41 protein-coding genes and 3 pseudogenes are annotated in these 45959 nt (G+C 68.4%); 18 read left to right on the forward strand and 26 right to left on the reverse strand.

Translation table 11 applies throughout. From position 1 onward, the window contains the following. Positions 1–558, forward strand: a 558-nt coding sequence (locus AB0M54_RS44985; RefSeq protein WP_364478961.1) for an integrase core domain-containing protein, incomplete at its 5' end; no start/stop codon positions are given. 1011 nt (positions 559–1569) lie between these two features. Here AB0M54_RS44985 and AB0M54_RS44990 read toward each other — a convergent pair. The 4 genes from AB0M54_RS44990 to AB0M54_RS45005 are packed head-to-tail and all read right to left on the reverse strand — an operon-like array spanning position 1570 to position 5332. Continuing rightward, entirely contained in the window at positions 1570–2559 is a 990-nt protein-coding gene (locus AB0M54_RS44990; protein ID WP_364334594.1) for a nucleoside hydrolase, read from the reverse strand. After that, positions 2556–3218: a cyclase family protein gene (locus tag AB0M54_RS44995; protein WP_364334597.1), complete on the reverse strand. Its 663-nt coding sequence runs from the start codon at positions 3216–3218 to the stop codon at positions 2556–2558. The genes AB0M54_RS44990 and AB0M54_RS44995 overlap by 4 nt, the downstream gene beginning before the upstream one ends. Further along, positions 3215–3979, reverse strand: a complete 765-nt coding sequence (locus tag AB0M54_RS45000) for an SDR family oxidoreductase (protein WP_364334600.1) — start codon at positions 3977–3979, stop codon at positions 3215–3217. Before AB0M54_RS45000 ends, AB0M54_RS44995 begins: the two co-directional genes overlap by 4 nt. A 3-nt stretch (positions 3980–3982) precedes the next feature. Beyond that, positions 3983–5332, reverse strand: coding sequence for an aminotransferase class III-fold pyridoxal phosphate-dependent enzyme (locus AB0M54_RS45005; protein WP_364478964.1), 1350 nt, complete (start codon positions 5330–5332; stop codon positions 3983–3985). 227 nt (positions 5333–5559) lie between these two features. On the opposite strand from AB0M54_RS45005, the gene AB0M54_RS45010 reads away from it, so the two are divergent. The 9 genes from AB0M54_RS45010 to AB0M54_RS45050 all read left to right on the forward strand — a co-directional run bounded on the left by AB0M54_RS45010 (position 5560) and on the right by AB0M54_RS45050 (position 15269). After that, the gene (locus AB0M54_RS45010; protein WP_364334606.1) at positions 5560–6579 is read left to right on the forward strand and encodes a BMP family ABC transporter substrate-binding protein; all 1020 of its coding nucleotides are present in this window, start codon (positions 5560–5562) and stop codon (positions 6577–6579) included. A gap of 24 nt (positions 6580–6603) precedes the next feature. Then, on the forward strand, positions 6604–8118 hold the full coding sequence (locus tag AB0M54_RS45015) for an ABC transporter ATP-binding protein (protein WP_364478967.1): 1515 nt from the start codon (positions 6604–6606) through the stop codon (positions 8116–8118). Positions 8119–8120: 2 nt separating this feature from the next. Further along, positions 8121–9275, forward strand: coding sequence for a hypothetical protein (locus AB0M54_RS45020; RefSeq protein WP_364334612.1), 1155 nt, complete (start codon positions 8121–8123; stop codon positions 9273–9275). Beyond that, positions 9253–10146: an ABC transporter permease gene (locus AB0M54_RS45025; protein WP_364334615.1), complete on the forward strand. Its 894-nt coding sequence runs from the start codon at positions 9253–9255 to the stop codon at positions 10144–10146. The genes AB0M54_RS45020 and AB0M54_RS45025 overlap by 23 nt, the downstream gene beginning before the upstream one ends. A gap of 15 nt (positions 10147–10161) precedes the next feature. Beyond that, on the forward strand, positions 10162–11127 hold the full coding sequence (locus tag AB0M54_RS45030; RefSeq protein ID WP_364334618.1) for a TIM barrel protein: 966 nt from the start codon (positions 10162–10164) through the stop codon (positions 11125–11127). Continuing rightward, on the forward strand, positions 11124–12866 hold the full coding sequence (locus AB0M54_RS45035) for a dihydroxyacetone kinase family protein (RefSeq protein WP_364478970.1): 1743 nt from the start codon (positions 11124–11126) through the stop codon (positions 12864–12866). Before AB0M54_RS45030 ends, AB0M54_RS45035 begins: the two co-directional genes overlap by 4 nt. After that, positions 12863–13351 (forward strand): ribose-5-phosphate isomerase, encoded by a 489-nt coding sequence (locus AB0M54_RS45040; protein ID WP_364478973.1) that lies wholly within the window; start codon positions 12863–12865, stop codon positions 13349–13351. The genes AB0M54_RS45035 and AB0M54_RS45040 overlap by 4 nt, the downstream gene beginning before the upstream one ends. Beyond that, complete coding sequence (locus tag AB0M54_RS45045) at positions 13348–14499, forward strand: adenosine deaminase (RefSeq protein WP_364478976.1); 1152 nt, start codon at positions 13348–13350, stop codon at positions 14497–14499. The genes AB0M54_RS45040 and AB0M54_RS45045 overlap by 4 nt, the downstream gene beginning before the upstream one ends. A gap of 101 nt (positions 14500–14600) precedes the next feature. Continuing rightward, complete coding sequence (locus tag AB0M54_RS45050) at positions 14601–15269, forward strand: GntR family transcriptional regulator (RefSeq protein WP_364334630.1); 669 nt, start codon at positions 14601–14603, stop codon at positions 15267–15269. Positions 15270–15318: 49 nt separating this feature from the next. Here the strand turns inward: AB0M54_RS45050 and AB0M54_RS45055 are convergent, their stop codons facing one another. From AB0M54_RS45055 to AB0M54_RS45115, 13 genes are all read right to left on the reverse strand, one after another. After that, a complete protein-coding gene (locus AB0M54_RS45055; RefSeq protein WP_364478979.1) occupies positions 15319–17184 on the reverse strand; it encodes a N,N-dimethylformamidase beta subunit family domain-containing protein in 1866 nt (621 codons plus the stop codon). A 551-nt stretch (positions 17185–17735) separates the two neighbouring features. Further along, the gene (locus AB0M54_RS45060) at positions 17736–18599 is read right to left on the reverse strand and encodes an SAM-dependent methyltransferase (protein ID WP_364478982.1); all 864 of its coding nucleotides are present in this window, start codon (positions 18597–18599) and stop codon (positions 17736–17738) included. 343 nt (positions 18600–18942) lie between these two features. After that, positions 18943–19608, reverse strand: a complete 666-nt coding sequence (locus AB0M54_RS45065; protein WP_364478985.1) for a response regulator transcription factor — start codon at positions 19606–19608, stop codon at positions 18943–18945. Between the two features lie 14 nt (positions 19609–19622). Continuing rightward, positions 19623–20537 (reverse strand): histidine kinase, encoded by a 915-nt coding sequence (locus AB0M54_RS45070; protein WP_364478988.1) that lies wholly within the window; start codon positions 20535–20537, stop codon positions 19623–19625. Continuing rightward, positions 20534–21121 carry a hypothetical protein gene (locus tag AB0M54_RS45075; RefSeq protein WP_364478991.1) on the reverse strand — a complete coding sequence of 196 codons (588 nt, stop codon included), beginning with the start codon at positions 21119–21121 and terminating at the stop codon, positions 20534–20536. Before AB0M54_RS45075 ends, AB0M54_RS45070 begins: the two co-directional genes overlap by 4 nt. Next, a complete protein-coding gene (locus AB0M54_RS45080; RefSeq protein ID WP_364478994.1) occupies positions 21118–22131 on the reverse strand; it encodes a hypothetical protein in 1014 nt (337 codons plus the stop codon). The genes AB0M54_RS45075 and AB0M54_RS45080 overlap by 4 nt, the downstream gene beginning before the upstream one ends. Continuing rightward, the gene (locus tag AB0M54_RS45085; RefSeq protein WP_364478997.1) at positions 22128–22559 is read right to left on the reverse strand and encodes a hypothetical protein; all 432 of its coding nucleotides are present in this window, start codon (positions 22557–22559) and stop codon (positions 22128–22130) included. The genes AB0M54_RS45080 and AB0M54_RS45085 overlap by 4 nt, the downstream gene beginning before the upstream one ends. Further along, positions 22556–23863, reverse strand: a complete 1308-nt coding sequence (locus AB0M54_RS45090; protein ID WP_364479000.1) for a hypothetical protein — start codon at positions 23861–23863, stop codon at positions 22556–22558. The genes AB0M54_RS45085 and AB0M54_RS45090 overlap by 4 nt, the downstream gene beginning before the upstream one ends. Positions 23864–24347: 484 nt before the next feature. Then, positions 24348–25544: an ADP-dependent glucokinase/phosphofructokinase gene (locus tag AB0M54_RS45095; RefSeq protein WP_364332250.1), complete on the reverse strand. Its 1197-nt coding sequence runs from the start codon at positions 25542–25544 to the stop codon at positions 24348–24350. 16 nt (positions 25545–25560) lie between these two features. Continuing rightward, positions 25561–26424 carry a ketose-bisphosphate aldolase gene (locus AB0M54_RS45100; protein ID WP_364332247.1) on the reverse strand — a complete coding sequence of 288 codons (864 nt, stop codon included), beginning with the start codon at positions 26422–26424 and terminating at the stop codon, positions 25561–25563. Positions 26425–26457: 33 nt separating this feature from the next. After that, positions 26458–27303, reverse strand: a complete 846-nt coding sequence (locus tag AB0M54_RS45105) for a carbohydrate ABC transporter permease (protein WP_364479003.1) — start codon at positions 27301–27303, stop codon at positions 26458–26460. 5 nt (positions 27304–27308) lie between these two features. Then, on the reverse strand, positions 27309–28238 hold the full coding sequence (locus AB0M54_RS45110) for a sugar ABC transporter permease (protein WP_364332242.1): 930 nt from the start codon (positions 28236–28238) through the stop codon (positions 27309–27311). Positions 28239–28297: 59 nt separating this feature from the next. Then, the gene (locus AB0M54_RS45115) at positions 28298–29587 is read right to left on the reverse strand and encodes a sugar ABC transporter substrate-binding protein (protein ID WP_364332240.1); all 1290 of its coding nucleotides are present in this window, start codon (positions 29585–29587) and stop codon (positions 28298–28300) included. A gap of 273 nt (positions 29588–29860) precedes the next feature. Between AB0M54_RS45115 and AB0M54_RS45120 the strand changes: the two genes are divergently transcribed. Both AB0M54_RS45120 and AB0M54_RS45125 read left to right on the forward strand, forming a co-directional pair. Beyond that, complete coding sequence (locus tag AB0M54_RS45120) at positions 29861–30709, forward strand: DeoR/GlpR family DNA-binding transcription regulator (protein WP_364332237.1); 849 nt, start codon at positions 29861–29863, stop codon at positions 30707–30709. A gap of 793 nt (positions 30710–31502) precedes the next feature. Then, a complete protein-coding gene (locus AB0M54_RS45125) occupies positions 31503–31709 on the forward strand; it encodes a hypothetical protein (protein WP_364332234.1) in 207 nt (68 codons plus the stop codon). On the opposite strand, the gene AB0M54_RS45130 is transcribed toward AB0M54_RS45125, so the two are convergent. Together AB0M54_RS45130 and AB0M54_RS45135 are read right to left on the reverse strand one after the other, a co-directional pair. Next, a complete protein-coding gene (locus AB0M54_RS45130; protein ID WP_364479035.1) occupies positions 31610–32422 on the reverse strand; it encodes an FAD-dependent oxidoreductase in 813 nt (270 codons plus the stop codon). The genes AB0M54_RS45125 and AB0M54_RS45130 overlap by 100 nt on opposite strands. Beyond that, positions 32404–33459: a helix-turn-helix transcriptional regulator gene (locus AB0M54_RS45135; RefSeq protein ID WP_364479006.1), complete on the reverse strand. Its 1056-nt coding sequence runs from the start codon at positions 33457–33459 to the stop codon at positions 32404–32406. Before AB0M54_RS45135 ends, AB0M54_RS45130 begins: the two co-directional genes overlap by 19 nt. Positions 33460–33595: 136 nt before the next feature. Between AB0M54_RS45135 and AB0M54_RS45140 the strand changes: the two genes are divergently transcribed. The 3 genes and pseudogenes from AB0M54_RS45140 to AB0M54_RS45150 all read left to right on the forward strand — a co-directional run. After that, positions 33596–34537 carry an NADP-dependent oxidoreductase gene (locus tag AB0M54_RS45140; RefSeq protein WP_364479009.1) on the forward strand — a complete coding sequence of 314 codons (942 nt, stop codon included), beginning with the start codon at positions 33596–33598 and terminating at the stop codon, positions 34535–34537. A 500-nt stretch (positions 34538–35037) separates the two neighbouring features. Then, positions 35038–36639: an AAA family ATPase gene (locus AB0M54_RS45145; protein WP_364479012.1), complete on the forward strand. Its 1602-nt coding sequence runs from the start codon at positions 35038–35040 to the stop codon at positions 36637–36639. A gap of 201 nt (positions 36640–36840) precedes the next feature. After that, positions 36841–36987, forward strand: a pseudogene (locus AB0M54_RS45150) (IS701 family transposase); the annotation flags it as partial. A 121-nt stretch (positions 36988–37108) separates the two neighbouring features. Here the strand turns inward: AB0M54_RS45150 and AB0M54_RS45155 are convergent. Then, positions 37109–38907, reverse strand: a pseudogene (locus AB0M54_RS45155) (IS481 family transposase). Between the two features lie 237 nt (positions 38908–39144). Between AB0M54_RS45155 and AB0M54_RS45160 the strand changes: the two are divergent. Then, positions 39145–39855 (forward strand): DJ-1/PfpI family protein, encoded by a 711-nt coding sequence (locus tag AB0M54_RS45160; RefSeq protein ID WP_364479015.1) that lies wholly within the window; start codon positions 39145–39147, stop codon positions 39853–39855. Between the two features lie 538 nt (positions 39856–40393). On the opposite strand, the gene AB0M54_RS45165 is transcribed toward AB0M54_RS45160, so the two are convergent. Together AB0M54_RS45165 and AB0M54_RS45170 are read right to left on the reverse strand one after the other, a co-directional pair. Next, on the reverse strand, positions 40394–40732 hold the full coding sequence (locus AB0M54_RS45165) for an SDR family NAD(P)-dependent oxidoreductase (RefSeq protein WP_364479038.1): 339 nt from the start codon (positions 40730–40732) through the stop codon (positions 40394–40396). 113 nt (positions 40733–40845) lie between these two features. Beyond that, positions 40846–41166, reverse strand: coding sequence for a hypothetical protein (locus AB0M54_RS45170; RefSeq protein WP_364479018.1), 321 nt, complete (start codon positions 41164–41166; stop codon positions 40846–40848). Between the two features lie 446 nt (positions 41167–41612). On the opposite strand from AB0M54_RS45170, the gene AB0M54_RS45175 reads away from it, so the two are divergent. After that, on the forward strand, positions 41613–42167 hold the full coding sequence (locus tag AB0M54_RS45175; protein ID WP_364479020.1) for an MFS transporter: 555 nt from the start codon (positions 41613–41615) through the stop codon (positions 42165–42167). A 201-nt stretch (positions 42168–42368) separates the two neighbouring features. Here the strand turns inward: AB0M54_RS45175 and AB0M54_RS45180 are convergent, their stop codons facing one another. After that, complete coding sequence (locus AB0M54_RS45180) at positions 42369–42728, reverse strand: MerR family transcriptional regulator (RefSeq protein WP_364479023.1); 360 nt, start codon at positions 42726–42728, stop codon at positions 42369–42371. Between the two features lie 267 nt (positions 42729–42995). Then, complete coding sequence (locus AB0M54_RS45185) at positions 42996–43463, reverse strand: MarR family transcriptional regulator (RefSeq protein ID WP_364479026.1); 468 nt, start codon at positions 43461–43463, stop codon at positions 42996–42998. Between the two features lie 59 nt (positions 43464–43522). On the opposite strand from AB0M54_RS45185, the pseudogene hemQ reads away from it, so the two are divergent. Continuing rightward, positions 43523–44050, forward strand: a pseudogene (gene hemQ / locus AB0M54_RS45190) (hydrogen peroxide-dependent heme synthase); the annotation flags it as partial. Positions 44051–44411: 361 nt separating this feature from the next. Here hemQ and AB0M54_RS45195 read toward each other — a convergent pair. Then, complete coding sequence (locus AB0M54_RS45195) at positions 44412–44909, reverse strand: transposase (protein WP_364479029.1); 498 nt, start codon at positions 44907–44909, stop codon at positions 44412–44414. Positions 44910–45524: 615 nt separating this feature from the next. Further along, the coding region (locus AB0M54_RS45200) for a GNAT family N-acetyltransferase (protein ID WP_364479032.1) at positions 45525–45959 on the reverse strand (435 nt) is incomplete at its 5' end.

The following is a 45959-nucleotide window of genomic DNA, read 5'->3' on the forward strand; positions in this document are numbered from 1 at the left end:
GGGCTGCTTGCCTGCGACTTCCTACACGTCGACACGATCGGCCTAACCCGCGTCTATGTGTTGTTCCTGATGGAGTTAGCCACCCGGCGAGTACACATCCTGGGCGTCACCACCAACCCGACCGGCCAGTGGGTGGCACAGCAGGCCCGTAACCTGATGATGAACCTCGGACACCGGGCCGCACCGTTGCGGCTCCTGATACGAGACCGGGACACCAAGTACACCGCCGCTTTCGACGAGGTATTCGCCGCCGAGGACATCGAGATCCTGCGGACACCGCCCCAGGCGCCCCGCGCGAACGCCTACGCGGAGCGCTGGGTGCGGACAGTACGCCGGGAGTGCCTGGACCGGATCCTGATCTACAACCCGCGGCACCTGAGCGCCACGCTCGACGAGTACGTCCGTCACTACAACGAGCACCGGCCGCATCAAAGCCGTGAACAACGCCCGCCCACTCAGGACGCGTGCCCCGTGCCGGTCACGGATCTGGCCACCGTGCGAGTACGCCGCCGACGCGTCCTCAACAGGCTGATCAACGAGTATTCCCAGGCTGCGTAACCGAAGCCGGATTTTCGAACGGTACACGCCCGGAAAAGCGCATGCTGCAGGGTACGGACCGGATCCAGGATCGATCCACCAGCGGCGGGACTAGCCGAAACGGCACTCACCGGGCCCCTCCAAACTTCACACGCATCGACGAAGCAGCGGCCCTTCCCTCACCGGCGGTTCTGTTGTCCGCTCGGCTCGATCGGTACTACGGCCGCCTCCGACACCCACCCGGCTGGCCGTCCACTTCCCGAGGTCATCGGTTATAGGACGCCACGCTCCGGCAACACCCAACTCCGCAGGTCACCGGGCCGGGGAGGGTCTCCCCAGTTCCCGCCGTCACTATCTGAACGTTCCGCACCCTCATACGCCGGGGAGTTCCTCACGGCTGCAATCCAGGAGCTACACCGCTTCCATGGCCTTCACCCCGATCCGGAAGGGCTCGGCTCTCCCCTGTGCCACCCTCACAGGCAGCTGAGTAACGACGCCGCAGGTTTCGCATTCACGCTACGGACCGCTCAGTCGCTCCCCCAAAAGGGCCTTCGACACTGGGCTTCGACCCCGCCCGTTTCCAGACGAAGCCGCCAGTCTGCTACCGGGCCTCCTGGCAGCTACCCGGACCGGACTTCCACCGGCAAGCGACGACGAGCTTACGAACAACGATCAACCACCTACATGGTCAACCTCCACTCTGCTGGGCGCACCGGAAAGCCTCAGTGGCCCGACCTTGGCCTCAAGCTGGCGAACGACCCGGAGCCGGCCGTCAGATATGCGCTGGCCAGTTCCTTGAACGACAGCTCCGAGCACGACGAGGTCCGGCGCCTGCTCCAGACCGACCACCGAAGGCTAATCGCGAAGCGGCTTGCACGTCAGAAACCGACAATTACCCAGGCACGAGAAAGGACTTCTCCCGACTGCCCGGCCGACGCCCACGACCTTCGCCAGGGTCGTTGCGCCGACGCCACGAGCGTCGGCCGCGGCAGGGTGCTTCGCCCTGTGAATACCGCCGGCTTCCGTCGGCCGCTACACCACCGTGCTGCCGGCTGACGTGATGCGCTCGACGAAGCGGCGCACGAACGTCGCGCGGTCGACGTCGAAGGCCACCCGGACACGGGGATCACTGCCCCAGGCCCGGCCATCACGGTCCTGGCCGGGACGGCGGTCGGCGATCGTCATACCCCGCGTTCGAGTTCCGGTCAGCTCGATGGCCATCGGAAGGGTCTCCTCCTCGGTGATGAGCTCAGGGTGCGCGACGACGCCGACGGTGAGCGGCGAGTGCATCGCGCAGCAGTACCGACCGAAGATCTGCTCGTAGAACGACATGTACAAAGGCACGCCCGCCGCGATCAGCTCAGCCGCCGGCGTCGACGCCGCACGGACGGCCGCCAGATCCGTTGCCTCGAAGATCGTGTCATTGGTGACGTCAAGCCCGATCTGGAGAAAGTCCCACGGCTCCTTGTAACACAGAGCCACCGCCTCAGGATCGTGCAGCGCATCCGCCTCGGCGACCGGCGTCTGATTGCCAGGCGCCTTCACCGCACCACCCATCCACACCACCCTCGTGAGCCTCGACGCGAGGGCAGGATCGAGAAGCAGGGCGAGCGCGAGATTGGTCATCGGGCCGAGTCCGATCCACACCAGCTCACCCGGGTGCTCTGCCGCCAGGCGCACCGTCATCGCTGCGGCGGTCTCCTCGACCAGGTTCGCGTAGCTGGGCTCGGGCAGGAAAGCGTTGCCGAAACCGTCCTCGCCATGAATCTGCGGCACATAGTCGGCCACGCCGCCGGCCAGACCCTGCCCAGCGCCCTTGGCCAGGGGCACGACCGCGCCCAACCGTTCGAGGATCGCCGCGGTGTTGCGGGTGACCTTGTCGACGTCGACGTTGCCGAAGCTGGTGGTCACCGCGACCACGTCGAGTTCGGGAGACAGCAGACCGTAGATCAGGCCCATGCCGTCGTCCACGCCGGTGTCGGTGTCAATGATGACCTTGGTGCGGAGTGCTGGTGCGGTCATAGCGGATTCTCCGGAAGTCGAGGGGCGGGTTCGATGGCGACGATGCGCGCGGGGGCGCCGTCGAGGCCGACGAGCGGCAGCGGCAGGCAAACGAGATAGGTCGTGGTGGAGAGCTGCTCGAGGCCGGTGAGGCATTCCGCGATCACCATTCCGGCTCGGAGCAGACGCCGGTGAACGTCGTGCAGGTGGGCGACACTCGGGGTTGGCGTGTCGATGCCGAGGAAGCGGACGCCGAGATCGACCAGGACGTCGGCGATGTCCGGGCCGATCTCGGGAAAGCCGGCCCAGAAGCCGCTCGAGCCGTACCGCCGTGACCATCCGGAGCGCAGGAGCAGCCGGCCGGTGTCGCGAATCTGCTCGGCCCGGGCCAGCACGTCAGCACGGCTCACATCGCGGTCGTCGGGGACGTCGAGGACTGTCGCTGGGCCGATGCAGGCGCTGAGGTCGAGCGACTCGACGGTCGCCGCATCGGCGAGAAAGTGCCGGGGTGCGTCGACGTGGGTGCCGAGCTGGCTGAAGAGCCCGACATCCCACATTTCGATGCCACCGTCCTCGATCGTCGAGAACCGCGTGAAGGTTGCGGTCGGTTCGCCGGGGAAGGCGTCCATGCCGTGGGCGATGGGCAGGGTGAGATCGTAGATCCGGGTCGACGTGTTCACAGGCGTTCCAGCCCCCATTCGGCGTTGGCGGCGAGCAGCCCGCCGTCGACGGCGACCAGGCTGCCCGTCATGAAGGATGCGTACCGGCTCGCCAGGAACGCCACCACGCCGGCGACGTCGGAGGGTTCGCCGATGCGTCCGGCCGGGTAGAGGCGGGTCATGCGGGCTTCGGCCGTTTCGGGGTCACCGCTTGCCTCCCAGGCGCGGGTGGTCAGCGGCGTACGGATCGCCCCGGGGAGCACGGCGTTGACTCGCAGGCGTCCGGCGTACGCGAGCGCCGCGGTGCGCGTGTAGTTGAGGATGGCACCCTTGGTGACGGTGTAGCCGGCCAGTGCGGGGTCGCCGGTCGCGCTCAGCACCGACGCCATCAGCACCACACCGGAGCCGTTCGGCGCGCGTTCGGCGTACCGGCTGGTCAGGTCGATCACGGCGGCCACGTTGACGTCCCACAATCGGCGATGCTCCTCGGCCGTGGTGTCCTCCAGGCGTTTCTCGAGCTGGATTGCGGCGTTGTTGACCAGCAGCCAGCGTGGCCGTCGCACGCCTGCCCCGGCGAGGCGGTCCAGCGCGGTCGCGCGTACGTCCGGATCAGTGACGTCACCTACGAGGTGCACGTCCGCACCGGGGACTCCGGGGGCGGTCAGGTCGACGGAGACCACTACGGCACCGGCTTCGGCCAGCGTCTCCGCGCACGCGGCGCCGATGCCGGACGCGGCCCCGGTCACCAGGGCCGCGGTGTCGGAAAGGTCGAGGTTCAGCATCGGTCAGCCTCCGGTGGACAGGTTCAGGGCGGCGGTGAAGGCGGCGATCGCCTCGTCGACGTCCTCGTCGGTCACTGCCGTGGACAGGCAACCGGTTCCGCGGGGCATGATGAGCACCCCGGCGTTCACCATGTGCAGCCGTACCTCGGCGAGGAGGTCGGCGTCGGCGGTGTAGTGGGCACGGTAGCTGTCGACGGGCCGGGTGGAGAACGCAATGTCGAACATCGAGCCCAGGCCATTGACGTGGACGGGTATCCCGGCGTCGCGAGCCGCGCGGCGCAGGCCGTCGCGCAACCGATCGGTCCGCGCGGCGAGGTCGTCGTACGCCGTCTCGTCGAGTGCGGCCATGGCGGCCTGACCTGCCGCGAGCGCGAGCGGAGTGGCCGTGAACGTACCGGTCTGCACGAGTTGCTGCGGGCCTGGGGAAAAGACGTCGAAGATGTCGGCCCGCCCGCCGTACGCGGCGAGCGCGAAGCCACCGCCCATGATCTTGCCGATCGCGGTGAGATCGGGCGCGTAGCCCCACATGCCTTGGGCTCCCCGGTAGCCGGCCCGCAGCGACTGCACCTCGTCGAAGACGACCAGTGCGCCTGCCTCGGAGGCCGAGGCGAAGATCTGGTCGAGGAACGGGCGGTCCGCGGTCACCAGGGAGGCATTGCCCAGGAACGGCTCCACGATCACGGCCGCGATCTGGGTGCCCCAGCGCTCGAAGGCGGTTCGGACGGACGTGGGGTCGTTGTAGACCGCGGTGACCGTTTCGGACGGCTCCATGCCACCAGCGGCCGGTCGCGACGGGATCGCGGTGCCGGTCGGCAGCGGTTCCCGGGAGGCGACGTCGCGGTGCAGCTCGTTGTGCGAGCCGTGGAATCCGCCCTCGAACTTGAGCACACGGGTGCGCCCGGTGTGCGCGCGGGCGGCGCGTACCGCAAATCCCGTTGCCTCGGAACCGGAGGTGGTGAAGCGGAGCCGTTGCATCGAAGGCAGCCGGTCACGCAACTGTTCCGCGTACAACGCTTCGCGGGGGTTGGCCGTGCCGGAGCCGGTTGATCGCGTGAGTTCCCGGGCTGCCGCGCTTGCGGTCGGGCCATGGCCGTGGCCGTGCGCCAGACTGGTGTAGTTGTTCACCAGGTCCAGGTACGGATTCCCGTCGACGTCCGTGACACGTGCACCCGCTGCCACCGCTCCGTAGAAGGGGTAGGGCTCGAACGCGAGGGTCGAGCGCGAGACGCTGCCGGCTATCACCTCACCGGCCTGGCGAAACAGTCGCCGGGATTCCGGGGTCCTCTTCTCGTACGCGACAAGTGCTCTGCGGTGCGTGGACGTCGGCGTCGACGCCGTCTGTGCGGTGGTCACGGTCACGCTCCTACTGCGGGTCGGATTCGGTACGGCGGCTCTGAGCTGCCCCTTGACGCTCGGGCGTCGCAGCCACCAGACTGGTCTTACCAGTTAGACCAGAAGCAGACAACAGCTAGCCGGGAACCTCCCGGCACTCCTTGAACCGCATCAACCCCGACCCCATCCGAGGAGAAGCCATGCGTTCTATTCGTCGTCTCGCACTGAGACCAGCCAGCACAGCCGTCGTGACCGTCCTCGCCCTCACGATCACCGCCTGCGACGGGGGCTCGGACGCCGGTTCACCGGCCCGGAAGGTCGCCCTGCTGATCCCGGGCACCACCGGTGACGGCGGTTTCTTCGACGACTCGAAGGCCGGCGTCGAGAAGGGCGCCTCCGCGGCCGGTTTCGAGCCGCAGGTGGTCGAGGCCGGGACCGAAGCGACCAAGTGGCAGCCCGCCTTCGAGGACCTGGTCACCGGGGACGCCAACCCGGTCATCACCGGCACCTTCGCGATGACCGAACTGGTCGAACAGGCGGCCGCTCAGCATCCGGACAAGCAGTTCGTGCTCTTCGACGCGGCGATCGACCCGAAGAAGTGCGGCAACTGCACGAACGTGTACTCGATCACCTACCGCTACGACCAGGCCGGCTTCCTTGCCGGCGCACTCGCCGGCCTGCTCGAGACCGCCCCCAAGGTCGGCAAAGTGGCCAGGACCGGCGTCGTCGGAGTCGTCGGCGGCCAGGAGATCGGCGTCATCGAGGATTACATCGCGGGATTCAAGGCCGGTGTTGCTGCCGTCGCCCCGAAGGTCCGGGTCCTCTCTGCCTACGCCAACTCCTTCGCCGACCCGGCCCAGGGCAAGGCAGTCGCCGAGGACATGATCGCCCAGGGCGCGGAGATTCTGTTCACCGCGGCCGGCGGCACCGACAAGGGTGTCTTCGAGGCGGCCGCCGCTCACGGCCTGTGGGCGATCGGCAACTCCGCCCAGCAGTCCGCCTCCGCGAAGGTCGGCGGAACCGACACCATCCTCAGCTCCGCCTCGACCGACGTCGAGTCGTCGATCGCCGACGCGGTGACTGCGGCCGCGAACGACAAGCTGCCGACCGGCCAGGTCGCCTCCTTCGGCGTCAAGGACGACTCGGTCCGGCTGGAGAAGACCGGCCTGTACGCCGCTGTCGTACCCGCGGACGTGCAAACGCGGATGGACAAGGTCGTCACCGATCTCGGCGCCGGAACCTACGACTCCGTGCTGCCGGGGGCCTGAGCCGTGCCCGCGGATGCGTCCGGCATGCCGGCGCTGGAACTGATCGAGGTCGACAAGTGGTTCGGCCCAGTGCATGCGAATCGCTCGGTGTCGCTGGTGCTTCGCCGCGGCAGCGTGCACGCGGTGCTGGGTGAGAACGGCGCCGGCAAGTCCACGCTGATGAACATCCTGTTCGGCGTGGAGCAGCCTGACTCCGGAAGCATCCTGCTGGGCGGTCAGCGGCGCGTCTTCCGCACGCCGAAGGACGCGATCAACGCCGGCGTCGGCATGGTGTTCCAGCACTTCGGCCTGGTCCCGGAGCTGTCGGCACTGGACAACATCGCGTTGGGCGCCGAGACCACCCGGCGCGGGAGGGTCGACCGGTCGCGGGCGGCGGACCGCATCGGCGAGCTGGCGGCGGAACTGCGCCTCGAAGTTTTCCTCAGCCGCCGTGTCGCGGACCTGACGGTTGCGCAGCAGCAACGCGTCGAGATCCTCAAGGCCCTCTACCGAGGCGCCCGGATCCTCATCCTCGATGAACCCACGGCGCTGCTCGCGCCGCCGGAGCGAGAAGGCCTGTTCGCGGCCGTCCGGCGTTTGCAGGCCATCGGCGTCTCCGTCCTGTTCATCACTCACAAACTCGAGGAAGCCGAACAGCTCGCCGACGACGTCACCGTGATGCGGCACGGCGCGGTGGTCGCCCGCCGGAAGATCGGGCGGGTCACTCGAGCGACGCTGATCGCCGACATGGTAGGCGGGCGGCCTGCGCAGCACACCCACTCCGAGCGGGTACCCGGCGACGTCGTCGCTGAGTTGCGGGGCGTCGGTATCAGCCGCGGAGCCGACGTACCGCTGACCGGTGTGGACCTTCAGATTCGCGCGGGCGAGATCGTCGGCGTCGTCGGCATCGATGGGCACGGCCAGCAACTGCTGTGCGAGGCGCTCGCCGGGATGCGACAACCGGACGACGGAACGTTGCTGCTCCGCGGCAACGAGCAGCGAACCTGGAACCGGGCTGCGGCGCTGCGGGCACGCGTCGCCTACGTGCCGGAGGACCGACTGACCGCCGGCGTGGCGCGGCACCTCAGCATTGCCGAGAACCTCGTCTTGAATCGGGTCGGAGATGCGCGCTTCTTCCCTCGCGGCCTCACCGCCCGCAAGGCGATGAAGGCGAACGCCGACGCGTTGATCGATCGCTTCGACATCCGCTGCCGCGACGGCAGCCAGCACGTCGGCAGCCTGTCCGGCGGCAACGTCCAGAAAGTGGTCCTGGCGCGTGAGCTGTCCCGCGACCCACGGCTGGTAATCGTCCGCGAACCGACGCGTGGGCTGGACGTCGCCGCGATCGCCAATGTGCACGCACAGCTGGCAGTGTCCGCATCCGGCGGCGCGGCGGTCCTGGTGCAGTCCAGCGATCTCGACGAGATCCGCACGATCGCCGACCGGATCCTGGTCATGCGTGACGGGCGGGTCGTGGCGGATTTGGTCAACGACGCCTCCGTACAGACCGCACAGCTCGGCGCACTGATGCTCGGCGCCGCCCGGACGGAGGAAGCCTGATCATGCGTGTCGCCCGATCCTCCCTCTCCCCCAGCGTCCTGCGCCTGGCCGCAGGTGTCCTGCTCGCTTTCGTACTGATCCTTCTGCTGTTCAGCGTGACCAGCGATCAGCCGTGGCGCACCCTCGGGGACCTGTTCACCGGCGCGGTGTCCAGCCCCGGACGCATAGAGCAATGGCTCTCCTACTCCAGCTTCGTGATGTTCACCGGCGCCAGCGTATGCCTGGCTTTCCGGATCGGGATGTTCGCGATCGGCGCCGAGGGCCAGGTCCTCGTCGGCGCTCTCGCGGCCGGCCTCGTCGCCCTCGCGTTGGGCCCGAGTGGTGCGGCGCTCCCCCTGGCGTTGGCCGCAGCGATCGCCGGCGGATGCGTCTGGGGACTCGTACCCGGTCTGATGAAGGCCTACCTGGGCACCGACGAGATCGTCAGCACTCTGATGCTCAACTACGTCGCAACATTCCTGTTCGCCTTTGTCGTCAAGGAGTTTCTTCTACCGCCCGGCGCCGGGTTCCCGGTCTCCAGCTTCTTCGACCCGGCCCTCTTCCTGCCATCGTTCGGGCAGGCTCCGGCCATCCCGGTGGTTCTGCTTCTCGGCATTCTGGTCTGCCTCGGCAGTGGTCTGCTTCTGAGCCGTACCGGACTCGGTTTCCGCCTGCGCGTCGTCGGTGAGAGCCAGCGGACGGCACTCGCCAACGGCTATTCCGTACGCCGCCTGATCTGCCTGGTCTTCGTGATCTCCGGTGGCATCGCCGGAGCCGCCGGGGCCGTGATCGGCTTCGGCGACACCCATCGCCTCATCATCGGGATGGCCACCGGCATCGGTTTCGACGGCGTCCTGGTCGCCTTGCTCGCCGTCAACCGTCCCGCACTGGTGCCACTCACCGCTCTGGCCTACGGATACCTGCGCACCGGCGGCGACGTCATCCAGATCACCGCCGGAGTCCCCCGCGACGTCGTGGTGGTCCTGCAGGGCCTGCTCATCATCGGTCTGGCCGCGTTGCTGCGCCAGCGCGAGCGCCGCCGACGTTCGCCGCTCGCCGACGACCCGGTGGAGCCGGTCACGGCGAAGTCCGAGCCCGGACCGGAGCTCGGCGCGAGCGCCCCCTCTCTCGTCCCGTCCACCCAGGAGGTGACCGATGTACCTCGCCGGCATACTTGAGGTCGCGACTCCACTCGTCCTCGCCGCTCTCGGTTGCCTGCTCACGGTTCGCGCCGGTGTGGACAACATCGGCCTGGAGGGCATGATGCTCGGCGGCGCGTTCGGCGCCGCCGCGGTTTCCACGACCTTCCTGGGCCCCTGGGGCGGCCTGGCAGCGGCGGTGCTCGTCGGCGCTGCCCTCGCAACGCTGCTGGCCTGGTCCCATCTGGGTCTGGGGGCGCACTTCGTCCTGGCCGGCATCGCGGTCAATCTGGTGGCCGCCGGTGGCACCGTGACGCTCCTGTATGCACTCAATCGCGGGTCCGGCGGCGGATCCAACGCGCTGGAGTCCAGGCCGTTGCCCACCGTCGGGCTGTCGTTCCTCGACGGCCTGCCCGTCCTCGGCGCGTTCGCCGATCTGTCGCCCCTGACCTGGCTGGCGATCGTCCTGGTACCGCTGTTCGTCAAGTTCTACTTCGACACCCGCCCCGGCATCTGGATCCGCGCGGTCGGCGGTAACGCATCGGCTGTCGTCGAGGCCGGCGTCTCTCCGCTGCGGGTCAAGTGGGGAGCGATGCTCGCCTCCGGTGTGCTGGCCGGTGTCGCCGGTGCTCAGCTCTCCCTGGCGACCACACACACGTTCGTCCGCGACATGACCCAGGGCCGCGGATTCATCGCGCTGGCCGCCGTCTACCTCGGGCTCAAGCATCCCGTCGGCACCGTTGTCGCGGCCACCCTGTTCGGCGCCTTCCAGGCACTCACCACCGTGCTACAGGTACGCACCGAGTTTCCCACCGATCCCATCTCGGCCCTGCCCTACGTCGCCACCGTGCTTGCGCTGGCCGTGGCCGGGCTGCGTTCGCTTCGCCGTCCCGCGGTCGCGGGCGCCTGAGCCCAGGAGCCTGACATGACATCCACAGCGACCCGCCGCATCCAGTCGCACGTACGTGCGGAACTGGACGCCACAACCTGGCCCGTGGCCACCGGAACCCTGCCTTTCCCGCCCAGTGCGGACCACGCCGACCGAGCTCGCCGCCTGCGGCAGGTGGCCCGCGCAGGCTTCGTGTTGGTGGAACTGACCGACACCTGGCTGCGGGTGGGCGATCTTCCCGGTGACGAGGTCGATCAGCTCGGCGAGGCGGCGGCCGCCGCCAAGCTCGAGATCGCGGCCGTCGCAGTGATCCGGGGCAGCGTCGTGGACCCCCGGCACGGCGACGCCAATCTCGCCTACAGTCACCGCACCATCGACGCTGCCGCCCGGCTGGGTGCGCGTGTCGTGTCGGTCGGGCTGCACGAGCCGCTCACCGCAGCCCAACGTGAGCAGTTGTGGTTCTGGACGGCCGACCATCCGGCCAACGATCCCGCGGACACCGAGCTGCGCGGCCGCGCTGTGGCCCGCCTACGCGATCTGGGCTCACATGCCGCGGCGGCCGGGCTCCTGCTCTCGCTCGAGATGTACGAGGACACCTTCCTCGGCACCGCCGAGAGTGCGGTTCGCATGGTCGAGGACATCGGCCTGCCCGAGGTCGGGCTCAACCCGGATACCGGCAACCTGGTGCGGCTGCACCGACCCGTCGAACCGCCCCGCGAGGTCCTCGAAAAGGTGCTGCCCTACACCAACTACTGGCATGTCAAGAACTACCTGCGTATGGACGACCCCGATCGTGGAGTGGTGCTGACCTCGCCGACGTCGCTCGAGCTCGGCGTCATCGACTACCGCCAGGCGCTCGGTACGGCACTCGCCTCCGGATTCTCCGGAGTCGTGACCTGCGAGCAGTACGGCGGCGACGCCCTCGGGGTCAGCGCCGTGAACCACGCGTACGTCCGCGGACTGCTGCACAGCCACCTCGATGAGGAGAGGAACAACCCGTGACATCGATCCACAACGGCCCGGATGACTTCGTCGATGACGCTCTCGACGGGCTGACCCGAGCTCACCCGCGCCAGGTCCGGCGCGTCGATGGCGGCGTGGTCCGCGCGACGCCCGTACCGCCCGGGCAGGTCGCCGTCGTCCTCGGCGGCGGCTCCGGTCACTACCCGGCATTCGCCGGGCTGGTCGGCCCGGGGCTGGCCACCGGCGCCGTCTGCGGGCAGGTCTTCACCTCCCCGTCGGCGGCACAGGCCTACCACGTCGCCCATGCCTGCGACCGCGGCGCCGGAGTGCTGTTCCTGTACGGCAACTATGCCGGTGACGTCCTGCACTTCGGCCTCGCCCAGGAACGGCTGCGCGGCGAGGGCCATGACGTGCGCACGCTGCTGGTCACCGACGACATCGCCAGCGCGCCCACCGGTCAGGAGCACCAGCGGCGCGGCGTGGCCGGTGATTTCGTCGTCGTCAAACTTGCCGGCGCCGCAGCCGAGGGCGGCGCCGGTCTGGACGAGGTGGAACGCGTCGCCCGCTGCGCCAACGAGCGCACGCGGACCCTCGGGATCGCCCTCTCCGGCTGCACGCTTCCGGGTGCGGATGCTCCTCTGTTCACCGTCCCCACCGCGACGATGTCGGTAGGACTCGGCATCCACGGCGAGCCGGGGGTCAGTGACGAGCCTCTTCCGGCCGCGCGCACCCTCGCCGAACGGCTGATCACCGACCTGGTGGCCGAGTCCCGCCCCGAGTGGGGCAGCCGGGCCGTCGTCCTGGTCAACGGGCTGGGCACCGTGTCCCACGAGGAGCTCTTCATCCTCTTCGCCGGTGTCGCCCGCGCGCTGAGCGACCGCGGTGTGGAGGTGGTCGACGCCGAGGTCGGCGAGCTCGTCACCAGCCTGGACATGGGCGGGCTCTCGGTCACCGTCTGCTGGGTCGACGATGAGCTCGAGCGGCTCTGGCGCGCACCGGCCAACAGCGCGGCGTACACCCGCGTTCCCGGCCCGGAGCCGGTCGACACCGAGGTCCCGGATGTCGGCACCTACGACCGAGGCATCCCCGCTGTCGCCGATGATCGCAGCGCCGCCGCCCGGGCCGCCGGTCCCCGCGCCGTCGCCGCTCTGGACACAGCTATCCAGGCCCTTGCCCGCGAGGAGCGTAGCCTCGGCGACCTCGACGCTGTCGCAGGCGACGGCGACCACGGCACGGGAATGCTCCGCGGCGCCCGAGGCGCGCTGGCCGCCGCGCAGGGCGCCGTCGATTCCGGCGCCGGTCTCAGCGGCGCACTCATCGCGGCCGGCCGTGCCTGGGCGGACGTCGGGGGCGGCACGTCCGGCGCCCTTTGGGGCGCCGGGCTCGAGCGTGCGGCCCGGCACCTGCACGACGCCGACGATCTCGACACCGCGGCGATCGCCGGCGCGGCTCGCTCCGCCCTCGACGCCATCACCGGACTCGGCGGCGCTAACCCGGGCGACAAGACCATCGTCGACGCCTTCGAGCCGCTCGTCCGCGCGCTCGAGGCAGCTGCCACCGCCGGCACGGGCCTCGGTGCGGCCTGGCACCTCGCCGCCTCGGCCGCGCTCGCCGGCGCGAAGGGCACCGCTGCGCTCGTACCGGTGCGCGGCCGGGCCCGGCCGCTCGCCGAGCGCAGCCGCGGCCATGCCGATCCCGGGGCCACCTCGTTCGCCCTGCTCGCCGGAGCGCTGGCCGAGCAATCCCCCACCGCCGAACCGTCCGGAGCACAACCATGACCAGTACCGGCCCCCGCCCTTTGCGGATGGTCATCGGCGCCGATGACGCCGGCTACCTCTACAAGGAAATGCTCAAGGCGGACCTGGAGGCACATCCGCGGGTCGTCTCCATCGTCGATGTCGGCGTGGACGAGGCCACACACACGCCATACCCACAGGTCGCGGTTGCGGCCGCCGAATTGGTGGCGTCCGGCGCTGCCGATCGGGCCCTGCTGGTCTGCGGCACAGGACTGGGCGTGGCCATCTCGGCGAACAAGGTGCCCGGTATCCGAGCCGTCACCGCCCATGACATCTACTCGGTCCAGCGATCCGTACTGAGCAACAACGCCCAGGTGCTGACGCTCGGCGAGCGGGTGATCGGTCCGGAGCTCGCCCGAGCGCTGGTCCAGGAGTGGTTGCGGCACGAGTTCGATCCAGCTTCGGCCTCAGCGGCAAAGGTCGCCGCGATCTCCACCTACGAGACAGGACGGGAGACCGTCGCATGAGCCTCCTCGCACGCGAGCGGCGACCGCTCGACCCGGCCGGCGAGCTCCTCGGCGTTCGCAGCCTGCCCAAGGTGTCCCTGCACGATCATCTGGAGGGGGCCCTGCGCGAGCAGACAATCCTCGAGCTCGGCGCGGAGCTGGGTCTCGAGCTGCCGGCCGGGGACCCGGAAGACCTCGCGGCCTGGTTCCTGCACCGGGCCGACGCGGGTTCTCTGGTCGCCTACCTGGAGTCCTTCTGGATGACCGACGCTGTCATGCAAACGGTCCCCGGCCTGCATCGTGTGGCCCGCGAGTACGTCCTGGACCTGGCCGCCGACGGGGTCGTGTACGGCGAGGTTCGATGGGCGCCCGAGGCAAAGCAGCGCAATGAGCTGACGCTAGACGAGGTCGTCGAAGCAGTCCAGGCCGGAATCGAGGACGGGATGGCCGGGGCCACCGCGGGCGGCCGTCCGATCGAGGTCCGGCAGCTGCTTTGCGCGATGCGCAACGGACGGCGCGCCCGGGAGATCGCGGAGCTTGCGCTGCGGCACCGTGACCGCGGGGTGGTCGGCTTCGACATCGCAGGGCCGGAGACCGGCTATCCAGCGGGCGCGCACCGTGACGCGTTCGACCTGCTGGCCCATGAGCTGTTCCCGGTGACCGTGCACGCGGGCGAGGCGGACGGTCCCGCCAGCATCGCCGGGGCGCTGGTGGACGGGCGCGCCTTGCGGCTGGGCCACGGTGTCCGCATCGCCGAGGATCTCGGGCCGCGGGACGAGCTCGGCCCGGTCGCCAGGTGGGTACGCGACCGTCGGGTAGCGCTGGAGACGAGTCCGACCTCCAACCTCCATACGGGCGCGGTGGCCGCCTGGGGCGACACCATGGCCGATCATCCGTTCGAGCGCCTGCGCCGGCTCGGCTTCACGGTGACCGTCAACACCGACAACCGGTTGATGAGCCAGACCACGCTGTCGCACGACCTCGCCCGCCTCACCCAGGCGTTCGGTTACGGCCTCGACGAGCACGAGCGGTTCCAGCTCGACGCAGCTCGTGCGGCGTTCGTCGATCACGACGTCCGTACGCGGATCCTCGAGCGCATCCGCGACGGCTTCGCGGCCGCTCGCACCCGCCGAAGGCTGTCGGCCTACATCCCCGGGCTGCGCGGGTGAGCACATGGGTGCCGCATACTGCTAGTCGCCCGGCCGGTTTTACCGGTCCGGCCGGCCGTGCCCGCCTGGGCATCGGCCCAGCGGTGCTCGGAGGAGGATTCGTGGAACTCGGCGGACGGCGCGACTCGCAGGCGAACCGGATCGCCCGGGCCCTTGTGGACCGGATCCGCGAGGGTGTCTATGCGGTCGGCGCCAAGCTGCCGAGTGAGCGCAAGCTGGCCGAGGAGTTCGCGGTCTCCCGGCCGGTCGTCCGCGAGGCCCTGTCGACGCTGACCGCAATGGACCTGGTCGATATCCAGATGGGGCGCGGCGCTTTCGTCACCGCGGCGCCCGGCGACCATGTGGTGAGCGGCGGGGTCAAGCTTCAGGACGTCGTCAATGTGCGTGAGGTCCTGGAGACTGGTGCGCTGCGTCTCGCGGTCACGCACGTCGGCGGGGAGGAGCACGCCGCGGTCGGCGCCGCGCTGGAGCGTCTCCGGGAGGCGGTCACCTTGCGGCAGGACACCGTGGAGGCCGACCGAGCGCTGCATGCCGCGATCATCGCGGCGGCCCGGAGCCCGCTGCTGGCGTCGCTGTGGGACGGCATCGACAAGCAGGTCGTCGAGACGATCCGGATCTCGCCGCACGGCCAGACGATGAGCAAGGCGATCTTCGAGCTGCATGAAAAACTTGCCCGCGACCTCGTCGCGGGCAAGCTGGAGACTGCGATCGAGGCTTCGAAGCTGTTGCACGAAGACAACCGGCGATTCCTCCGGGAACTGCTCGCCTGACCTGTCAATGGCCCGGTCGCACGCCTGCGGCCGGGCCACCGGACCGTCCTCAGGTTTCCGGGTCGAGCATGTCCAGAAGCGCGGCCGTGGTGATCAGCCGGCAGTGCCCCGGGTCATCCGGCTCGTTGAGGCGTGACGTCCAGGAGATCGAGCCCGTCGAGAAGACCTGCCCGCCGTGGGGCGTTCGGCGCCACACGACGTCACCGCGGGTCGACGCTCGAATCCCGGCCGACGGGTCGGAGCCAAGAACGAGGTATTCCGGCACCGGGCGGTAGTCGTCGGGAAGATTGTCCAGCCGCCCGAGAATGATCGTTCCTTCCGGCGAGCCCAGGTCGGGGTCATAGCGGTCGACCTCGAAGCCGCCGAGGCCGAACAGCTCGCCAGTGAGTTCACGCAGCGCCGACCCGAGCCTTGTGGGCAGGTCCGTGAGCGGGAGATCCGCCGGCTGGCGGTAGCCGACGTCAGCCGAGAATCCGATCGCCGAGTAGCCGACACCGGTCAGCAGGTTCGGCGGACGGCCCAACCGGCGCCAGAGGCCGCCCATCTCCCCTGACACCTGGTGGTGGGCTTCCCCTGGGTCGCCGGCCCAGATGTCACCGCCACTGTCGCCACGGCGCAGCTCCAGCAGCCATGGACGGTCCGCGTCGACCTCGACCTTGAGGATGAAACCGTTTCCTCCGAGGTACATCAGGTGACCGCCCCGCTCGAGGTGACGGTCGTAGGTGTCGAGCAGCTCACGCGTGCTGTACTCCGGGTGGCTGCCGGTGATCAGCACGTCGATCCCGTCGATCGCCTCCTCGCCCTGCTCGTGCAGCTGCTCGTCGGTGAGGATGGTCCAGTCGACCCCGGTCTCGGACAGCCAGCGGAGGATCGACAGGTCGGCCGAAAGCTGGTGGGTCCGCCCCAGCAGTTGACTGACCCAGTCCGGCCGCACCGTCGCCTGGGGCCGGCGCAACGACGCCAAGTGGACGCCGCTGCCGTCATGGTGCCGGCCGTAGAGGGAAAGCAGACGGTGTTCGTCGATGTACCGGTACACATGGGCCGAACATGTCAATCCACGATGGCGATAGACAGCCGGGTCCGCGTCTTCAAAAAAGCCATTGTTGGCGTACGCGCGGTAGCTGAACGTCGGAAGGACCAAAGCCACCTGCGCCCGCGCACCGGGCTCCGCCGTCACGAAGACGGGGATGGGACACCAACGCTCCACATCGTCGTAGCGCGGCTCGGCGTCCAGCGAGAGCACGACGCAGTAGACGCCGGGGCGCGCGTCGGCCGGGATCTCGATCTCGGCGAGCAGCGGCCATTCTGCGTCCGCCAGGTCGTCGCGATGGAACCAGGCGCCCCCGTACTCCTCCGGAGCGTCGACGAAGCAGGTGTGCCGCCCCCGCCACGCGGAGCCGGTCATTCCGCGCCCAGGACCGTTGATCAGACGGGAATGTGCGAACAGTCCCGCGATGTCCGGCACGTCGTCGTCGTACGGCAGAGCGCTGAAGTCCCAGCTGGTCAGCAGTTCGCCGGCTGCATTCAGGAGCCTTGGCGCCTCCACCTTGGCGTCCAGTTCACCACGGCACTCCGTAGGGGAGTCCGGGTCGTGTCGTCCCGCGATCAGAAGTTCTTCGAGCGCTCCCCCGCCCAAGGCCGCAAGATCGGCGGACCACGTCAAGGGCAGCGTCGTGTGCAAGCCGCGCAGCCGTAGCTCGACGGACTCTTTGCACACGCTCATCGCCAGCCGGTGCCAGGTTCGGACGCCGAGGCGCAATCCCGTCGGCAGGTGATCGCCGGCCTCAGTCGCCAGCCACAGCGAACTGTCCGGGTGAAGGACCACACGGACAGCGCCGGCGGTCCCCCGCAGCTCGATGAGGGTCGACGAGCTTGGCTGCGCGCTGCGTTGCCAGACGGTGAGCTCGAGGGTCACCTCGGAAAGCTGCCGGGCGGGACCACTGACACGCAGACAGGAGCCTGGGACGAGAGGGACTGACCGGGCCGGCAGCGGTCCGAGGGACGCCAGCGACGGCAGACCCCGCCAATGCTCCGGGCCGGCCACCGCATCATCGACAGCCAGAAGTGTGGCGTACAGCAGGCCGCCCTCCGCCGACGCGTGGACGGCCACACGGCCGCCGGGCTGAAGATGCCACCGAGGTACATACCCAGCGACGGCGGAACTCACGACGACCGCCCGCGCCTCATGGATCTCTCGAGACGTTGATCGTCGAGCAACATACGTCCTCCTGAGCCTGCGTCCTGGCTCGGACTCTACGACCAGCCGACAGTCCCCGGCAATACCGGCATTACCAGTTTCGACACCAGGCCCGCCCGTGGGAGGGCACCACCACCGAGGCCAGGTTCACCCTGCGTGTGTCGGCGTGGTCAGCATGGTCGGCGAGGCACTGCGCTCGCTCGTCGCCTGACTCATTTGGCCGTCCGCGGACCGCACGTACGACGCCCCGCCCCGGCCCGGCCCGCCTGCTAAAGGTCCACCGGCGCGCAGCTGAAGTACCAGAGGGCCGAGCCGCCGCGGTCCGGGTCCAGCCAGGACGTCACCGGGCGGTCGTACCGCCAGCCCAGTTCGACCGCGGTGAGCTCGTCGGGGGTCCAGCCGTGGTCCAGCAGCCAGTCGTGCGGCGGAACGGGGTGGCCGGAGCGGATCAGTCCTTCGAAGCGGCGGGTGCCGTCGTCGGACGCCGCGAGTTCGGACCGGGCGTCCGGGCTGACCGAGGCCAGCTCGATGCCGAGGCGGCTGCCCGGCGCGGACATCTCCCGGGCGCGGGTCAGCAGCGCCTCCAGCTCGGGCCGGTCGAGGTAGACGGCCAGGCCCTCGGCGATCCAGGCGGTCGGGCGGGACGGGTCGAAGCCGGCCGCGAGCAGAGCGGACGGCCAGTCGTCGGCCAGGTCGACCGGGATGGCCGTACGCTCGGTCAGCACCGGCACGCCGGCCTTGGCCGCCGCCTGCTCCTTCAGCGCCAGCCCGGCCGGCCGGTCCAGCTCGAAGATCCGGCGCCCGGGCCATGTCTGGCGGTAGGCGCGGCCGTCCAGTCCGGCACCGAGCAGCACGATCTGCTCGACCCCGGAATCGATGATCATCTGGTCGTAGTGCAGGGTCCGCAGGACGATGACGTCGCCTATCATCCGCGCCATCCCGGCCATGTCGCCCGGCATTCTCTCGAAGTCCGGCGGTGTGCCCGGTTCGGACAGTCCCAGGTGGACCATCAGGGCCTCGGCCAAGGGGTCGCGGAAGGCGGGATTCGGGGACAGCGACTCAGCGGCCCGGTGGGTGGCCACCAGCACGGCGGTCCAGCCTACGCCGTCGGGCAGGGTGGGTGCGTCAGTCATACCAGGGACGACGCGGCGGCGGGCGGTCAGTTCAAAAGCGCGCCCACACCATGCGCAGCTTCCGCGGATTTCCGGTCAGCCGGGCCGGATCCCCACCGGGCGGCGAGACGACGCGGGTCTCCACAGTGGCCGCTCCCGCGCGGTCAGATAGAACCGCTGGGCGGCGAGACTCCGCTCCAGCACCCAGAGCCGGCGTAGGCGCCCCGGTAGTGGCGGCGCCAGCTGTCGGCGTGCGGCGAAGCGACTGCTCGGCGTCGTCGGCCTCGGCGGCCCGAAAGGTTTGACATGGGCGCCCTCGCCGAGCGCCGACACAGGTCAACTCAGGCTGGAGCCGCTCGCGCTTTCACCACGTGGGAGGCCGCCGGGACCAGGCGAGCACAATGTGGACACGGTCCGGCAGGTTGAGCTTCGCCAGGATGCTGGAGACGTGTGCCTTGACCGTGTACCGGCTGATGCCGAGCCGGTGGGCGACGTCGTCGTTGGACAGCCCCTGACCCACAAGGTCACAGACTTCGCGCTCGCGCTGGGACAGGTGGCGCAGGGCCGCGCGCAGGCGCTGGCCCTCCGCGGTCGGCATCGCCGGACCGAACGTTTCGAACACGCGCGCGGTGGCCTCGGGTGCCAGGACGGCGTGGCCGGAGGCGACGATCCGGATGCCGTCGCGCAGCCGGTCGCCGGGTGCGTCTTTGAGCAGGAAGCCGCTGGCTCCGGCCGAAACCGCGGCATAGACGTAGCTGTCCAGGTCGTAGGTGGTCAGGATCAGTACCCGGGGCGGGTGGCCGGAGACTGTGGAGGGACCGGCCACGATGCGGCGGGTCGCTTCGATGCCGTCCATCACCGGCATCCGGATGTCCATCAGCACCACGTCCGGCGTGAGGCGGCTGGCTGCCGTCACCGCGTCGGCGCCGTTGGCTGCCGTACCCGCGATCTCGAGGTCCGGGGCTGCTCCGACCAGCCGGGTGAGCGCGTCGCGCAGCAGCTGCTCGTCGTCGGCCACCAACACGCGCACGGGACGGTCGGCGGTCAAGTCTCGCCCCGCATCGGGAACGTAGCGATGACCTCGAAGCTGCCGTCAGCACGTGACGCGGTCGACAGAGTCCCGCCCACCAGTGCGACACGTTCACGCATGCCGACCAAACCCAGTCCGCTGCCACCGGGGGCCCTACCCGACCGGACCGGAGGTGCGTTGTTCACCCGTAACGTATCCACGTCGTCCAGCCCGGGAAGCACGACGAGCGGATCATGAAGGACCGAGTCGGGGGCCATCCGCAGCACCCCGAGCAGGCGGCGGAGCTCGGCCAGCGACTGACGGCCGGTTGCCGCCAGCCGCCGCAGTGCCTCGCGCAGCTCCGCGTCGTCGCCGGTCTCCGAGGTCGCGTCGGCGTCGAGCACCATCGCGGTGACCGCGTGGTTGAGGATGTCGTGCAGTTCCCTCGCCAGCAGGACACGTTCCCGTTCGGCCGCACGCTGCTCAGCCCGGGCACGTTGCTCCTCCAGTCGCCGGGAATATCGGATCTGGTGGGCGCTGAGCCGGCCGACTCCCCAGAATGCGCCGAACAGGACGGTGAGCGCGATGCTCCCCGCCGCGGCGTACCCGGGATCGTCGCCGTGACGCTGGACACCGTGACCAAGAACGGCGATCAGGCTGAAGGTGAGGACCAGACCGGCCTGCTGCTGCCGGCGACCGGCCCACGCGCCCAACCCGCATGCGGCGGCGAGGAAGCCGACCAGCAACTCCATGTCCTTGACCACCAGCACCGCTTCCAGAACGGTGACGACGATCAGGACGGTCAACGGGAACCGGCGACACAACAGCAGGGCCAGCGACTGCCCGAGGACCACACCAAGCAGCAGCCCGGCCGGCCCGCCCGGCCGCCTCCCCAGCACGGTCACCAGGGCGGCGAGCAGAGGCAGGCCGACGAGAAGGACACTGCTCATCCACTCCAGTCGGAGTCGATTCGCCGCCGCTTCGGCTTGCTCCTGGTCCAGAGATACGCCACCACGGGCACCGCGAGGATCCACGGCAGCAGGCCAACCGTCCAGCTCAGCGCCGCTGACGGTCCGGGACGCGAACCCACCGGCAGCGCCAGGACCCCGGTCGAGGTGCCCTCCGGACCGGCCACGGTGAACTCGAACCGCCACGTTCCCTCCTCGGGCAGGGCAACCGCGTCCAAGCCCCACACGCTGTAGTCGCGGGGACGGCGGGGAAGCTTCATCTCGTCCTCGCCGGCGAGCCGGGCCGCGATACCCAGCAGGGTCGACTCGCCCCGAGGCGAAACCACGCGCAGCACGCCGGTCCTGCCCTCGATACCGCCGACCGGCTCGAAGGTGAAGTCTAGCGATCGGTCGGCGCGCAGCGGCCAGTCGGTGAACGAGGTGGTGAGCGTCGACGAGCCCATCGCCACCGATTCGCTGTGGACCAGTTCCGGCGGCGGCACTGCTGAGGCCGGCGAGGCGGCGGCCAGCAGAGCGAGCGCGCCCACGGCGGTGATGAAGGCGGCGCGTACGGTCCGGCGGCTCATCGAGCCACCTCCAGCTGTGGGGTGCGCAGCAGGGCGGCGTTCTGCCAGCCGAACCAGCACAGTCCCGCGCTCGCCGCCACCACCAGGACAACAGGCAGGATGGACATATCCCCGGCGGATTCCCCGAACAGCATGTCCTGCAACGCGACCGCAGGTCCGGCCACCGCGCCGACGGCCAGCATCGCCCGGCGTGGTGCGATCTTCCGGCGCCGTGCCAGCCACACGCCCCCAGCGGCGAGCGCGATGATCAGGGGGAAGAGGAATGGCATTGCGGCGCCCACGATGGACAGCTCGACGGCGTTGTCGCGCAGACGCAAGTCGATCGCATCGGCGTAGATCTGCGTCGCGTACGGCGGGAAGACCATGGTCGCACCGAGGAGCAGCAGGAACGCCGCACCGGGGCCGATCATCCACCATCGGCCGAGATCGGCCCCGGCGACGATGCCGACGGTCCACGCCGCCGCCCCGCCCATGCCGAGCAGGCTCACCGGGATGCCGAAGATCTGACCATCGAAGCTGATCGACGCGCTGGCGAGGAATAGAGCACCGGCACCGGCCAGGCCCCATCGCCCGGCCCGGTGCGCGCGCAGCGCCAGGAGCGCCAGCACGACGCCCCCGGACTCGGTCTGCATCGCGAGCTGCAGCCCGATGTGCGAGGGCGTCAGTGCGAGGATGTCGAAGCCGTAGACCGTGTGCCACCACAGATCCGTCGCGCCGTACAACAGGTGCCCAGCCGCACCCAGCCCGCTGACCAGGAAGGCGATCGGCGCTTGGAACGGCCCGACGCGGACGATCCGGTCGCTGTCCGAGGCCCCCCGACGGGTCGTGGTGAGGACCACGGCCAGCGAGGTGAGGCCGATCAGGCCAGACCCGGCGTAGAACATCAGGTGCGGCGCCGTGAAGAACGTGTCCGGGCCGACGTCGACATGCCATTGCCCGTCCCAGGCGACTCCTAGCCACAGCAGCGTCATGCCCAGCAGAAGCGACCAGGCGCCTCTTGTCACGGTCACTCTTGTTCTCCTTCGTACTCGACCGGCACCTCGATGTCGATGACATCGGGCCCGGTGGTGGTTTCCACTCGGATGTCCAGCTGCCATGTACCGGGCATGGAGAACAGCTCTCCACGTACGCGGAAGCGATCCGCACCGACCCGCTGGGCCGGAATCTCGGGTGTCACGTGGCCCATGGCGGGCATGACGCCGGAGACCGCGACGGCCCGCACGTCCCTGGCCGGCGAGCCGTCAAGCCGGCGCAGCCCTATCTCGACGTCGATGACGCCGGTCGTCCCCCGGCCGATCCGCGCGGTGGCCAGGAACCGCTGCCCGCCGGCGGTGATGCTGACCGGCTCGGGGCCGGAGGACTTCGCCACGGTCACCCCGGCCAGTGCCGACAAGGCCGATAGCGCAACCAGCCACCCGGCGACGATGCGTGGCCTCATGCCGTCCCCGCCCGCACGTCGACCACGTGCGGGAGCGTGGTGATCCGCAGCTCCCGCGCGTACTGCACCCACACGAAGTAGCGTCCCGGCTCCGGGAAGGTGAAGGCGAAGCGCAACGTCGGGTCGTAGGCCGGGACCGTGTCGTCCGGCGGGGCCACGTCGGTGTCCATCGACCCCAGCTCATGCGCATGCCCCAGGAAGCCGCCCCGGCTGTCGCGGACGATCAGATGCCCCGCCATCCCCAGCCACGGCTGCACCCGGCCGGGCCCGGAATCGATCCGAATGCTCACCGGTCGCGTTGCGAACACCTCACGCGGCGTAGTTGGCAACACGACCCTTCCCACCGATGAGGTGACCGGTCCCGGCCCAGCAACCTCGAACCGGCCGGAGACCAGCTGGCTGCCGGCGCTGTCACGCTCGAACTCGACGTTCACCACGTACGGCCCGGGTTCGGGGGTGGCTAGTCGCACCTCCAGCTTCCCCGGGGCCATCCGCCTAGGGTGCACATGCCGGAATATGGCGCCATCGGCCGAAGTCACCACCACGTGCGCCAGCGCCTGATGGTGAGGAACCAGGTCGTCCAGCGGCCGTCCAGTCGATCCGTCGACCAGCACGATCCGCAGCGTGAAGTCCTTGCCCGCCGCCGGACGCGCCGGCATCGAGTAGATCCACGCCTGGGCATAGGGGCGACCGGCCGGACCGGTCCCGGCGGGGACCGTCTCAGCGCCGGGCAACGCCGGCGACACCATCGCCAGCGTGCCCGCGACCACCAACGCCACCCCGGCGCCGCCACCGAGGACCACGGCGATCGCGCGTGATCCCGCGGCGGCCACACCGAACGCCCCGAACAGCAGCAGCGCGGCCGCCCCGAAGGCGCCACTCACCCACAGGTCCGAGGGCGCCCGCGGCACTTGCACCCGGAACGGCAGCTGGGAGAACTCCCCGCCAGCACGTAGCTCCAGCCAGTGCGGCCCCTGGTCGCGTACCGCCAGCATCAGCGGGTACGTCCGTGCCACGTCCCGCTCGAATAGGAAACTCCCGGCCGTCGCCCCCGCGGAGGTGCCTGACCGCACCGTCACCTCGATCGGCAGCGCTCGCACCGGGGTGTGCGGGATGAGGTCCACTCGCAGCGGACCGGGCACCTCGCCGACACGCCGGACCGCCAGGGTCACCTCCATCCCGGCGATCGTCTGCGCCAGCACGGTGTCCCCACCCGGCACCGGCCCGTGCGCGGCGGCCGGTGCCCCGCCCACCGCCACCGCCGCGACCGCCATCAGCAAGGTCACCAGCACTCTGATCGACATGCCGGAAAACCTAAAAGGACACACGCTCGCGCGCGTAGTTCCCGGGAACGAGTAGCACTAGTTCCCGGGAATTAATGTCGTGGAACGCTGATGCGAGTGCGGGAGCGTGCGATGGATCAAGGATCTGGCCGACGGTTCTTGACCCAGCCAGAGGCCTGGCTCGTTGTCGCAGGTGGGATCGTTCGCAGCTCGATCGGTGGCCGAACCGGTTCTCTCCTCGCAGACTGGTCGCCATGGCTGCCGTTCGACGATGCGGCCGTCTCAGCGCCGCGTCTGTCGGTTCCTGGATCTCGACCAGCAGAATCCCGTCGCCGATCGCGTGCGGCAGGCCGGCCGGGCAGAGGATCGCGTCGCCGGCGCGACCGGGATCCGGCTGGTCGCGGCGAGCATCTCGTCGTTCTTCTGCCCATCAACCCACCCGGCCAGCTCATCAAGATCGACATCACGAGCAAAACCTAGATGGACGCACGCGCCGGGGCGCACGTTAAGAGTGGGGGTGGGACGGTTGGACGGGTTTCCTTGCCAGCTCGGCGAGAAAACCGCCGACGAACGTGTCGCCGAGACCAACGGTGGTGGGGTTCTCGACGTCGAGCACGAAGCCGGGAATGACAGTGCCCTTCATCCGAGACGCGAACGCGACGGACTCGGGCCGCCGCGGCCGCCGACGCAGCCGCTCGACGTCCTTGTCGGTGAAGTCGTCGCCGTGGCAGTAGCGGGTGGCGGCCATGACCGTGCCGGTGTCGAGGGCGGCGGCGTAATCGCCCGCGCCGGTCGCCAGGGCCCAGTACTTGGTGTGCAGCACCAAGGTGGGCACCGGGATCAGTTCGCGCACCTCAGCGAGTGCCGACGCCACGTCCTCGGCGTCCAACAGGTCGACCGTCCGGTTCAGGTAGGACTGCAACTCGTCCTCGTTCAGCCCGTACACGTCGATGTGGTCGAGCAACGCCTCCCGGACCCGGCGGCTGAAGGCGGGCTCGTGGTAGGCCGCGTCCTCGAAGTAGGTCACCGCGGACGGCGGTAGCTGCCGCATGTGCGCGGTGAGGGACGCGAGCCGATCATCGAGCTCGGCGGCGTCACGCATGGCGTTGAATCCGGAGATGAGGAATAGGTCGGCCGCGCTCAGCCGCTCTCCGAGATCAGCGGTGAGCACCATGTCACTGTTCGCCGGGTCGTTCACGTAGATCAGGCGGTTGGGGAACGGTGGGTTGATGTCGATGTCGTTCGCCCGGATCCGCAGGCCCTGGTCGTACTGGACGATCAGGTGCGGATAGTAGGTGTCCTCGACGCCGCTGTTGATGTATTCGCTGTCGTCCGGCAGCAGCCTGCGGAACGTGTCGTTGACGCTGACCAGGTGCAGGGTCGACGGCACGCCCAGCCGACTCATCAGGATCCCGGCCCGCACCGACGTCCCGCCCAGCGTCTGCCGATGCGGGAACCGATTGGCGAAGGTCTGCAGCGCCGGGGCGGAGGCGACGAAGTGCTCGCCGCCCCGGTCCCGGGCGACGGATCCCAGGATCGACACGACCAGGTCCCGCTCGCCGGCCACCTCAACCGGCGACGTCAGGTCCGCGGCGACGATGCCGTACTCGATGATCAGCTGCTGCAGAACGGGAGCGGTCAGCTTCAGCTCGTAGTCGACACAGCCGCCCAGGCCCAAAACGACTCGAGACGCGCCTGTCATGTCGGAACGAGGCATGTCAGAACAGAGAACCCTTGCCCTCGGCGCCGAACAGCTCGATCTTCTGCGCCGCCACGACCTTCATGGCGTCGAGGCAGGCGGGCTGGATGGCGTTGGGCTCGCGCACCTTCGAGTCGCTGCCCAGAACCTCGCGCATCTTGTCGTGGTAGGCGACCTTGATGTCGGTGGAGATGTTGATCTTGTTGATGCCGGTGCGGGCGGCCTCGCGGATCTCGTCGTCCGGATTGCCAGAGCCGCCGTGCAGGACCAGCGGGATGCCCACCCGGCTCTTGATCTCCTTGAGCAGGTCGAGCTTCAGCTCCGGCTTGAGGTGCGCCGGGTAGAAGCCGTGGAACGTGCCGATCGCGATCGCGAGGGAGTCCACGCCGGTCCGCTCGACGAACGTGACCGCGTCGTCCGGGTCGGTGTAAATGATCTCGGCGGCGCCGGCCTCGGCGTAGCTGTCGTTGCCGCCGATCGTGCCGAGCTCACCCTCGACCGACACGCCGAGCACGTGTGCGGAGTCGGTGACCTTCTTGGTGAGCGCGAGGTTTTCCTGGAACGGCTTCAGCGAGCCGTCGATCATCACGGAGGTGAAGCCGTACTGGAACGCCTGCAGCATCTGGTCGTAGTCGGCGCCGTGGTCCCAGTGGATCGCGACCGGGACGCTCGAGTTGTGTGCCCGCTCGGCGATCGCCTTGATCAGTTCGGGTCCGATGTGCCGGACCTCGTCCGGGTGGATAGCAACGATGAGCGGCGCGTTCGTCTCCTCGCTGATCTCCACGATTCCCTTGAACATCGCCCAGTCGCTGATATTGAAAGCGGGCACGGCGAAGCTGTGCTCATTGGCGACATCCAGGATCGCCTTGCCGGTCGTCAGCATTTCGGTGTTTCTCCTTAGCGAGGGGGCGGTGGTTCAGGCCTTCACGGCGCCGGCAGTGAGCCCGCCGATGAACCGCTTCTGGAACAGCAGGAAGAGGACGAGGACGGGAATGGAACCGAGGATGCTCATCGCCATCATTTGGTTCCACTCGTACGAGTGCTGGCCCATGAGCATCTGAATGCCGATCGGCACCGTGCGCATGTCATCGGTACGAGTGAGGGTGAGAGCGAAGAGGTATTCGTTCCACGAGATCATGAACGTATAGACCCCGACCGCGATCAGACCTGGTACGGAGATCGGCACGAGGATCCGCCATAGTGCGGTCCAGCCGGTGCCGCCGTCCACCTTGACGGACTCGTCCAGCTCGCGCGGCAGGGTGTTCAGATACGCGGTGATCATGATGATCGCGTACGGGAGCGTGAACACCATGTGCGTGAGGATCAGGCCGGGATAGGTGTTGTACAGCCCGAGCGCAACGACGAGCCCGAAGTACGGAATGACGAGGGTGATCGGCGGCACAGCCTGCACACTGACGATCACCGCGTTGATGGTCTTCTGGAACGGGAAGGTGAAGCGGCTGAACGCGTACCCGGCCACCAGTGCCACCAACAGGGTCAGGAGCGTCACCGCGATCGCGACGATGTAGCTGTTCAGGAAATACCGCAGCTGGGCGCCGTTGCCGAGGATCGCGGTGTAGGCGTCCAGCGAGAACGTCGAGGTGATCAGTTTCGGCGGGTTCTGGAAAACCTCCCCGTTGCTCTTGAACGAGGTGGACAGCATCCACAGCACCGGCAGGCCGGCGAACAGGCCTCCGACGATCAGCCCGGTGATGACCCCGGCCTTCGCGAAGGCGCGCTTGGTCTTGATGGCGACGGCCATGGCGATCACCTCACCCTTTGCTGGCGTACGTAGAAGAAGGCCAGCACCATCGTCAGCAGCAGGACGATCACGGCCGCGGCGGACGCGGTGGAGAACTCGTACTCACTGAAGGCCTGCTTGTAGGTGTAGGTGCTGAGCATTTCGGTGGCGTTCAGCGGGCCACCGCCGGTCGTCATCCAGATCAGCGCGAACTGCTGGGACGTCCAGATCAAGTCGAGCACCGCCATGCTGATGATCACCGGCCGTAGCTGGGGCAGCGTCACGTGCCGGAACCGCTGGAACCAGTTCGTCCCGTCCACCGCGGCCGCCTCGTACAGGTCTTTGGGAATGCCCTGAAGGCCGGCCAGCAGGCTGATCATAAAGAACGGATAACCCGACCAGATGTTGATGAAGGTGACCGCCCAGAGCGCCTTGCCCGGGTCACCGAGCCAGTTCACTCCCTCGTTGATCAATCCGATCGAGTGCATGACGTAGTTGATGACGCCGGAGGGGTCGAGCAGCAGCCGCCAGATGACCGCGATGACCGCGATCGTGAACAGCCAAGGAAGGATGTAGACGAGCCGGAAGATGACCTTGGTGACCCCGCCCAGCAGCTCGGTGTTCAGCATCATCGCGAAGGCCAGGCCGAGGACCAGGTGGGCGACCATGCTGACGGTGATGAAGACGGCGGTGTTCTTCATCGCGACCAGGAAGTCCGGGTCGGTGAGCACCTTGGTGTAGTTGGCGAACCCGGCGAACACCGAGTTCTCCTGGACTATCACGTTGTCCCGGAACGAGTAGCTGATCACCATGACGATGGGGACCACCATCAGGACCACGATCAGCACGATCGTCGGGGACAGATAGCCGTACGGGACCAGGCGCCGGGCCAGCGTCTTCCGCGCCGGCGCCGCCTGCTCGGCCGGCGGGGCAGCCTTCGAGGCGAGCAAAGTCATCACTGTCTCCTAGGTCGGGCGCCGCACCGGGCTGCGGACCGGCGCGGCGCCTGGGCTGGCTAACCGATCACCGACGACCAGGACTCCTGCGACTTGGCGAGGGCCTCGTCGACGCTCGTCTTGCCGGTCAGCACGAGTTGCAGCTGCTCGTCGAAGCTGCGCATCAGGTCCTCGGACTTGGGCAGGCCGACGAACTCGTTGGCCGGGACGCTCTCCTTGTAGATGTCGAAGGCCTGCTTGAACAGCGGGTCGCTGTTGCTGAAGTCGGGCTCGGCGTTCTTGTTACCGGTGAAGCCGTTGGCCAGGGTGGCGAGCTTCGCGTTGGTGTGCTGGCTCATCAGGTAGGAGACGAACTTCCACGCCTCGGCCTTGTGCTTGGTCGAGTTGGAGATGCCGACACCCCAGGACGCGTACGGGATGCCGCGCTTGCCGGTGTAGCTGTCCTCGGCCGGGATGGCCGCGATCTCGAACTTGAGGTCCGGCTTGTTCTTCTTGATCAGGGTGACGTGGGCGAGCGAGTCGATCATCATGCCGACCTGGCCCTGCGTGAACTTCTCGACCTTGTCCTGCTCCTTCATGGTGAGGGAGCCGGGGGCGATCACGTTCGCGTCGTTCAGGCTCTTCACGTACTCGACCGTGCTCTTGACCGCAGCGGTCTGCAGGGCCGGCTTGCCGTCGGCCAGCATGCTGCCGCCGGAAGCCCACAGCCAGGACATGACGTCGTTCTGGATGCCGTTGGGCACGGCAGTGTCGAGCGGGAGCGCCCAGCCCTTCACGTTGCCGCCGCTCGCGCTGATCTTCTTGGCCGCGTCGAGGAACTCGGTGCGGTTCTTCGGCGTCGTGGCCACGCCGGCCTTGGTCAGCAGGTCCTTGTTGACGAACAGCGGATAGACGAAGTTGACCACCGGGATCATGTACGTCTTGCTTTCGAGCTGAATCTGGCTGGCCAGCTGACTGGAGTCATAGTTCGCGTCGGTCATCAGCTTGGACATGTCCGCGATCGCGCCCTGCTTGGCGAAGTCGTTGACCCAGGCACCGTCGAGACCCACCACGTCGGGCAGGGTCTTCGAGGCGGCCCCCGTGATCAGCTGCTGCTTGGTCGAAGCGTACGGCGCGCTGATCAGTTTGATCTTGATGTTCGGGTTTTGCGTGGTGAAGTCGGCGACGATCTTGTCCAACTCCCCGGCCGGAAGCTCGGCCCCCCACCACTGGGCGAACTCCAGCGTTACGTCGCCGCCCGCGGCGGAGTCATCGGAGTCGCCCCCGCCGCAGGCCACCACGAACGCGACCATGGCGGCCGCCGTCACTGCCCCTACCACTCGCTTCAACCGGGTCGAACGAACCGCCATGGCGGGCTCCTTCTATATCGAAGTCTTCCTGTTCTCTGCCGTGTTGGCGTCACGTTAGCAGCGTGTTACAGATGAAGACAAGAGAAGAACAGCAAGGAGCTGCGTAGTACTGCATACGGTTGCGCGTGGATATCTCGATACACGGTCTTCACCCAGTCGATACTGCTGCTCAGCTAGGAATGCCCGATCTTGCAGGTCTTCGCGGCTCTGAGCAGCGGCCCGCAGGGTGGAAACGCATTTGTGGCATACTGCCGCACTGACAAGGGGGAATCAGTGAGCGTGGACAGCAACGAACGGCAGCGCCACCTGCCAGCCGGGCGCAAGGCCCAGCTGGCCGCCTACGTTGCCGAAACCGGCCAGGTCACCGTCGGTGAGCTGGCCGAACGCTTCGGCGTCTCGATCGACACCGTCCGCCGAGACCTGGACCAGCTGGCCGCCGAGGGCAGCCTCGTGCGCACCTACGGCGGCGCCGTCAGCCTCTCCACCGTCTCCCGCACCGACCGCGCCGTCGACCAGCGGCTCAGCGTCCAGGAGCAGGAGAAGGAGAAGATCGCGGCGCTGGCCGCGGCCCTGGTCCAGGACGGCTCCACCATCATGATCAACGGCGGCACGACCACCCTCGCCCTGGCCCGCAACCTGGGCCAGCACCGCGACCTGACGGTGGCCACCAACAACCTGCTGGTGCCAGGCGCGCTGCCGCCCACCGCGGTCCGCGACATCTACGTCTTCGGCGGCGCGGTCCGCGCCCTCACCCTGGCCACCATCGGCCCGGTCAGCTTCCGCGCCAACACCGGCGCCGACCTCGACATCAGCTGCGATCTGGCCCTGATCGGCGTCGGCGCGGTCTCGGCCGACGCCGGCTACACGACGAGCAACCTGGCCGAGGCCGCGATGATGCAGGAAATGATCTCGCGGGCCGCCCGGGTGGCGATCCTCGCCGACACCTCCAAGTTCGGCCGGCGCCTGTTCGCCCAGGTCTCCGAACTGGCTGCCGCCGATTACCTGATCACCGACAGCGCGCCGCCGCCCGACCTGCGCGAGGCCCTCGACGCAAACGGCGTGGAGCTGCTCACCCCCACGGCAGGCGGGACCGCTCCTGCCAGTAGGCGGCAGCCGGCATAGGCCCAGCCCGCTTCTCCAGCCTGGCGAGAAGATCGTTGACCGCTCCCTGCGGCATCGGGACACCGATCGGCTCGCGGAACAGATTGGCGATGACGAAGTCGCTGTCCGAAGCCCGTTCGACCGTGGCCGCTCGAAGACGTAAGCCCGCACCACCAGCGAGTCGACCGGCACCGGCCTGCTGTGGATCGACTTGGCCCAGGCCCCGTCGACGTTCTGCCGAGGCACCACATGCAGATGCGAGCGGCCAATCAGACAACCCAGCGACGATGAGTCGACCAGGAAGTGGATGTCCTCGCGACGCTGACCCACAACTCACTGCGTCGAAGGCAGGCCCGCGCCATCAGCAACACGATCGGCCAGCACAACGTTGATACGCCTCGCTCCACGGACCGGCTTCTCACCGGGGCCGACCAGCACCTCCGCACCGCCTGAGGTTTCCGAGTTCCCGCGGCACGTGCTTGAGCCACGTCACGAACAGTCCCATGAAGGCCCAGGCGGTCCTCCAGTCTCGCCGAGTGCGTCGGCACCACGCCAGATACAGGGCGATGGCTCCGGCACAAGCCTTGGAGGTCAGCTCGGCATTGTCCTCGCCGAATTTCACCTGACGCAGGTAATCGTCGCCTCCCGGACCACCGCGACACGATGTCGCTCGCGATGAGTGAGCTGCGTTGATTGGAGGCCGGGGTTTATGCCCGGTACGTAGCTCCCGGTCAGTGTCCGAGACCGGTCCCCGCCCTGACGTGCGTGGTGAGTAATTGCGGGTGCGAAGCTCAGGGAAAGCCCAAGGGTTCCCGTGCTCGTCACGACCGGCGTCCGCCCGCACTACCGGCGCAACACCCCCCGCGCCGTGCAGAGCACCGGCCACGTCCGCGTCAGTGCCCACCACCGTACGGACGGCACCTACGTCCGCTCGCACCACCGCAGCGTCGACCCGGTGCTCGCCTCGCCCACCTCCACCGAGTCACCCGAACGTGGCCTGCATCTATGCGCGGGGCGATGAGCGCCGCGAGGTTCCGTCGGAGGGGCAGGTGACTCCGTGCTGAGCCGCCAGCTCGCCGTGGTCGCGGTGATTTGTCGACGGAGCCGGTCGATGCAGCCGACGCGCATCGTTCCGCTTGCCTCACCGGTTCTGTCAGGATGGTGCCATGGGCGGGCCCGGGGGTCCTGGTGGTAAGGGTTGGCGGTTCGGCTTGGCGCCCGGTCGCCGGCGGATTCCTGCGCTCGCAGCCGTCGAAGTCTGAACTTATCGCCGACCTCGACCGGATCCGGTGCCGGCAGGAACGACGCCCGGCATGGGTACCACGGGCGGGCGCTGACGGGCAGCCGATCCAGGCCGACGAACGCCCGGACAGTGACGACCAAGCGAAAGCGCGGACACTTGACCTGATGCCTGGCGGCACCGGGGCCCTCGAGTCCGATGTATCCGGCGCCGACGATGATCGCGGTGCGGGCCTGGCGGGCGTTCAGGGAGTCGAGCAGGGCAAAGGTGTCGCCCATGGTGTGCAGGACGTGGACGCCGTCGTCGAGGCCGGCGATCGGTGGCCGGGCCGGGACTGCGTCGGTGCCGATGACCAGCCGGTCGTATCCGAGGGTGATCGTGCCGCCGCCGGGGGTGGTGGCGGTGACGGTGTGGGCGCCGGGGTCGATGGTGGTGGCGCGGTAGCCGGTGCGCCCAGCAGACGGGCCCGCCGTTGTTACGAAGGCCGGTTGAATACGCCGTCCAGCATGCGCGCCACCAGCTCGCCGCGGCTACGCACGCCGACCTTCGCGAAGATCGACTTCAAGTGGTCCTGCACGGTTGCGGTGGTGATGTGCAGGAGGCCGGCAATCGCCCGCGATGGCCTGCCGCTGATGACCTGTTCGAGGATGTCCCGTTCTCGGGGCGTCAGCCCGTACGCGAGTTGCAGGACCTCAATCACCTCGGATGCCGGCGCCGGCTGGATCAGCACGGCGATGGTCGCCGGGTGCCGGTCGCCCGTCAGAGGGGACGCCTGCACCGAGAGCCACCGTCCCGACGTCCCTCGGATTCGGGCGTAGGCTCCCAGCGGCGAGTTCTTCCCCCGAGCCGCGACATCGAGGACGGCTATCGGCGGCGCCCCTGTGATGTCGGTAGCGAGTTCCTCGAGCCACTCTTGCCCGGCCGGATTCGCGGTGAGCAACCGGAAGTCGTGGTCGAGGATGAGCACACCCGCTTCGGCGGGTCCGCCGACAGCAACGCTGGCCGGGCGATGAGCGGCCCTTCGCAGCGCCGCCGCAACCGTGACGGAGAACCGCCGGAACAGGTCGACGTCGTCCGGGCTGAAGTCGGGTCGCGACCCACTGCGATACAGCGACATGCCACCCCAGCATCGGTCGTCGATCACAAACGCTGCGCGAAGTTCATGGCTGGCGTCGATGAGCGGCAGCAATGCCCGGTATCGGTGACTCAACGTCGGATCCCCGCCGGTCGCTTCGCTGAGAATGCCAACGCGGTCCTTGGCCCGGGCGAGCTCGGCGAACTTCAGTACGTCATCGACCAGATACTCGTTGTACGCGGCGTCCGCGGCGGCGTCCGACGAAATGCCTTCGATCACATGGTCGGTCACGAGCAGGGTCGAGGGGTCGATCAGGCCGAAACAGAAGGCGTCAGCGGTCAGACGACGCGACAGGTGAGAGCCGATCCGGCGGCCCAGCTCCCGGGAGTCGAGGCCCAGACGGCACAGGGCCTCGATACTGTGCGCGGTTTCGCGGTTAGGGTCCGGCGCTGTCACCGGTCCGACGATATCCCAGGAATGTGGACGATATCCCAGGAATGTGGGAGGGCTCTCCGGACCGTCGTCTCCTAGCCTGGTCCCGCGGCCCGCACCAGCATGGCCGTACCGACAGACCCGGAGTCAGGAGCAAGGCATGTCCAGTGTCGCAGTGGTCGCCGAGATGGTCGGTGCGCCGGTCTCCCTGACGGCGATCGACGTCGACGTGCCGGCCCCCGGGCCCGGCGAGGTCACCATCGACGTGCGCGCCGCGGGTGTGAACCTGGCCGATTTCATGGTCTGCCTGGGTGCGATCGCGAACGCCAAGCGCTTTCCGGCTCATCCCCTCGGGTACGAGGTCGCCGGGGTGATCTCGGCAATCGGGCCGGACACCGCGATCGCCTCGGGTGGGGGCGCGGTGGGCGATCCGGTGCTGGCGTTTCGAGTGAGAGGTGGGTACACCGACCGGCTCAACGCGCGGGCCGACGATGTCTACCGGAAGCCGGACACGCTGACTTTCCCGGAGGCGGCGAACCTGCTGCTGTGCGGGACATCGGCATCGAAGATGCTCCGCGTCACCGGCGTCACGGCCGGCGACACGGTCCTGCTGCACGCCGCCTCGGGTGGCACCGGAGTCAGCATTTTGCAGCAGGCCCGAATGGTGGGTGCGCGGGTCATCGGTACCTGCGGGAAAGACAACTTCGAGGTGGTTCGGCGTTTCGGTGGAGAACCGGTGGAGTACGGGGAGGGCCTCGCAGAGCGCGTACGGGACCTGGCCCCGGACGGTATACAGGTCGCCCTGGATTGTGCCGGCACAGACGAGGCCTTGGACGTCTCCTTCGCCCTGGTGCAAAATCGGCGGCGGATCATGACATGTTGCGCGTATCCGCGGGCGTTCGACGAGGATATGGAGTTCTCCATCGGCACGTGGCCCGCGGCGGCGGAGCGCGCGGCGCGCGCCGACATCATCGAGCTGGCCGCCGCCGGCAAGCTCGTTGTGCCAGTCGCCGCAACGCATCCATTGTCGGATGCCGCGGACGTGCTCAACTTCCTCAGCCAGCGCCACCCGGGCGGCGGAAAGCACGCACTCGTTCCCTGAGCCTGCCCGATCGGTCGACGGGGTGGGCGAGTCAGGCGGCGGCGCGGTCGCCGGTACGGCGGCGGCGCGGGTCGGCCTGCTCGATTGCGGGTGGTACGTAGGCAAGGAGTCGTCACTATTCAAGCCGGCAATCCGAGTGCGCCCTGCTATGTCGCGCGACCGGCGGCGTGCCGAAGTGGACGGCCGAAGTCGGCCGGGCTTGGCCAAGGAAGCCTGCGGGGCGCTGCCGTTCACCGCGGCGTCGACCGGAAGACGCCTTCAGGAACCGCCACGGAAACGATGCGTTTCTATGGCGACGGCTCTCCTTCGATGGCGAAGGTTCTTTGACATCGTTCACCGGAGGTCGTCGCCCGTGAAGGCGCTTTCTGCCACGCGAGCGGTCGGCGGCGTGGCCCCCGACTTGATGGCCGTGACGGAAAGTATCTGTTGAGGCATCCAACGTAGTTGCGTTGATGCGGATGTCGGCGGAGACATTTGACAACGCACAGTAGCCGGACAAAGTGTTGATATCCACCATCGCCTGGAGGTGCAGTCACGATGCCGCGGCAGAGGGTTTCGGCGGCTTTTATGTGATCGCGGCCGGTGCAGGTACCGGCAAGACGGCGCTGTTGACGGCTGGGGTACGGCAAGCTCATCGCCTCGGATTCACGGTTCTGGCCGACGCCGCGTCTCATCGGGACATGACTCCACCATTCGGCGTCGCTGCACGACTTCTGGGCATGAATGACAGCGGCAACGTCCCAGCCAGCATGGACGATTTGCATCAGCGACTCGATAAGCTCGTCGCCAACGGACCGGTCCTCGTGGCCGTCGATGACTGCCAATGGCTGGAGCGCGAGTCCCTCGAATGGCTGTGCGCGCTGTCGACCCGTGGCGGACTACACCGGCCCCTTGCTGTGATGCTCACCGTCAGCGTCGGCGAGCCGAGCCGTGACCCCGAGCTGATCGAGGAATTGCGTACGCTCGCTGTTCTGGGCGGGACCGGCGATCTCCACCTGATCAATCAACTCACCGGCCTCACCCCGGTGGTCGTGGCCGACACCGTCCGTGCGCTTACCGAGACCGGGTTGGTCACCGTGGAAGGCAGCACCGTTCGGCTGGCCCACGAACTCTGCCGGCTCCAGCTCAGCCGCGGGATTACGCACACCGCACTGCTGGCGACCAACGCGCAAGCGGCGCAGGCAATGGCCCGCGACGATGCTCCGGCCGCACAAGTGGCGCGATACCTGCTCGCGTCGCCCGTTGTCGCAGAGGACTGGGCGGCGGTATCCCTGAAGCAGGCCGCCGACGACGCCGTCCGCGACGGAAACCTCACCGCCGCAGCCAATTATCTGACCCGCCTCAACGCCGAGCCGCTGCCTGCCGCCTTGCGGGCGGACGCGCTGCTGAGCTTGGCCGAGATCGAAGCCCGTACCTCGGGTCAGCCTGCGAACGACCACATCGCCGCTGCCCTCGCAATGCCGCTCGACGACGCCAACCGCCGCCGCGCGTTGGCCGCCCTCGCCGACGTGCGCTACCTCACGGGTGCGGACGACCAGGCGCCGTCCGTCGACGGCCCTGACGCACTCGTCGCGGAGCTCTATCTACAGCACGCGGTGACTGCAGGCGAGGGCGTTCGGCTGCTGGAGCGGGCCGGTGAACACGTCGGGACCATATCTGGGCAGGCCGCCCGGCAGCTCTCCTCGTTAGCCCAGTGTGCAGCCCAATCTGGTCAAGGTCCCGAGCGAGCCAAGACGTGGGGCGAGCGGGCACTCGCCAGTGCTGGAACCGGACTCGAGGACACGGTGGCACGCCTGCGAGCGATCGAGGTGCTCGTCGAGACAGAAGAGGTCGACACAGCCCGGCAAGCCGCCGAGAACGTGGTCGACCTCGCGCGAACGGGTGGCCCGAGGCTATATGCCGCAGCCTTGGCCGTACGGTTGGTCCTACGCCACCGGCTCGGTAAGCTCCCGGCCGCGATTGCCGACGCTCGGTCCGCACTCGACGCTTCCGCGTTGACCCAGCGCGTCCATGTGCGCCACGTCGCACTACTCGGTCCTCTCGGGCCGCGGCCCATGCGGGTTGCAGTTCCGTCAGGAGCAGGCCCAGGTGGTTGCGGCTGAGGCCGGTGAAGGCACAATGGGCGAAGGCCGCGCGGATGGTTTTGATCGACACAATCAAGACATCTGCGCGGCCGTCTATGTCCCGGTCAACCCGCCATGCCGATCGCTCTACTGTGCACAAGGTCGTTACACCACGCCGGCGGACGCGACCCCGTGTCGGTTGGTCGGGTGCTGCGTTGACCGGGCGTGACTTATGTTGATATCGCGGGTTGGCGTGCCGCCTTGGACAAGCTGTTGACTGTGGTGGGTCCGCGTTTCGGCAGGCCAGAGTCGCGTGAGCGGGTGGGCCGGCATAGGGGTGGTCTGGTAGCCGGGCTGGAACGTAAGAACGGTTGGACGTTGGCGGAGTAGACCGGCGATGTGAGCCCGGACGGGATGCAGCGGCTGTTGTGTGAGGTCTCGGGAGTTGCTTGACGGAATGGTCTCTGGAGATCGTTGACAGTCGCAGGACATGGTGGCGGTTTGGGGCTCAGGCCCGCGGTGCGTGGATTTTCGCTCTCCAGCGGGTGACCGGGTGTTGGCTGGTGCGTGGGTGGATGCCGAGTTCGGCGCTGTCGAGGGTGACCCGGAAGTGGGTGTCCTCGACGTGGATGGTGACGATGTCGCCGGCGTAGGTCCGTCCGATCCGCAGGATCTGCCGGGCGACCATGACCTTCCCGTCCGCAGGGACCTTGCGCTGGACGCTGACGGGTCCGGAAGCCGGTGCGGGTAGCGGGGTGGTGGTCAGCCGGGCGCCGAGCAGGCTGGTTCGCTGGTCGGCAGGGATCGGCGCGGGCAGTGTTTTGACCAGGCGGCCGTCGTGGATGACGTGCATGAGGTGGCCGTCGAGGCGCAGCGTGACCTTGCGGCGGTGCAGGTCCGCGCCGATCCGTAGCCGGGTTCCGGCGATGCCGGTGAAGCCGTCGTTGCCGACGATCCGGTCGATCTCAACCACGGCCCCGCCAGGCAGCGTCGTGGCCGCGGTGAGAGCCGGGGCGCTTGCGGGCGGGGGCCCGGCGGGATGGGCGCCCCGCATGGCCAGTTCGTGCAGGTCGTCAGCGTTCAGGTTCGACGGCACGGTCTTGACCAACTCGCCGTCGATGAGGATGTGGACGCTGTTCTCGTCGGCCCAGACGTGGGCGGGCTGACCTCCGCGGGCGGCACCCATCCTGACGCGTTGACGCGCGGCAAGACGCTGAGTAAGCCACCGGCCGCGATGACGGTGTCGAACTCGACCGCCGGCGCTGAGGCGGGGAGCAGGATCGACGGGCGGTCCGTGGCGGGCGGCGAGACCTCGAACGTGCGGGCAGCCGGCTTCTGCGGTGGTGGGGACACAACGACGGCCGGGTTGGGTCCGGCGTCGAGGTTGGGCCTGAACAGGCTGGCCGGAGTGGCCATGTCCAGCGCCTGGTGCGGCCGTTCGTGGTTGTAGGCGTGCACCCAGCCGCTGATCGCCGCCTGCGCGGCGGGCAGGTCCGTGAACGGGCCGGCGACATCGAGCAGTTCACGGCGCAGCGTCCGGTGCCACCGTTCGATCTTGCCGGTCGTGGTCGGCGAGTAGGGGCGGCTCAGCTTGCCGGTGATGCCGTTCTCCCGGCATACCCGCTCGAACAACACCTCCGCTGGGCGGCCCTTGGTGAACCGGCCGGTGAACTGTTTGCCGTTGTCGGTGAGGACCTCGGCCGGCACCCCGTGCACGCGCATCGCGGCCAGGAACGCGTCGGCGACGGCCCGGCCGGACGGCACCGCCAGCACGGTGGCGATCACGACGAACCGGGAGTGGTCGTCGATGCCGGTCAGCATCTTGCACTCGCGGCCGTCAGCCAGGTAGATCCCGCCGACCAGGTCCAGCTGCCACAGATGCATCGGTGCCTCGCGTTGCCACCGCTTGTACTTACGCCGATGCTGCTGCTCCTGCGCCATGACCAGGCCGTTGCGTTCCAGGATCCGATGCACCGTGCCCCTCGACGGCGCCGCCGCGCCGGCCCGGCCCAGCTCGAACGCGACCCTGCGGGCACCCCACCGCGGATGGATCCGACGCATCTCACACACCACGGCCTCGACCTCAGCCGCAATCCGGGTCGGGCTCGCCTTCGGCCGCCGAGATACCTCCCGCAGCCCGTCCACGCCGCCCGCGTCGTACTTGGCCCTCCACGAGTACACGGCTTGCCGCGACACCCCGTACCCCAGCGCCACCTCACTCACCCGCGAACCGCCGAGTACCTCGAGCACCGCCCGATACCGCTGTTCGACCAGCTGATCCCGCTGACCTTCTTCCACACCGGACACAGCCGAAGATGATCAACCGGAGCGCGACGGAACGTCAACCAAGTCCTGAGAACAAAACGTCATCCATGTCCTGAGCCGTTACAGCTGGAGACGGACCCCGCCCACCCCCCGCCACCTTTTCACCGAACCCGGGATGGACCACCGGTTCCGGCCGTGACGGGTGAGCCGGTCGGCCCGCTGGACGAGCCTTTCGGTCAACTTGTAGTCTGACTGCAAGTTGACGGAGAGGACCGCTTCATGACTGACGAACAACGCCGTATCGAGGTCGCCGTGCTGGTGTGCCCGGAGTACGCACCGGTCGACGTCGTCGGCTTTCACGCGGTGATGGCGAGCATGCCCGGGGTGAACGTCCACTTCGTCTGGAAGAACCTGGACGAGTTCCTGGGCTACGGCGGTTTCCCGACGCGCGCGACCACCACCTTCGCCGACTGCCCGGCGAACTTGGACGTGCTGCTGGTGGGGGCGACACCGATGGAGCTTCTGGAGGACGCGGAGACCCTCGCGTTCCTTGCTGACCGGGGTGCCCGGGCCGGCTGGATCGCCGGGGTGTGCGAGGGCAGCCTGGTCCTCGGTGCGGCCGGCTTGCTCCGCGGGTACCGAGCCACCACCAACTTCCACTTCTACGACGAGCTGGACTGGTTCGGTGCGGAGACGGTCCGGACGCCCAATGTGGTGGAGGACCGAAACCGGATCTCCGCGGGCCCGGCCACCGGGTGCATCGAGATCGGCCTGCGGCTGGTCCAGCTCTTCTTCGGTGATGAGGTGGCGCGCCAGACGGAGCTGAACGCCGAGTACGCGCCGAAACCCCTTTTCGGCGTGGGCACGCCCGAGTTGGCCGGGCCGGACCTCACCCGGCGTGCGCTCGCCGAGTCGCACGGGTGGACGCAGGGGTTCACGGCAGCCGCGCGGCGGGCCGCCGACCGGCTGGAGGCTTCCGCCGCCGGGTGATTCCCGGTTCCCCCGGCCGGCTCCCGTCGTGAACAGGAGCCGGCCGTGCGGCGGCCCGGCCTCGTGGACCGGCCGCGGCGTCGCCTCGGGCACACCGTCACCGGCGGGCCGGCAGCGGAAATGCGGTGCCGGTGAGGCGCTCGGAGACGTCCCACAGTCGTCTCGCGGTGTCGTCGTCGAACGCTTCGCCGGACACCTTTTCGATGGTGGCCGTCCGCGTACGCCGCCCAGGCTGGGACCCGAGAGACTGGCGGCGGGCGCCTCACCCACGGTGGCCAGCAGGGTTGGCTGGGCCCCGCCCTCGGCGCTCTGCGGCAGGAGCCGCGTACCCAGCACGAGCCTGCGGTCGAGGATCCGCCGGCTGGTGGTCATCGTGAATCCGATGGCGGCCCAGCCGGGTTCCGCCGCGGTGGCCCGGACCGATGAGCCGGCCCTGGTCAGGCGGCGTTGCAGCTCGCGGGTGAACAACATGCTGGCCAGCTTGGTCTGGCCGTAGACGCCGAACGGGCGGTAGGGCCACCGTTCCCCATGCAGATCATCAATGACGGTGTGCGCGTTGCGGTAGTTCCGCTAGGTCACCGCGTCCGGCGATCCGGCCGACGAGCAGGTTCGTCAAGGCGAAGTGCCCGAGATGGTTGACGCCGAACTGTCCTTCGGAGCCGTCGGCGGTCAGGTGGCGGGTGGCGGTCATGAAGCCGGCGTTGTTGATCACGTAATCGATCGGGCCGTCGAGCTTATCGGCGAACTCACGTACCGAGTCCCGCGAACCGAGGTCGAGCGGGCGGGACTCGGCGCGGGCACCGATCTCGGCGGCGGCCGCGCGGCCGCGGGTCTGGTCGCGTACCGCGATGATGACCCGTGCACCCTTGGCAGCCAGAGTTGGCCGCGGGGGCCTTGCCGATGCCGCTGCTGCCGCCGGTGATGATCACGGTGCGGCCCGCCTGATCTGGGATGTGCATGGTCGTCCCGGCCGGCGACCGCCGTCACACCCTACGCCCGGGCCTGGCCACCGTGGCCCTCGACGACGTCGAGCCGTGCCAGGTGATCGTAGCCGTCCGGGTCGCCGACCCGAACCCGCTCGTCCCCGAATTCGTGCGGTCGGCCCACGACCTCGTGCCACCCGAAGCGGCGTAGGAAGTAGGCGCGCTCGTCCTCGGAGGTTGCGCGCGACAGCGCCTCGCGATACTCCGTCGCCATGCGGCTGCCCTCATTGTCCACGCTGGTCGGACGAGCGCCGAGCAGGTACCGGCCGGTGGCGCTCGCGCCCTCGTAGGCAGTGGCCACGTCCATCTCGCTCTGCACGATCACCACCTTGGGGAACGACGTACGGCGTGCGCACTTTCACCACGCCCCGATCGTCCGGCACCCGCGACGAGACCCGGCCCGACCAACGTCTTGATTGTGTCGCAGCCGTCGCGCCCGGCCCAGGTCTGCTGGAAAGTCCCGGACGATCTCGCGGCCCGTCGGAAGCGGCGCGCGGACTCGGACCTCACCAGTCTTCCATCGGCCCGATGGCGGCCGTGCCGTCAGCAGTTCCGGCAGCGAGATGCCTCTTGTGCCGAGCCCCTCACATCGTTCACTTGACCTTCACGCTGACGTGAATGTTTAGGTTGATCGCATAACGACTCCGATGACCTCGGACGCGGAGCCATCGCGGGTCTCAAGCCGACCCGCTCAAGCGCAACGCGGTCCGCCGGCCTTGACGGGATCCAGATCCACGGAGCGAACGGCGACCCCGTTCAACAGTTTCTCCGCCAGTGCGGCAACCGCCGCCCCAGGATGCACGACGGCATCAACGAACAGGATTTCGCCAGCCTACGAGATCTTCTCGCGCGAGGGGCGCGATCACATTCGGACTCTTCGTCACGGCAATGACCGCGGGGCGGCTTGGCGGTGTTCTGCTGATCGACCGGTTCGGGCGCGTACCTGTGCTACGGGTCTCCTTCCTGCTTGCCGCCGCCGGACTGTTCGTGATCATCTTCGTACCCGACCCTGGTGTCGCGACCATCGGCGCGATCGCGTGGGGGCTGGGCGCGGCGTTGGGCTTCCCGATCGGCATGTCGGCCGCCGCAGACGACCCGAAGACCGCTGCCGCGCGGGTGAGTGCCGTCGCCACGATCGGCTATTTAGCGTTCCTCGCTGGTCCCCCGGCGATCGGCTTCCTGGGCGAACATGTCGGCCTGCTGAATGCCCTCGTGCTTGTGCTCGTGCTCTGTGTCGTAGGCGCGTTGGTCGCCAACGCTGCGCGCGAAACCGAGAAGGGTCATGCTTCCACCGACGCTCACGCGAATCGGATCGACGCACCGCGCTGACCCCGCCCGCAGACCGCGGGGTTCATCAACTGCGCTCGCTGCGGCCGGTAGTAGCCCTCGGGCCGGCCTGACGTGCAGCAGTCGCGGACTGCTGCACGTCAGGCCCGGATGCGTCAGGTTCGCTGAGGCATCCCGGCGCTTCCGTGGACAGCATCAGCCGCTCACGCTCGACGTCATGGTGAACGGGCTGCTCGAGGACTGTTACGAGACCTCGACGCGGTCGAGGTAGCACTGGACCTGGTCGAGGCAAAGGATCAGGTGGTCTATCCGGTCTTTGAGGCAGTCACGCTCGGCGGTCAACAATGCCGAAATGACCGGGTCAGGCCGTGCCGGAAGTTCAGCCCCCGGGCCGTGGACGCACGGAAGGAGCACTCTGATCACCCGGGTCGAGAGACCCGCGTCGATGAGCCCGCGGATCTGCACCACCGTCTCAACGCTGCTCTCGTCGTAGTCGCGATAGTTGCTGTGGGTCCGAGCCGAAATCAGCAGGTCCTGCTCCTCGTAGTACCGGATCTGCCGCGGCGTCGCTCCTGATCGCTGGGCAAGCTCACCGATCCGCATACGCTGGCCTCTCATCTCGCCGATGAACCTTAACGTCAATGTTAAGGTTCAAGTCGAGCGCGTGCACCGCCGAGGCGAGCCTGTTCACCCGATTCGGGCAAGGCGCCGTTGTCCCGGCCGCCCGGTGTCAACTCCCGACGACGCGAACGCGAGCCGACGACGACCGGCTGGTGCCGTCCGCGAGTTCGAAGGAAACCGATGTTGCCGCAAGGAACGTCCCGGATGGCTTGCCCGCCGAGGTTGTGGCCATCACCTGGTCATCAAACGCTATTCATGTGACTGGTGGCCAGGCCGCAGTTCCCGTCCTCGGGCCTGCGCGACCTCACGGAGCGCGTCGCCGAGTTCCTTCCACACCCCGTCGGCGAAGAGCTCGCCGTCGATCGTCATGAGTAGATGTTTGGCGCGGGCGGCGGCCTCCGCGCCCTGGGTGGTGAGTTGGATGACGGCGGCGCGTCCCTGCCCGACTCCTCCGACGGTGGTGACGAGCCCCTGCTCGAGCAAGGCATCGACGATCGGGTGCAGACTCTGCACCTTGATGCCGGCCCGCCTGGCGAGTTCGCTGAACGAGATCCCCGGTGCCGCGCCGAGGTGACCCAGCAGGCCGAGCCGACGCAGTGAAAGCCCGAGGGTCTTCAGTTCGGTCTCGACGCGCTGTTCGACCACACGCGCCTGAATGATCATCGTCAGCGCGGCATTGAATGCGGACTGCTGCGCCAGGCGGCTCGCCTCGGCCACACACGGCCCCTCTCGCTCCGAAGTCTTTCCGATCCTACTGGAACTTACAGTCAGACTGCACGTACGACGTCTCCGGCCTGCGCGCCGACGCCGACGTGATGGTCTGGTGGCACTCCGCGTCGCCGGACGCGCTCCAGGAGGCGTACGGGCGGTTCCGGCGCACCGGGCTGGGGCGGCACCTGGAACCGGTCTGGTCGCAGATGGCGCTGCACCGGCCGGCCGAGTTCAACAAGAGCCACCTGCCGGCGTTCCTGGCCGGCGAACAGGCCCGGCCGTACATCTGCGTCTACCCGTTCGTGCGCAGCTACGAGTGGTACCTGCTGCCCGACGAGGAGCGCCGGCACATGCTGGCCGAGCACGGCAAGATGGCCCGCGGCTACCCGGACGTGCGGGCCAACACCGTGGCCTCGTTCGCGCTCGGCGACTACGAGTGGATGCTCGCGTTCGAGGCCGACGAGTTGTACCGGATCGTCGACCTGATGCGTGACCTGCGCGCCTCCACGGCCCGCCGGCACGTGAGCGAGGAGGTCCCGTTCTACACCGGCCGGCGACGGTCCGTCACCGAGGTGATGGCGGCTCTGCCCTAGCCATACCGTCACCCCGAGGGAGAGCTCATGAACGGGTTGCCGCTGTCGGGTTTCCGGATCGGTGTCACCGCCGCACGCAAGGCACAGGAGCAGATCACGGTCCTTGAGCGCCGAGGTGCACGGGTTGAATGGGCTCCCGCGCTGTTCCTGTCTACCGGCCTTATCGACGAGGATGTGCTGCGCGAGTCGACCGACGCGGTCCTGAGCAGGCCGATCGATGTCTTCGTGGTCACCACCGCGACGGGTATGCGGGGGTCGGTGACGCGACCAGCGAGTTCGAGCAGATCGCCGACGCCCTGGACAAGTCGGCGCAGGCCTACGCGGACACCGACACCCGCGCGAGCGTCGACCTCAAGAACATCTACGGCGCCTGCCCTGGTGCGGTGGTGCCCTGGTGGAAACACACCGACTGGATCCGTTGTGCCCAGCCGGTGTGCTGGGACCGTAGGTCCTGGTAGAGCTCGAGCAGTGCCCGCCACTCGAGGACCTGCGACGGCGGGATGTAACACTCCGGCAGTCGGCCCGCCGCCAGCAGTTCGCGCAGCAGTTTCGCGTCGGCCTTGTCGGTCTTGGCCCGGCGTTTCGGGCCCCGCAACACCGACGTGTCGGCCGGCTCGGCCAGGTGCGCGGTCACGCCGGCCTTGTCCATTTCTTCGGCGATGTATCGCCAGCCGGTGCAGCCTTCCATCGCGAACTCCACCGAACCTGTCGTGGTCGGGTCGAACCGGGTCAGCCAGTCGGCCAGGTGTTCCCGGTCGGCCGGGGCGATCCGGCCGCGTTCCCACTTGTCGTTCTGCTCGTCGACCCAGTCGAATGTCAGCTGCTTCCGGTGGATGTCCAGGCCGCCTACGATCGCCATCGGGACCTCCTCAAGCTCCGTGACCATCGATGTCCAACGCAGAAATCTGCGTCTGAGCTGAGGAGGCCCCCCAAAACCGCCGGCCGTCAAGACCCCGAACGGCGTACACCTCAACTCAGCCCACCGACCGTGACCGGCCGATGCATGTCATCTCTCATGCCGCTCCGGGTGTGCTGGTGTTCATCGCTGCTGGTGGCACACGGTGAGGTATGGCTGCCTTTCCTGCTTCCGCGCCCTGTGCCGTCGCTTCCGATCAGCTCGTCGTGCGAGCCGCGGTGAGCACCACGCCCGGCTGACACCCCCACACCCGCAGAAATCAGGCAACCCCACCACAGGCCCCAATCGTCATTCCAACCCGAACAATCACACCCGGAGCAAGCCGACCACGCGATCGGCGACTCCCGCACGCCCGGATCACCCCATACAGAAATGATCAACACCAAACCAACACCGACTGCGTCGGTGGATCAAGGCTGAGGGGGCGGCGGCGCAGCAATGCGCCGTCGCTACCCGGCCGAGTCCGGCGCGTCGGACGCTGACGATCGTTACGTTACGTTGCGTTGCCACGGCCTGGCCGTGTCGGCAGAGTTTCGGCCTCGTTCGCCGACGCCCGGATCAGCGGCAGGCGGTACGGTTCGTGGCCCACGTCGCTCGGGTCATCTCATATTCGACCTCGCCCAGATCGGCTCCCGGAAGCGGGTCGTCCCAGGACGGGAAATATGTGCGCACGTACCGCATGCCGATCTTCTCCATGACGCCCCGAGAGCCCCTATTCACCGCCATGGTCTGAGCGATCACTCGGTTCTGTCCGACAGTCTCGAAGGCGTATCGCAACAGGACGCGCGATGCTTCGCTGGCAAGGCCCTGCCGCCAGTAGCGACGAACAAGCCGGTAGCCCAGGTCGGTGATCGTAGGGTCATCAGGTTGATCGGGACCGTGCGCCGGCGGAAGCATCATGAGCCCAACGAACTCACCGTCCTCCTCGTTCCGCGGCGCCGCCGAGCCAGGTACTGCCGAATCTGACCCGAACGCCATCCAGTAACCCAAGCC

Source organism: Actinoplanes sp. NPDC051470, assembly GCF_040682035.1.
Classification (GTDB): domain Bacteria; phylum Actinomycetota; class Actinomycetes; order Mycobacteriales; family Micromonosporaceae; genus Actinoplanes.

Bases quoted from the DNA above. Each gene is read 5' to 3' on its own strand.
- AB0M54_RS45100 (WP_364332247.1), bottom strand. From the start codon at position 26,424: ATGCTGACGACCGGCAAGGCGATCCTGGATGTCGCCAATGAGCACAGC.
- AB0M54_RS45075 (WP_364478991.1), bottom strand. From the start codon at position 21,121: ATGAGCCGCCGGACCGTACGCGCCGCCTTCATCACCGCCGTGGGCGCG.
- AB0M54_RS45140 (WP_364479009.1), top strand. From the start codon at position 33,596: ATGTCCAGTGTCGCAGTGGTCGCCGAGATGGTCGGTGCGCCGGTCTCC.
- AB0M54_RS45060 (WP_364478982.1), bottom strand. From the start codon at position 18,599: ATGACTGACGCACCCACCCTGCCCGACGGCGTAGGCTGGACCGCCGTG.
- AB0M54_RS45105 (WP_364479003.1), bottom strand. From the start codon at position 27,303: ATGGCCGTCGCCATCAAGACCAAGCGCGCCTTCGCGAAGGCCGGGGTC.
- AB0M54_RS45090 (WP_364479000.1), bottom strand. From the start codon at position 23,863: ATGTCGATCAGAGTGCTGGTGACCTTGCTGATGGCGGTCGCGGCGGTG.
- AB0M54_RS45070 (WP_364478988.1), bottom strand. From the start codon at position 20,537: ATGAGCAGTGTCCTTCTCGTCGGCCTGCCTCTGCTCGCCGCCCTGGTG.
- AB0M54_RS45020 (WP_364334612.1), top strand. From the start codon at position 8,121: ATGCGTGTCGCCCGATCCTCCCTCTCCCCCAGCGTCCTGCGCCTGGCC.
- AB0M54_RS45045 (WP_364478976.1), top strand. From the start codon at position 13,348: ATGAGCCTCCTCGCACGCGAGCGGCGACCGCTCGACCCGGCCGGCGAG.
- AB0M54_RS45085 (WP_364478997.1), bottom strand. From the start codon at position 22,559: ATGAGGCCACGCATCGTCGCCGGGTGGCTGGTTGCGCTATCGGCCTTG.
- AB0M54_RS45195 (WP_364479029.1), bottom strand. From the start codon at position 44,909: ATGGCGATCGTAGGCGGCCTGGACATCCACCGGAAGCAGCTGACATTC.
- AB0M54_RS45095 (WP_364332250.1), bottom strand. From the start codon at position 25,544: ATGACAGGCGCGTCTCGAGTCGTTTTGGGCCTGGGCGGCTGTGTCGAC.
- AB0M54_RS45025 (WP_364334615.1), top strand. From the start codon at position 9,253: ATGTACCTCGCCGGCATACTTGAGGTCGCGACTCCACTCGTCCTCGCC.
- AB0M54_RS45180 (WP_364479023.1), bottom strand. From the start codon at position 42,728: ATGCGGATCGGTGAGCTTGCCCAGCGATCAGGAGCGACGCCGCGGCAG.
- AB0M54_RS45115 (WP_364332240.1), bottom strand. From the start codon at position 29,587: ATGGCGGTTCGTTCGACCCGGTTGAAGCGAGTGGTAGGGGCAGTGACG.
- AB0M54_RS45040 (WP_364478973.1), top strand. From the start codon at position 12,863: ATGACCAGTACCGGCCCCCGCCCTTTGCGGATGGTCATCGGCGCCGAT.
- AB0M54_RS45000 (WP_364334600.1), bottom strand. From the start codon at position 3,979: ATGCTGAACCTCGACCTTTCCGACACCGCGGCCCTGGTGACCGGGGCC.
- AB0M54_RS45110 (WP_364332242.1), bottom strand. From the start codon at position 28,238: ATGACTTTGCTCGCCTCGAAGGCTGCCCCGCCGGCCGAGCAGGCGGCG.
- AB0M54_RS45030 (WP_364334618.1), top strand. From the start codon at position 10,162: ATGACATCCACAGCGACCCGCCGCATCCAGTCGCACGTACGTGCGGAA.
- AB0M54_RS44990 (WP_364334594.1), bottom strand. From the start codon at position 2,559: ATGACCGCACCAGCACTCCGCACCAAGGTCATCATTGACACCGACACC.
- AB0M54_RS45160 (WP_364479015.1), top strand. From the start codon at position 39,145: ATGACTGACGAACAACGCCGTATCGAGGTCGCCGTGCTGGTGTGCCCG.
- AB0M54_RS45015 (WP_364478967.1), top strand. From the start codon at position 6,604: ATGCCGGCGCTGGAACTGATCGAGGTCGACAAGTGGTTCGGCCCAGTG.